This is a genomic window from Tepidiphilus sp. J10, assembly GCF_006980785.1.
GTDB classification, from domain to species: Bacteria; Pseudomonadota; Gammaproteobacteria; order Burkholderiales; family Rhodocyclaceae; genus Tepidiphilus; species Tepidiphilus olei.
This window is the reverse complement of the sequence record NZ_SBHP01000004.1, coordinates 57,504-107,635: the sequence shown is the minus strand read 5'-3', so window position 1 is coordinate 107,635 and position 50,132 is coordinate 57,504. Positions and strand designations below refer to the sequence as shown.

The window sequence follows — 50,132 nt, the reverse complement described above, 5'->3', positions numbered from 1 at the left end:
AAGTCTTGTTGCCTCAGTGCGATCTCGCCGATGAGCGTCCAATAGAGGGTTTCGCCGTCCAATCCTTCGGCGGATGACACGATGGGGGGGGCAGTGTCCGCGGGGGGGTGGGGCGATTGGGCGAGCGCGCAGGCACAGACCGTGGACAGGCCCAGCGACAGGAGAATACGGCCAAAGCGACGGTTCATGGCATCTCGATGAGAGGAAAGCCGGATCGAGGAAAGGGCGCGCGACCATGACGCCGCTTCCTCTCCCGGTCGACGTTTTCCATAGGATAGCGCAGAAATGGGCGATCCGCGCTCCCGGCGTCGTTCAGCGGGCTGACGACGCCGCGAGCGCCTCATGGAGTGTACGGGCGTTGACTTCGACCAGGTCGATGTAGGTGGGGGCGGGGCCGCTGGGCCCGTTGAGGGCATCCGAATAGAGACGTCCGCCCACGGTGAGTCCCGATTCGCGGCGTAGTTGCTCGACGAGGCGGGGATCGGCGACGTTCTCTAGGAAGGCGACGCGAATGCCCTCGCGTCGTGCGCGATCGGCGAGCGCGGCAAGTGCCTTGGCGCTGAGCTCGCCGTGCGGTACGACGCCCTGGATGCCTATGAGTTCGAGGCCGTAGGCCCGGGCGAGGTAACGGAAGGCGTCGTGATTGGTGTAGGCGCGGCGTGCGTCGGGGGGAAGGGCGGCAAAGCGTTCGCTCCATTGACGCCACAGGGATTCGAGGCTATGCGCATACTCGGTGGCGCGTTGCCGGTAGTGGTCGGCGTGCGCGGGATCGCGCTGGGCGAGCGCTTCGGCCAGCGGCGGCATCGCCTGGGCCACGAGGCGTGGGTCCTGCCAGAAATGGGGGTCGAACTCCCCATGCGCGGGGTGATCGCCTTTATGGTCGTGCGCATCATGACGGTCGTGGTGGTCGTGACCGTCGTGTAAGGCGACGGCGGACAGGAGGGCCTTTTCGGCGAGCAAGATTTTGCCGAGCAGTAGCAAGTCGTTTTTCTTGCCCGCGCTACGGGCGAGCCGCTCGACCCAGTCGTCGAACCCCAAATCGATGCCGACGACGAGGGCGGCTTCCTTGATGGCGCGGGTGTCCGAGGGTTTGGGTTGGTAGCCGTGCGCATCGGCGTCCGGGCCGATCAGGGAGGTGACCTGCACGCGATCGCCGCCCACTTGGCGTATCCAGTCGGCAGCGATGGAAAAAGTGGCGACGACGGGCAGAGGGGAACTCGCCTGGACTTTGGGGGCGTGCAGCCCGAGCAGCGGCGCGGCGGCAAGTGCAAGAAGGATGCGGCGTCGGGTGGTAGTAAACATGAGGGGAACTCCGATCGGTTCAGTTTTCGAGGTGGCGTTTGCGCGGATGGCGCCGGCGCAGGAAACCGTGCGGGGCGAGCAAGAGCGAGACGAGATAGGGAAGCGCGAGTGCGAGTGCGATGGCCGGACCGGCGGGGAGGTCCCAGCGAAACGACGCGACGAGCCCGAGGTAACTGCCCAGGGCGCCGCAGCCGGCGGCGAGCACGAGCGCTTTCCCCAGGCCGTTGACCCACAGGCGGGCGGTGGCAGCAGGCAGGATCAGCACGCTGATCGCCAGCAGGGTGCCGATGGCATGGAAGGCAGCCACGAGGTTGAGTACCACCAGGACGAGGAATCCGTAGTGCGCCAGCGCCGACAGGCGCGGGCTGTGGCGGCGCAGGAAAGGGGCGTCGAAACATTCGAGTACGAGGATGCGCCAGCCCAGGGCGAGTAGCACCAACGTGGCGGAGGCCACCAGGGCGATGAGTGTGAGCGTGTCGCGGTCGATGGCGAGGATGGAGCCGAAGAGCAGCTGCAGCACGTCCACAGGGCGGCCGTGCGCCGTCATGAGCAGGATGCCGGCGGTGAGCGACAGGATCTGGAACGTCCCCATGGCGGTGTCTTCGAAGAGTACCGAGTGGCGTGCCGCCCAGCCCGTGGCGATCGCCACGAGCACGCCTGCGGCCAGGCCGCCGAGCGTCATCGCGCCCAGGGATAGGCCGGAGAAAAAGTAGGCGGCGGCTACGCCCGGAAGAACCGCGTGGCTCATGGCATCGGCCATGAGGCTCATGCGGCGCAGCATGAGGAAGACGCCCACGGGAGTGGCGCCCAGCGTGAGCATCAGGGCGCCGGCGAGCGCCCGGCGCATGAAATCATAGTCGGCAAAGGGGGTGAGGAGCTGGGGCAAGGTCATTGGTGGACCACCTCGTCTTTTTCCTCGTCCGCGGGCAGGGGACAAGGGGCGGCATGCTCGTCGAAGGCTTCCGCATGGTGTCGGGCGCGTTCGAGGTGCTCGGCGCTCAGCACCGCTTCGGTGGGGCCGAAGGCGACGAGCTCGCGCGCGAGCAGCAGGGTCAGAGGGAAGTGGCGTCGTACCCGTTCGAGATCGTGCAGCACGGCGATCACGGTGCGCCCTTCGTTGTGCCAGCGACGGATGAGGGCGAGGAATTCTTCTTCGGTGGACTCATCGAGTGCGTTGAACGGCTCGTCGAGCAGGATGAGCCGGGCATCCTGCACGATGATCTGGGCAAAGCGCACCCGCTGCAATTGGCCCCCGGAGAGCGATTGGAGCGGCCGATGCTCGAATCCTTGCAATTTGACCGCTGTGATGGCTTCCGTCACCCGACGGTGTGCCGCTTCATCGAGGGCGCGCCAAGGACCGAGCCAAGGCCAGCAGCCCATGGCCACCGCGTCGTGGACGTCGACGGGGAAATCCAGGGACCAAGTCGGCTGCTGCGTGAGGTAGGCGAGTCGCTGCCGGTACTCGGGCGGCATGCCGACGCGACCGGTCATGGGCTTGAGCTCGCCGGCGAGCACCTTGAGTAGCGTCGATTTGCCGGCACCATTGGGTCCGGCCACGGCGAGTAGCGCTCCGCAGGGGATCGTTGCGTGCAGATGATGGATGGCCGGATGGCGGCCGTAGCCGGCGGTGAGATCGTGCAGGACGATGCCCGGGGTGTTCATCGGGTGCCCCAGAAGTAGAGTAGCCAGATGAGCCCCAGGGGCAGCGTCGCCAGGCCGAGGCGACCGACGATGCCCAGCGTCCACAAGGATCGTACGCTCATGGGGTATCTCCGGCGCGGCAGGCGGCGCACAGGCCGTGGATCACCAGCTCGATGCGTTCGGCCGCATACCCCGGTGGCAGTGGCGGCAGCGGCGGTGTGGGTGCGGGCAGGCAGCGCGTCTGAGCGCAGCGGCGGCACTGGAAATGGGCATGCGCTTCCCGATCCTCGACCGGCTCGTAGCGGGCGGCGCGCCCTACCGTCGCCAGCCGCCGTACCAGACCGTGGACGGCGAGCCAGTCGATTGCGCGATAGATGGTGACCCGATCGGGGACGTGATCGGAATTCCGGGCGAGGTGCTCCAATACCTCATCGGGCGTGAGCGGCTCGTCGGCGTCCGCCAGACAGCGCAATACGGCCAGGCGCGCCGTGGTCACGCGGCCGCCGGCATCGCGGATGCGCCGGGAAAGATCTGGATCGGTCATGGCGGGTTTCGTTTGGGTCCTTTTTGCCATTTTATTGCATTTTTAACCGGCGTCAAGGCAGCGTAGAATCGCGCTGAAAGTTCAAGACGAGGAGTCGAGCATGTCCCCTGAAGAATTTGTGATCCCCATTCCTTCCCGGCCGGTGGTTCCAGTGGGCTGCGGGGGGCTCTTCCCCGTGCGCCGCATCTTCTGCGTGGGGCGCAATTACGCCGAACACGCGCGCGAGATGGGGGGTGATCCGAGTCGCGAGTCGCCGTTCTTCTTCATGAAACCGGCCGATGCCGTCTGGCACCCCGGCGATGCCGACGCGTGCTGGCCCTATCCGCCGGCCACCCACGAGGTGCACCACGAGGTCGAACTGGTGGTGGCGCTGCGCGCCGGAGGCCGGGAACTCTCCTTCGAGGAGGCCGAAGAGGCGATCTACGGCTATGCCGTGGGGCTCGACATGACGCGGCGTGACCTGCAGGCGGAGGCGAAGGCCAAAGGTCGGCCTTGGGACGTGGCCAAGGGGTTCGACGCCTCGCTGCCGATTTCCACGATCCTGCCGAAAGCGGGGCAAGTGCTGCGCCGTGGCGAGATCGGCCTGGAGATCGATGGGACGCCACGTCAGCGCGGCGATCTCGCACAGATGATCTACGACGTACCTGCGGTCATCGCCGAGATCTCGCGCTACTGGCAACTTGCCCCCGGCGACTTGATCCTCACGGGAACGCCCGCCGGCGTCGGCCCCGTGCGACCGGGCGAGCGCGTCCGCGCCTGGGTGGAGGGTGTGGGCGAGCTCGCCTTTCTAGTGGGCGAGGATGCGTAGTCCGGCGATCCCGTCTCAACGCGCGAGGCGTCGTACCGCGGAGGTCGCTTCGATGATGCCGTCGCGCTCGTAGGCGTCGATGCGATCCTGCAGCTTGTCGGGTTCGTAGCGATAATTAACCATGATCGCCCAGGATTGGCGCCAGCCTTTGGGCGAGGTGTCGGCGGGCCAGTTGAGCCGCTCGATGCGCGCGCCGTTGCCCAGGTGGAAGCGCGCCACGGGGTCGAGGGCGCGATCGTTCTCCGTAGCGAGCAGATAGCGCGCCGCGGCGCGCAAGAGGGGCGCGGCAAGCGCCTCGCGCCACGCCTCGGTGCCGGCGATTTCCGGCGTTTCGAGGAGCTGCTGCAGGAGCTCCGTTCCCTCGGGGGCGCCGGCGGCGCGTAGCCGGCGCCAGTCGGAAGCGGTGAAGGCTTGCGCGAGCGCTTCCGGGTGTGCCCGGTACCAGCGTACCAGCCCAGGCATGGGGGAGAGCGTGGCAAAGCACTCGAGTTTAGGGAAATCGCGGCGCAGGTCGTCGATCACCCGCTTGAGCAGGAAGTGACCGAAGGAAATGCCGCGCAGCCCTTTCTGCGTATTGCTGATGGAGTAGAAAATGGCCGTGTCGGCACGCTCGGAGGCAAAGAGGGGCGCCGAGACGTCGAGCAGCTGCTGCACGTCGCCCGCCAACCCTTCGGTCAGCGCGACCTCGACGAAGATGAGGGGCACCGAAGGCATGCGCGGATGGAAAAACGCGTAGCAGCGCCGGTCGGAATCGAGCCGGTTCTTCAGATCTTCCCAGGATTTGATCTCGTGCACCGCTTCGTATTGCACCAGGCGCTCGAGCACGTCGGCCGGGCTGTGCCAGGTGATGCGCTGCAGCTCGAGGAGCGCCACGTCGAACCACGAGGCGAGCAACCCCTGCAGTTCCAAATCGAGCGGGGCGAGCAGGGGATCGTCGCGCAGAAAGTCGAGTAGCTCGGCGCGCAGGTCGACGAGGAAATGCACGCCCGCGTCGGAGGCGGAGAATTGGGTGAGGATGCGGCTGCGGGGGCTGCGCAGGCTCTCGCGCAGCGCCGCTTCCGCTTGCCATTGCGCATCGCTGCCGCGCGCGCTGCGGTAGGTTTCATAGGCATCGTCGATGCGCTCGGGTTCGGGGCCGAATTCGGTGAGCAGGATGCGCAGGAATGCCCGCCGGCCGTTTTCATCGAGCTCGGTATACGTCTTGGCGAGCTTGGCGGCACGCTGGCGTGCGCTCACCTCGCCACCGATGAGATCGGCACATTCGCGCAGCTCGTCGCGGATGCGCTCGAGCACTTTCTCGGGCGGCGGTTCGAACCAAGCGCGCACCAGGGACAAGCCTTTGCTCAGAAGGTCGTTGCTCATTCGTTCATCCTTGCGTCGAAGAGAAGGAAGAATCGGGTCGTTGGCGTGCGTACAGGTACAGAACGGCGCCAGCCAATAGCATCGCCAGTGAGAGCCACTGCGCCGTGCTCAGCGCCGGGGTGAGCCAGGAGAGGATGCCCGGGTCGGGCGTACGGAAACACTCACAGACGAAGCGGATGGCACCGTAGCCCATGAGGAAGACCGCGGAGACCCGCCCCTTGGGGCGTGGGCGACCGGCATACCACCACAGCAGCACGAAGAGCAACAGACCTTCGCCGAGCGCCTCATAGAGCTGCGATGGATGGCGCGGCAGGGTATCGACTTGGGGATAGATCATCGCCCAGGGCAGGGACTCGGGGGCCGGACGGCCCCAGAGCTCGCCGTTGATGAAATTGCCCAGCCGCCCGAATCCCAGGCCGGGCGGCACGAGCGGGGCGACGAAGTCGGCTACCTGCCAAAACCCCATACCCTCACGTCGTGCAAAGAGCAACATGGCGACGATGGCGCCGACGAGCCCCCCGTGGAAACTCATGCCGCCACGCCAGATGGCGAAGATTTCGAGCGGATGGGCGAAATAGTATTGCGGCTGGTAGAAGAGCACTTCGCCCAGCCGCCCCCCGAGCACTACGCCGAGTACGCCGTAGAAGAGCAGCGCGTCGAGACGCTCCCGCGTCCATCGCACATCGCCCATGCGCTGTGCATGGCGTGGCGCGAGCCACAGGAAGGCGAGAAAGCCGGCGAGGTACATGAGGCCGTACCAGCGTACCGACAAGGGGCCGAGCGAGAAGGCGACGGGGTCGAACTGCGGATGCACGAGCATGGATCCCAGACCACTGTATGGACCGAGAGTTCATTGTAGCCCAAGGCCGGTTCGGGACTAGAATAACGGGCATCGCAGCCGACGTTCGAGGATACAGTCCATGCCGCAGTATCGATCCCGCACCAGCACCCACGGTCGTAACATGGCCGGTGCCCGCGCCCTGTGGCGCGCCACCGGTATGAAGGAAGAGGATTTCGGCAAGCCGATCATCGCGATCGCCAACAGTTTCACCGACTTCGTGCCCGGGCACGTGCACCTGCGCGATCTCGGCCGCCTCGTGGCCGAGGAGATCGAAAAGGCGGGAGGCGTGGCCAGAGAGTTTCACACCATCGCCATCGACGACGGCATCGCCATGGGGCACCAGGGCATGCTCTATTCCCTGCCCTCGCGCGAGCTCATCGCCGACTCGGTCGAATACATGGTCAATGCGCATTGCGCCGATGCGCTGGTATGCATCTCCAACTGCGACAAGATCACCCCGGGCATGCTCATGGCTGCCTTGCGGCTCAATATCCCGGTCGTCTTCGTCTCCGGTGGTCCGATGGAAGCCGGCAAGGTGCGATGGCAGGATCAGGACCTCTCGCTCGATCTGGTCGACGCCATGGTGAAAGCGGCCGACCCCAACGCGAGCGACGAGGAAGTCGCGCTCGTCGAGCGTTCGGCCTGCCCCACCTGCGGTTCCTGCTCCGGGATGTTTACCGCCAACTCGATGAACTGCCTCACGGAGGCCTTGGGGCTGGCGCTGCCGGGCAACGGCACGCTCGTGGCCACGCACCGCGACCGCGAAGGGCTTTTCCGCCGCGCCGGGCGGCTCATCGTCGAACTCGCCAAGCGCTATTACGAGCAAGGTGACGAATCCGTCTTGCCGCGGCGCATCGCCACCCTGGCCGCGTTCGAGAACGCCATGTCGCTCGACGTCGCCATGGGCGGGTCGACCAATACCGTGCTGCACCTGCTCGCCGCGGCGCACGAGGCCGGAGTGCCCTTCACCATGGCCGACATCGACCGCATCTCGCGCCAGGTGCCCTGTCTGTGCAAGGTGGCCCCGGCAGTGAGCACGGTCCATGTCGAGGACGTGCATCGCGCCGGCGGCGTGATGGGTATTCTGGGTGAGCTGCAGCGTGCCGGATTGCTGCACGACGAGGTGCCGACGGTGTATAGCCACACACTCAAGGCGGCGCTGGCGCACTGGGACGTCATGCAGACTTCGGTGCTCGACGTTTTCGAGTTCTATCGCGCCGCACCCGGTGGCGTGCCGACGCAGCGTCCCTTTTCGCAAGAGCGGCGTTATCCCTCGCTCGACATGGATCGCACCGCCGGGGTGATTCGCGACCAGGCCAACGCCTTTTCCCAGGACGGCGGGCTGGCCGTGCTCTACGGCAATCTCGCGCCCAAGGGCTGCATCGTCAAGACGGCGGGCGTGGACGAGTCGATCTGGGTCTTCCGCGGGCGCGCCCGTGTTTTCGAGAGTCAAGAGGAAACCGTCGCGGCCATCCTCGGTGACCGGATCCAGCCCGGCGACGTGGTGGTGGTGCGCTATGAAGGGCCCAAAGGGGGGCCGGGGATGCAGGAGATGCTCTATCCCACGAGTTATCTGAAGTCCAAAGGCTTGGGGAAATCCTGTGCGCTCCTCACCGACGGGCGTTTCTCCGGTGGAACCTCGGGCCTCTCCATCGGGCACGTCTCGCCGGAAGCCGCCTGCGGTGGCACGATCGCGCTCATCGAAGAGGGCGACACGATCGAGATCGACATTCCGCAGCGGCGCATCCATCTGGCGGTCTCGGAGGAAGAGCTCGCGCGCCGGCGGGCGGCGATGGAGGCCAGAGGAGAGGCGGCCTGGCGTCCGGCGTCGCGCCAACGCCAGGTCTCGGTAGCGCTGCAGGCCTACGCGGCGCTCACCACTAGCGCCGATACCGGGGCGGTGCGCGATCTCGGGCAACTGCGGAGGTAAGCGATGGAGACGGAACTAGCGCATCTCGAACGCCAGGCCGAGCGGCTCGCGCAGCTCGTGGAGCGTCTGAGCGCACACAACCAGCGGCTGCAGCGCCAGGTGGCGCAGCTCGAGGCCGACAAGCGCATCCTCGAGGGCAAGCTCGCACAGGCGATTCGCGGCATCGAGCGTGCCGTGACTCTGCTCGAACCGGAGGAGGTGAGCGATGTCTGAAACGCACGTCGATGTGACCCTCATGGGGCGCACCTATCGCCTGGAGTGTGAAGCGGGCGAGGCGGACTCACTCGCCCAGGCCGCGGCTTTGCTCGACGAGCGCATCACCGCTCTGGCGAAACGCTCGGGTCTGAGCGGCGAGAAGCTGGTGCTATGGACGGCGCTGGAAGTGGCGCTCGACCTGGTCAAGTTGCAGCAGCAGGGAGGGTTTGACATCACGCGATTCAAGCGTAGAATTGAGCTCATCGGCGCGCGGCTCGATGGGGTGCTGAGTCAATACGATCGCCCCTTGTAGAAGATGGAGCCGTCGCCCTCAGGTTTCCCCTGCGGCGTTCGGGAGGGTCGTACGATCCTAGAACCAATATCGTGACGATGGGTCGCGGCCCAGAGAAACCGCCAGTGTGCGCGCCCTTTGCGGGTGTGCCTGAGGCGGAAGGAAAGCGACCAACCTGAACCTCGGGTTCAGGAGCATCGGCCCGATCGGCGCTCGCGGGGGATCTCCTTCTTCAAACCCGGCTCAGTCCGGGTTTTTTCATGGGGCAAGCGATGGATGCATGGTGGCTGGCCTATCCGCTGCTCGGTGTCGTGGTCGGCCTCTTCGCCGGTTTGCTCGGCGTGGGCGGCGGGGCGATCATGGTGCCAATCCTCACTTCACTCTATACCGTTCAAGGGTTTCCCGCTGAAAACGTGGTGCATCTGGCGCTCGGAACGTCCATGGCGAGTATCGTGCTCACTTCGGTGAGCAGCTCCCGGGCGCACCATGCGCGCGGGGCGGTGGAGTGGGGGGTGGTGGTGGCCATGGGGCCGGGCGTGCTCGTCGGCATTTTCCTCGCCTCGTTCATCGCTGCTGCTTTGCCTTCGCGGCCTTTGGCGATCTTCTTCGCCTGTTTCATCGCCTACGTCTGCGTGCAGATGTTGCTCGACATCAAGCCCAAGCCCTCGCGGCAGTTGCCCGGCCCCTGGGGGCTGGCGACGGCCGGCGCCGTGATCGGGGCGGTGTCGGCGCTGGTGGCGATCGGCGGCGGTTCGCTCACCGTCCCCTTCCTCACCTGGTGTAACGTGCCGGCGCATCGCGCCATCGGTACGTCCGCCGCTCTGGGGCTGCCGATTGCGCTCGCGGGTACGGTCGCTTACCTCGTCATGGGTTGGGGGCATCCGGGCTTGCCATCCTATTCGCTGGGCTACGTTTATCTGCCGGCGGTGATCGGGGTGAGCGCCGTGAGCTATTTCACCGCCCCGCTGGGGGCGACGCTCGCCCATCGTCTGCCGGTGCGCACGCTCAAGCGCATCTTCGCCTTGGTGTTGCTCGCGCTGCTCGCGAAGATGCTGCATGCTCTCTTTGGATGATCGCCCATGAACGAATTGTGGCTCGGCCGCCAAGTGGCGGTTCCTGCGTCCTACGACCCCGGCGTGCTCACGCCGATCGCGCGTGCGCAGACTCGCCGCGACCTCGACCCGCCCCCTTTCGTCGGTTTCGACGAGTGGCATGCCTATGAGCTCTCCTGGCTCGACGGGCGCGGCAAGCCGGTAGCGGCGCTGGGGCGCTTGCGCGTGCCTTGCGATTCGCCCTGTCTCATCGAATCCAAGTCCCTGAAGCTCTACCTCAATGGCTTGGGTGGCACGCGTTTCGCCGAGGTCGAGGCGGTCGCGGCCACGATCCGGGCCGATCTGTCGCAGGCAGCCGGGGCGTCGGTGGAGGTGGCGATCGTACCGCTGTCGACCCGGCCGCGGCGCGCGCCGGGCTATCCCGAGGGGTATTGCGTCGACGATCTGCCGGTGGAAATCGAGACCTACCGCTATGATCCCACGCTGTTGCGCGTCGTCGAAAACACACCGAGCGAGCAGCGGCTCGTGAGCCATTTGCTGAAGTCGAACTGTCCCGTGACCGGGCAACCCGATTGGGGCTGTGTCGTCGTACACGCCCTGGGGCCAGTGATCGATCCGGCTTCATTCCTGCGCTACGTCGTTTCCTTTCGCGAACAGCAGGAATTCCACGAGCAGTGCGTCGAGCGCATCTACCGCGACCTGTGGCGCCTGGGGATGCAGGAGCTGCTGGTGTTCGCCTGTTACACCCGTCGCGGGGGATTGGACATTTCGCCGGTGCGCGCCTCGCGCGTCGGTTTGCTGCCATCCACGGTGCCCGAAGAGATCCGGCAATGATCGATGGATTGAACGAACGATTGGCCGCGAAGCGAAGCTGTAGGGGGCGCTCTCCGGCGCTCGGTGTGCCGTGCTTTGCGCCCGCTCGCAGCGGGGGCGGCAGCCTACGCTATTGTGTTTCCTTCGGTAAAAAACGCTTGCGTTCATCGTGTTTCGGGCTAAGGTGATGGATGTTCGAAGGTTCAGTTTGGGTTAACATAGCGCCTCGCGCCGCGGGCTGTGCCGCGGTTCGAGTGACGAAGGCCCTAGCAGCGCACCTCGCTGGGCGCTTCGCTCCATTTTCGGTGATACAAAGGAGAGAAACGATGTACAAGGCACTTTGGGTCGGCGCTGCGGCGCTGTTCTTGGCTGGGCCGGCGCTCGCTGCCACGGAAGGCGAAACGCTGATGAAAACCAAGGGCTGCGCTGCATGCCATGCCGTCGACAAGAAACTGGTCGGCCCGTCGTACAAAGACGTGGCTCAGAAATACACCGAAGCCGACGTGCCCAAACTCGTTGAAAAAGTGAAGAAGGGCGGTGTGGGCGTGTGGGGTCCCGTGCCGATGCCGCCCAATCCACAAGTGGCCGATGCGGACATCGAAAAGATCGTCCGTTGGATCCTGACCTTGAAGTGAGTCGAGTCAGCCGCGGCCCATCGAAAGAGAGGCCGCGGCTTTTCAGGCGGTCAGCACACTCACCCGTTGAGTCGATCCGCGTATTCCAGTGCGATGATATGTGCCCGATTCAAGGTGTCGGTGCTCAAACTCAATTTTTCTGCGTGATGGCGTAACGAGGCAGGGTCGGCACTTTCACACGCTTTGGCGAGCTCCAGGAAAGGGGCTAGCTCCCCTCGCCCTGTTAGGAGGGTCTCGCAGATCGACTCGCTCAGCGCGATCTCGCCCAAGAGCTTTTCCATTGGTATGCCGAGAAGGACGTCCAGGAGGGAACAGGCGCCACAGAGAAAGAGCTGGTCGGAGTATTCCTCTGCCAGAAAGGCTTTTCCGATCTCTTCCATGAGGCGCCCTCGGGCGATCGAAGTCTGCACGAGAGTCTGTTGTGAGGGGTGTGGTGAAGCGTGGAGCAACAAGAGCGTGAGCCATCGTAGCAGGTTACCGTAGCCGAGAATCTGCACGGCATGGCGGAACGAGGTGATCTCACACAGCAGACCCATTCCTGCGGAATTGATGTAGCGCAGCAGTCGATAGCTGAGTGCAACGTCGTGTTTCAGTAAATCTTCGATCTCGCCTATGTCGGCGTCTTCTTTCAGCTTTTGGATGAGTTGGAGGACGATGCCGTAGGATGGGGATACTCCCCGTTTTTCTGTGGTGAGATCCGGTCTGCGCAGGAAGAACCAGCCGCAGACGCCGGAAAACCCTTTCGCGATGGTTTCTTCGAAGCGGGCAGGGTCGGTCAGCCCCCACGCGAGGGCGATGCCGGGCGCCTTGCCCGGTACGGGGCTGAGGCGCAGATCCACGAGTGTAAAGCGCCAGTTCCCAAGGGGTGGCACGGGGCTCGTGCCATCGTACCAGCCGAGGCAAAGAGGTAATTTTTTTTCTGCGGCCAGGGGCAAAAGGGCTTGAACTTTGGGGTGGGAGAGGGCAGGCGAGGGGATTTCCAGGAAAGTCCCCTCCGGCCAATCCCATGTCAGGAGCTCTGGCCCGGGAACGAGCCGGCCGAAAGAAAGAAACACCGTGTGGGCAGAGGGCCAAAATGGTCGTAGGCGACGCAGTGATTCCAGTGCGGATTCCGTGCTCGAAGCGTGCAGCAGCAGGCGATTGGCGGTGATCGCCTGCCTGAGGTTGACCACGGGCTCTCGGGTGAGAACGGTGTCGAGAACAGTCATGATGGATTCGCAAAAGTGAATGCGTCACTGTGGAAGGCATCGACGTCCAGCCCTTGGGAGAGGAAGTCGCGCCGCGCGGCCTCGATCATCGCCGGGGCGCCGCAGGCGTAGACCTCGTGGCCCGAGAGCGTCGGGAAGTCTTGCAACACGGCGCGGTGCACGAGCTCGGTGCGCCCTTCCCAGCGATCTTCCACGAGGGGTTCGGAGAGCACCGGGAGATAGCGCAGCCAGGGATGTTCGGCAGCGAAGCGCTCGAGCCATTCGTGCCGATAAAGGCCGGCGCGGGTGCGCGCGCCCCAGTAGAGCACGGCGGGACGGGCGATGCCGGCATGGTGCATGTGCCGCAGCATCGATTGGATCGGGGCAAATCCCGTGCCGCCAGCGAGAAAGAGGATCGGCGCTTCGCTTTCCTCGCGCAGAAAGAAGCTGCCGAGCGGTCCTTCGAGTCGCAGTACTTCTTTGGGCTTCATCGCCGTGAAGACGTGCGTGGTGAATCGGCCGCCGGGCACGAGCCGGACGTGGAGTTCGAGAAAATCGTTCTCTTCCGGGGCGTTGGCGAGCGAGAAGCTGCGCCGCGCCCCGTCGGGCAGCAGCACGTCTACGTATTGGCCGGCGCGAAAACGGAAATCCAGGCTCGCCGGCCGTTTGAGCGTGAGGATCATCACGTCTTCGGCGGCGCGCTCCAAACGTTCGACCCGGGCGGGGAATTTGTGCACGGGGACGTCGTCGGCACGGCGCAGCTCGCGCACGGCGATGACGAGATCGGTGAGCGCCCGGGCGCGGCAGGGTAGAAACCAGCCTTGGGCGCGTTCCTCTTCGGTGAGGGCCGAGGCGGCCACGGGGCCGGTATATTCGATCTTGCCTTCGAGGAGTCGGGCACGGCAGGCGCCGCAGGCGCCGTCGCGGCAGCCGTAGGGCAACAGCAGGCCGGCGGCGAGCGCCGCTTCGAGCACGGTCTGATCCGGTGCGACGCGGAAGTCGGCGCCGGGATGGTCGACGATGCGGACGGTGGCGTTCATGATAGGCTTGAGCATCCAGCGTAAAGCGGAAAACACAAAAGGATAGCATGAAGCGGGGTATGCGATTGCTGCTGATCGGGGCGGGCGACGTGGCGGCGCGGGCGATGCGTTTCTTGCCGAAGGGGGTGTCGGTCATCGCACTGGTGCGTCGTCCCGAGGCGGCGACGGCCTGGCGTGAGAGGGGAGCGAAGGTGCTGATCGCCGATCTCGACGACCGGCGCAGTCTGCGTCGCCTCGCCGGGCTCGCGCCCTGGGTGTGGATGCTCGCCCCTCCGCCGGCCGAAGGGATGGACGATCCTCGCTCGAAGCGCCTCGCGGCGGCGCTGGCCCGCGGCGGGAGGCGCCCTCGCCGTCTGGTCTATGTCGGCACGAGCGGTATCTACGGCGATCGCGGCGGCGCCTGGGTGAGAGAATCCGATCCCCCGCGGCCGCAGACCGCTCGGGGAAAACGGCGTCTTGCGGCCGAGCGCTGCTGGCGCGCGTTTGCGCGTCGCCGGAGCGTACGGCTGTCGATCCTGCGTGCGCCGGGGATCTACGCCGGGGATCGCTTGCCCCTGGAGCGGCTGCGTCGGGGCTGGCCGGTGCCGTGTGAGCCGGTGTGGACCAACCACATCCACGCCGACGATCTCGCCCGTGCGTTGTGGTTTGCCACATTCCGTGGAGCGAGCCTGCGTGCCTATCACGTGGTCGATCGAAGTGAGCTCACCTTGAGCGAATTCTACGAACGGCTCGCAGAAACCTTCGATTGGCCGGCGCCACCGCGCCTGCCCCTGGCCGAGGTGCTGGCGGCGGTGCCGCCTGCCACGGCCTCCTTCATGCGAGAATCGCGCCGTCTGCGTTCCGAGCGGCTGCGGCGGGAATTGCGCCTGCGCCTGCGCCATCCGACGGTGGAGGGCGTGTTGGCGGCGCTCGCAGCCCGTCGTGAAACGAAAGGGTAGCGCGAAGAACCATCGCGCAGTAGGTTATTCGAGATGCCCAAAAGGAGAATGAGTCCATGCTGGTCGTCAAATCGCTGCACATCATCTTCGTCGTGAGCTGGTTCGCCGGGCTCTTCTACTTGCCGCGCATCTTTGTCAATCTGGCGATGGTCGAGGAGCCGGCGGTGCGGGCGCATCTCTTGGTCATGGCGCGCAAGCTCTACCGCTTCATGACGCCGCTGGGGGTGCTCGCGATCGCTTTCGGTCTGTGGCTGTGGTTCGGCTTCGGCTTTTCCGGCGGCTGGTTGCATGCGAAGACGCTGCTCGTGGTCTTTCTCGTCGTCTATCACCTGGCGTGCGGCCGCCTGCTGCGTGCCTTTGCCGAAGGACGCAACCGGCACACTCATCGCTGGTACCGGGTCTTCAACGAGATTCCCGTGCTGGTGCTCACGGTGGTGGTGTTCCTCGCCGTGTTGAAACCTTTTTGAGGAGGCGGCGTGAGCGAGCGCTTTTTCATCCCTTGTCCGCGTGGTCTGGAGGGGGTGCTCGCCCAGGAATTGGCGAGCTTGGGGGTCGAGCGGCCCGAGCCGGCTTCTGCCGGGGTGGGGTTTGCCGGTGAGTTCACGCTCGGTGCCTGGCTGAACCTGACGAGCCGCATCGCTACGCGCGTACTGTGGCAGGTGGGGGAAGGGGTCTATCGCAACGAGGACGAACTCTATCGCCTGGCCCGCGACGTTCCCTGGCCACGGTATTTCGCCGTGGAGCGCACGATCCGCGTCGATGTGCGCGCGCAGCGCTCGCCTTTGCGTAGCCTCGAATTTGCAGCGCTGCGGGTCAAGGATGCGCTCTGCGACCGCTTCCGGGCGCAGCTGGGCACGCGACCCAGTGTCGATACCGCCACGCCGGAAGTACGCATCTGGGTTTTCTTGCAAGAGCGGCGCGCGCGGCTCTATCTCGACTTGAGCGGCGAGCCGCTCTACCGCCGCGGTTTCAAACGCTCGACGGTCGCTGCGCCCTTGAAGGAAAATCTCGCGGCGGGGATCCTCATGCTCACCGGCTGGCGGCCGGACGAACCGCTGGTCGACCCGATGTGCGGCAGCGGGACTTTTCTGCTCGAAGCGGCGATGGCCGCGTGCGGCATCGCCCCGGGGCTCGCGCGGGGTTTCGCCCTGGAAAAGCTGGAAAATTTCGATTCGACGCAGTGGCGGGCATTGCGCCGGCGTGCCGAGGCGCTGCGCCATGATACGCCGCTGAAGTTATGGGGGTCCGACGTCGACGCGGCGATGGTGGCGGCCGCGCGCGAGAACCTCGCCGCGGCGGGACTGGAAGAATCGGTGCATTGGCAAGTGGCCGATGTGGCAGAGCTGGCTACCCCGGCACCGGAAGGCGTTTTGGTGGCCAATCCGCCCTACGGCGTGCGGCTCGACGAGGCGCAGCGGCTGGCGGCGTGGTATCCGCGCCTGGGCGATGCCCTCAAGCGCCATTGGACGGGCTGGCGTGCCTGGATCCTTACCGCCGATCCGGAATTGCCGCGCGGCATCGGGCTCAAGGCGAGCCGGCGCGTGCCGCTCTTCAACGGGGCGCTGGAGTGTCGCCTTTTGGAATACCGCCTCGTGGCTGGCCCGATGCGGCGGCGCGCCAGTACGCCGCCGTGAGGCATGCCCTCAGGGAAACGCTGAAGAAATGAGCGAGTGGGATGAAGCGCAAGGCGCACGGAGCGCAGCGACCGAGACATATCGAGTAGATAGGCGAGGGAGCGAGCACCGCGCAACGCAGCGATTCGCCCGCGCAGCCAATTATTCAGCGTTTCCTCAGAGGACGTCGAGGCCATCGGGCGGACGAATGTCGGGTTTGTCTTCCCGTTTGCTGTAGAGCTTGATCTGTAGCCGCAGGTCGTTGACCGAGTCGGCGTAGCGCAGCGCGTCTTCGTAGCGGATGAGCCCCGCTTCGTAGAGGTCGAAGAGGGCCTGGTCGAAAGTCTGCATGCCCAGCTCGCGCGAGCGCTTCATCACGTCCTTGATCTCGCCCACTTCCCCTTTGAAGATGAGATCGGCGATGAGCGGCGAGTTGAGCATGATCTCTACGGCCGGAACCCGCCCAGGACCGTCGGCGCGCGGCAGCAGGCGCTGCGACACGAAGGCGCGCAGGTTGAGCGAGAGATCCATGAGCAGCTGCTGGCGCCGGTCTTCGGGAAAGAAGTTGATGATGCGATCGAGCGCCTGGTTGGCGCTGTTGGCGTGCAGCGTGGCGAGCGCAAGGTGTCCGGTTTCGGCGAAGGCGATGGCGTAGTCCATGGTCTCGCGGTCGCGAATCTCGCCCATCATGATGACGTCAGGGGCCAGGCGCAAGGTGTTTTTCAGGGCGATTTCCCAGTTCTCGGTGTCGATGCCGATCTCCCGCTGCGACACGATGCAGTTTTTGTGCGTGTGCACGAATTCGATCGGATCTTCGATGGTGATGATGTGGCCGAAGGAATTCTCGTTGCGGTAATCGACGAGCGCGGCGAGCGAGGTGCTCTTGCCGGTGCTGGTGCCGCCGACGAAGACCACCAGGCCGCGTTTGAGCATGGCGATTTCCTTGAGAATGGGCGGCAGCATCAGCTCCTCGAAGGTGGGGACCCGGTCGGCGATGGCGCGCAGCACCAGCGCCACGGCGCCTTTTTCCAGATAGGCATTGACGCGGAAGCGCCCGATCCCGGTGGGATTGATGGCGAAGTTGCATTCCTTGGTCGCCTCGAACTCGGCGGCCTGCCGGTCGTTCATCAAGGCACGGGCGATTTCTGCGGTATGGACCGCGGTCAGCGGCTGCGCCGTCTGCGGCGTGATCTTGCCGTCGATCTTCAGCGCCGGAGGGAAATCCGGCGTGATGAAGAGGTCGGAAGCCTTTTTCTGCTTGGCGAGCTTGAGCAAGTCGTTGACGAAGCGCAGCGATTGGTCTTTTTGCATGATGACGGTCCTGAGCCGATTATTGCTTGGGTGGAATTCCACCACCGACTTGGATGACGCGCGTAGGAGCAACTTGGAATTGATCCTTGTTCTGCGCCACCGACCGGGCTTCGTCGACCGAGATCACCTGCTGGCGCATCAGCTCCATGAGGCACTGATCCAGCGTCTGCATGCCGATGGCCTGATTGGTCTGGATGATGGAGTACATCTGGGCCACCTTGTTCTCGCGGATGAGGTTGCGGATGGCGGCGTTGGCGATCATGATTTCATGTGCCGCCACGCGGCCGGTACCGTCCTTGCGCTTGAGTAGCACTTGCGAGATGACGGCGCGCAGGGATTCGGAAAGCATCGATCGCACCATCTCTTTCTCGGCGGCCGGGAAGACGTCCACGATTCGGTCGATCGTTTTGGCGGCCGAGGAGGTGTGCAAGGTAGCGAAGACGAGGTGGCCGGTCTCGGCTGCGGTGAGTGCGAGCCGGATGGTCTCGATGTCGCGCATCTCGCCCACCAGGATCACGTCCGGGTCTTCGCGCAGCGCCGAGCGCAGGGCATTCTCGAACGAGTGGGTATCGCGGTGCACTTCGCGTTGGTTGATGAGCGCTTTTTTGGGCTCATGGACGAATTCGATGGGATCTTCGATGGTGAGGATATGGACCGGTTGATGCGTGTTGATGTAATCGAGCATTGCTGCCAGCGTGGTCGATTTCCCCGAGCCGGTCGGACCGGTGACGAGCACGATACCGCGGGGCTGATCGCAGATGGTCTTGAACACAGGGGGGGCGGAGAGATCTTCGAGCGTGAGCACCTTGCTCGGGATGGTACGGAAGGCCGCTCCCATGCCCCGGTCCTGCATGAAGGCGTTGACGCGGAAGCGGGCGATGCCGGGGACTTCGAAGGAAAAATCCGCCTCCAGATGCTCCTCGAAGTTCTTGCGCTGCGCATCGTTCATGATGTCATAGACGAGCGCCTTGACGTCGGCATCGGCGAGCGTGGGCAGGTTGATGCGCCGGATGTCGCCGTTGATGCGCAGCATCGGCGGCATGCCGGCGGAGAGGTGCAGGTCGGAAGCCTTGTTCTTGACGGAGAAGGCGAGCAGTTCGGTGATGTCCATACGATCTCCTGGGAGGCGGGCGACGGCGATGCTATACTCGATGCGGTCTTGGACTGGGAGTATGGCTTCGGAATGACGATTGTAGCGGATTCGTCGCCCTGCGAGGAGCTTTTGTGTCATCGGCTCGATGCGTTGCGTGCGCGCGTGGCCGAGGCCGAGGTGCGCGCCGGGCGTCCTCCCGGCTCGGTGACGATCGTGGCGGTGTCGAAGACCCAGCCACCGCAGGCCGTACGTGCGGCTTTTGCCTGCGGGCAGAGGGTATTCGGCGAGAACTATGTGCAGGAAGGCGTGGCCAAGGTCGAAGCGCTCGCGGATCTGCCGCTCGAATGGCATTTCATCGGTCCGATCCAGAGCAACAAGACGCGCGCCATCGCCGAGCACTTCGCCTGGGTGCATTCCCTCGATCGGTTGAAAGTGGCCGAACGGCTGGCGGCGCAGCGGCCGGCCGCATTGGGGCCGCTGCAGGTGCTGCTGCAGGTCAATGTGAGCGGCGAAGCGAGCAAGTCCGGCGTGGCGCCGGCCGAGGTGCCGGCGCTCGCGCAGGCGGTGGCGTCGCTGCCTGGTCTGCGTTTGCGCGGTCTGATGTGCATTCCGGAGCCGACGTCCGACGAGGCCGTGCTGCGTGCACGTTTCCGCACGCTGCGCTGTTGCTTGGAGGACCTGCGCGCGAGGGGGCTCGAGCTCGACGTGCTCTCGATGGGCATGTCGGGTGATTTTCCCCTCGCCATCGAGGAGGGGGCGACGCACGTGCGCTTGGGGACGGCGATTTTCGGCGAGAGGAAGAAACCATGAGAATCAGTTTTCTGGGCGGTGGCCGCATGGCCGAGGCCCTGATCGGCGGCTTGTTGGCACGCCAGGTGGCGAGTGCGCGCGGGGTCCAGGTGATGGATCCCGACGCGGTGCGCTGCCGGACGCTGGAAGCGCGCTTCGGCGTGGCGGCGCAGCCGGTGCTCGACGATGCCTGGTTTGAGACCGACGTGATCGTGTTGGCGGTCAAGCCCCAGCATCTGCGCGAGGCCGTGGCTCCGCTCGCCGGCCGCCTGGGGCGGATCCTGGTGCTGAGTATCGCCGCGGGTTTGCCGCTGGGCGTGATCGGACGCTGGCTCGGCGGCCATAGGCGGCTCGTGCGCGCCATGCCCAATACGCCCGCCCTGGTGGGAGCCGGTGTCACGGGACTCTACGCCGACCCGAGCGTCGATACGCTGGGGCGTGAGGAGGCCGAGCGCATCATGGCAGCGGTGGGCGAGGTGCTCTGGGTCGAAGAGGAAGGCAAAATCGACGCGATCACCGCACTCTCCGGCAGCGGCCCGGCCTACGTCTTCGCCTTTCTCGAAGCCTTGCAGGCTGCGGGCGAAGCGCTGGGGTTCGACGCTGCCACTGCCCGCCGTTTGGCGCAGGCCACGGCCGCCGGCGCGGTGCGGCTCGCCCAGGAGAGCGAGGAGCCGCTGTCGCGCCTGCGCGAGAACGTGACGTCCAAGGGCGGAACGACGGAGGCGGCGCTGGTGCGCTTGAATGAACGCGGGTTTGCCGAAGCCATCCGCGAGGCGGTGTTTGCCGCTCATGCGCGCAGCCAGGAACTTGCGCGGCAGCTGGGCGAGGCGCCGTGATGATGGGACAGCAGCTCTTCGACCTGGTATTCGGCACACTCGCGCAGGCCTTCACCGCTGTGCTCTGGCTGCGGGTGCTGATGCAGGCGCAGCGCATCTCTTTCTACACCCCGCTGGGCCGTTTCGTCCTCACGCTCACCGATTGGGCGGTGTTGCCGCTGCGCCGCGCCTTGAGGCCGCGCATGCGCTGGGACGTGGTGAGCCTGGGTCTGGCCTGGGCGACGCAGTCGCTCTTCGTGCTGCTGAAGATGGCAGTGTTCGGTCAGCTCGCGCTCCTGCCGCTGGGTGGCCTCGTCGGTTTGGTGGTGCTTGGGGGGCTACTCGAGACGTTCTACGTGCTGGGATATCTCCTCTTTTTCGCCGTCCTTTTCGCGGCGGTTTTGAGCTGGGTCAACCCCCATGCTCCGGCCGCGGCGCTGGCCGAGGCGATCGTCGCACCCTGGCTCTATCCCATACGCAGAATCGTGCCCACGATCGGCGGCATTGATCTGAGCCCCCTGGTCTTTTTGTTGCTGCTGCAGGTGCTGGCGATCGCCGGCGGGCAGCTGCGTTTCATGCTGGTGCGCCTCTTGCTAGGGGGTGGGTTGGGATGAATGAGGTGCCCATCCGCCTCGAGCGCGAGGCGGTGGTGGTGATGCTGCACGTGCAGCCGGGTGCCAAGCACAGCCAGTGGGCGGGGCGACATGGCGACGCGCTGAAGCTGCGCGTCTCCGCCCCCCCCGTAGAGGGGAAGGCGAACGAGGCCCTCGTGCGCTTCCTGGCGCAGTTCTGCGGCGTACCGCGCGCGGCTATCGAGATCGTGCAGGGGGAGACGAGCCGCGCCAAGCGCGTGCGCATCGCCACCCCGGATCCGCAGGCGGTGGCGGCGCGGCTCGCGACGATTGCTTCGCCGGCGCTCAGCGACTGAAGACCGGTCGGCCGCCTACCAGAGTGGCCACCACGCGCCCTTGCACCGTTTGCCCCAAGAGCGGCGTGTTCTTCCCGAGGCTTGCGAGCGACTCGGGCGTGACCTGCCAGCGGGCTTGTGGGTCGAAGAGGCAGAGGTCGGCCACCGCGCCTTCTCCGAGATGTCCCGTGTCTTCCATGCCGAGGAGCCGGGCAGGATGGTCGGTGATGGGGGCGAGCGCTTCGGCAAGTCCAAGCCCTTGCTCGCGTCCCCAGGCAAGCGTGAGCGGCAGCAGCAGTTCCAGCCCGGTTGCGCCGGGTTCGCTCTCGGCAAAGGGTACGGCCTTGGCGTCGTCGTCGACGGGGGTGTGGTTCGAATCGATCACGTCGATCAGTCCTTCGGCCACGGCCTGGGCGAGCGCTGCACGGTCGGCTTGGCTGCGCAACGGGGGGATCACGTGCGCGTAGGTGTCGAAGTGCCCGATGTCGTGTTCGCTGCAGGCAAGGTGCAGCGCCGAGACGCTGGCGCTCACGGGCAACCCTGAGGCTTTCGCCTGGGCGAGCAGCGGCAGCGAGGCGGCGCTCGAGAGGTGCTGCACGTGCAGCCGCACCCCGGTGGCACGGGCGAGCTCCAGGAGCCGCGCCAGGGCGATGGTCTCGGTGCAGGCGGGAATTCCCGGCAGGCCTAGGCGGGCGGCCACTTCCCCATCGTGGGCACAGCCGGCGGCCGCGAGCCAGGGGTCGGAGGCGGTGAGCCATACGGGGAGATCGAAGGTCGCGGCGTACTGGAATGCGCGAAAGAGCGAGAGGGTATCGGCGATGGGCACGTCGGCCTGACCCAGGGCGACGCAGCCGACTTCGGACAAAAGCGCCATCTCCGAGAGGCGCTCGCCTTTGAGTCCCAGCGTGAGTGCGCCCACCGGGTGCACGCGGGCGAGCCCCAGCGCTTCGGAGCGGAAACGCAGCATCTCGACGAGGCCGGCTTCGTCGAGCGGGGGATCGGTGTCGGGCGGAGTGACCACCCGGGTGATGCCGCCGCCGACGGCAGCCTCGAGCTCGGAGGCGAGCGTGGCGCGATATTCGAATCCCGGCTCGCGCAAGCGTGCGAAGGTGTCGATGAGGCCGGGGCAGACGACCAACCCTTCGGCCTCGATGGTGTGATCGGCGTGGAAATCCGGCGCCGGGCCGCGGCCGACAATGCGTCCGTCGGCGATCAGCAGATCGGCGAGCTCTTCTTGGCGGCGACGGGGATCGACGAGGCGGGCGCCGCGGATGCGCACTCTCATGCTTGGGCTCCTTGTCCGGCGAGCAGGCTCATCACCGCCATGCGCACGGCGATGCCGAAAGTGACTTGGGGAAGGATCACCGACCGAGGGCCGTCGGCCACCGACGAGTCGATCTCAATGCCGCGGTTGAGCGGCCCAGGGTGCATGACGATGGCGTCGGGCTTGGCGAGCGCGAGTTTCTCGGGCGTGAGCCCGAAGCGTTGGTGGTACTCTTCCTTCGATGGCAGCAATGCCCCTTTCATGCGCTCGTTCTGGAGTCGCAACATCATGACGACGTCGACGTCGCGCAAGCCCTGGCGCAGGTCGTGGAAGACCCGGGCGCCGAACTGTTCGAGCCCTACGGGCAGCAGCGTCTTGGGGCCGATCACGCGCAGCTCGCCCACGCCCAGGGTGGCGAGTGCGGCGATCTCGGAGCGGGCCACGCGCGAGTGGAGCACGTCGCCGACGACGGCCACCGTCAGCCGGGAGAAATCCTTCTTGTAGTGCCGGATGGTGTACATGTCGAGCAGCCCCTGGGTGGGGTGGGCGTAGCGTCCGTCGCCGGCATTGACCACGTGGATGTGCTCGAGGCCGCGCTCGCGCAGGTGGCGGGCGATAAGGAAGGGCGCGCCGCTGCTCGCGTGGCGTACGACGAACATGTCGGCGTTCATCGCGCAGAGGTTGTCGATGGTGTCGAGTAGCGACTCACCCTTGGTGGTGGAGCTCGTGCTGACGTTGAGGTTGATGACGTCGGCCGACAACCGCTTGGCGGCGATTTCGAAGGTGGTACGCGTGCGGGTGGAGTTCTCGAAGAAGAGGTTGAAGACGCTCTTGCCGCGCAGCAAGGGCACCTTCTTCACTTCGCGCTCGGTGACTTCGAGAAAAGGCTCGGCCATGTCGAGGATCTGGAGCAGCACCTCGCGCGGCAGCCCGTCGAGGCTCAGGAGATGCTGCAAGCGACCATGTTCATCGAGTTGTGGGTGGCTCATCGCGCAGGGTCCGGAGGGTGAAGAGGCCCGCCTCGTCGCGGGCGAGTTCGAGGCGCTCGCCCGCGGGTAGCGGTTGGGGTAGGGTGTGGGCTACATAGCGCGCGCAGATGGGGAGCTCCCGTTCGCCGCGGTCGACGAGCACGGCGAGCTCCACGCGCGCGGGGCGGCCGTAGTCGAAGAGCTCGTTGATCGCCGCGCGTACGGTGCGGCCGGTATAGAGCACGTCATCGACGAGCAGGATCCGCGCATCCTGTACAGGGAAAGGGATGTGGGAGGCACGCACGCGCGAGCGACCCAGACCGCGCTGCGCGAGGTCGTCGCGGTAAAACGAGACGTCGATGCTGCCGAGCGCCTTGGCAGGAGCGAGCTCGCGCTGCAGCCGCTCGGCGAGCCAGACGCCGCCGGAGTGGATGCCTACCAGTGCGTCGAAGCGGTCGAGGTCGGAGGTGAGCCGTTCGCGCAGCTGCACATAGAGGTATTCTGCCTCGGGTATCGGGTTCATGCGGGCTCCTTGGAGGCGAGGGCGTCGCGCCAGGGGGCGCCGTCGAAGAAACTTTGCAGGATGGCGCTCGCGGCGAGGGCGTCGCGTACCGGCTTGCGGCGTCGCCAGTCGCGTCGGCCGATTTCTACGAGCTGGCGTTCGGCGAGGCACGAGGAGAAGGATTCATTGACCAGCACGACGGGCAGGCGGTGACGACCGTGCAGGCGGCGGGCGAAGCGCTCGCAGCGCAGTCCAAATGCGTGCGCCTGGTCTTCACCCGGACGGCCGACCACGAGCAGCACCGGACGCCACTCTGCAAGCAGCGATGCGAGGGCGGAGAAGAAAAACGACTCGTCAGCGGATTCGAGCACCGCGAGTGGCATGGCAATCCGGGTCTCGAGCTCGCCCTGCGCGATGCCTGTACGTGCGAGGCCGTAGTCGAACGCGAGCACGGTTCCGCGGTGTGGGATCCTCGGCAAAGACATGGGGCGGTATCAGCCGTGTCCAGAATGGACGACGAGGTGGTGCAGCGCCACGCCCAAGAGCGCGAGGGCGGATTCATAGCGTAGCGCCGGGTCCACGCTAAAGATCAAGTCCGGATCGGCGGGGACGCTGAGCCAGGCGTTTTGCGCGAGCTCTTGTTCGAGCTGACCGGGTGCCCAGCCGGCGTGCCCCAGCACGACGAGGAAATCGTGAGGGTCCTTGCCTTCGCCGATCGCTTGCAGCACGTCGCGTGAGCTGGTGAGCGCTAGGCCATGGGGCAAGACGGTGGTGCCGTGCCATGAACCGCCGGGGCGGTGCAGGACGAAACCACGCTCGGTGGCCACCGGTCCGCCAAAGAAGACCGGTCGGACGGCCACATCAGGGGCGGGGGCAGGCAGGTCGATGCGTTCGTAGAGCGTGCCGAGCGTGATTTCGGTGGGACGATTGATGATCACGCCCATGGCCCCTTCGTCGGAGTGCTCGGCGAGGTAGACCACCGTCTGGGCAAAGTTGGGATCGGCCATGTCAGGCATGGCGATCAGAAAGTGGTGTTTGAGGCTCATGCTGGTTTTCTTCATGGGCGGATTCTAGCATTCAGTTCAGGAATGGACGTTCCAGGATCGGTGCGTACGTCGGCTCTTCTGGTTGCGCTGGCCTGCGTCGTCGAATGAGGTCATAGAGAGGATCTTCGCCCGTGTCGTTCGCGGCTGGACGCTCGTACAGGAATTCGACCGTCGGTGGATAGGGCTCGGGGGGTGGGAATTCACTGTAATGATATTCGGGCACGTCGCCGAGTAGCACGGTCGAGATGCCTTCGGGCATGGGGCGTTTGACTTCGGGTTGGCCTCGCAGTGCCGTCTCCATGTACTCGATCCAGATCGGAAGCGCCGCGCGCCCCCCCGTCTCTGCGCGACCGAGCGAGCGCGGCTGGCTGAAACCGAGCCAGCTCACGGCGACGATCTTGGGTTGATAGCCGGCAAACCAGGTGTCGACCTGGTTGTTGGTGGTACCGGTCTTGCCGGCCAAGTCCGAGCGTTTGAGTTTGCGCGCGGCGGTGGCGGTGCCGCGTTCGACCACGCTGCGCAGGAGCGAGTCCATCAACCAGGCATTGCGCTCCGAGAGGACGCGCGGAGCATCCCGTGCGGCAACCTTGGGTTGTACGCGAAGCAGGAGGTTCCCCTGGGCGTCGCGGATCTCCTGGATGAAGTAGGGTTCGACGAGGTAGCCCCCGTTGGCGAAGACCGCGTAGGCGCGTGCCATCTCCCAGGGGGTCGCGCTGCCCGATCCCAGCGCCATTGCGAGATAGGGGGGGTGTTTGGTCGGGTCCAGACCGAAACGGGTGAGCCACTGTTGGGCGTATCCCGTCGTGATGTCATTGAGCACGCGGACGGCTACGACGTTCTTCGACTTGGCGACCGCATCCCGCAACCTCATCCATCCTTCATAACGATTGTCGTAGTTCTTGGGTTCCCAGTCTTTGCTGCCAGTGACTTCGGCGGAAAAGCTGATGGGTTCGTCCTCGACCCAGCTGCCCGGTCCCCAGCCTTTTTCGAGTGCGGCGGAGTAGACGAAGGGTTTGAACGAAGAACCTGGCTGGCGCTGACCTTGAGTGGCGTGGTTGAATTTGGTCAGGCTGAAGTCGTAGCCGCCCACGAGCGCGCGCACGGCGCCGGTATCGGCGTCGATCGATACGAGCGCGGCCTGGGCTTCGGGAATTTGCGTCAATTCCCATCGTCCCTCGGGAAGTGCGCGGATACGTACGATCGCACCCGGACGCAGCCGTTTCGCTTCGGGTATCTTGGTTCCGATGTTACTGCGTACGAAATCGAGCGCTTTGCCGGTGAATTCGATGGTTTGGCCGTGCCGCCAAACGACGAGCTTCCGTTCGTTCGCTTCCACGACGACGGCCGCCAGCGCATCGGGCAGATCGGGGAAACCGGAAAGCTGGGCGTCGAGTGCGTCCCAATCCTCTTCGGTAATGGCCTCGGGCGCGATCCAGCCTTCTGGTCCGCGATAGCCGTGTCGCCGATCATAGGCCAGCAGGCCATGTCGCACGGCGGCCTCGGCCGCGCGCTGGTCGTCGATGCGAATCGTAGTGAAAATCTGGATGCCGGCGGTGTAGGCCGCCTCTCCGAAACGTTCCAGCGCAAAGAGCCGGGCCATCTCGGCCACGTACTGGCCAGTGCCGTTGTCATTGATGGCGGCTGGATCTCTACGGGAGCGGTCTTGTGCCAGCACGATCGGCTCGACTCTCGCGGCTTCATATTGCGCTCGGTCGATGAACCCCGCATCGAGCATGCGAGAGAGCACGTATTCACGACGCCTTTTGGATGCTTCGGGATTGCGCAGGGGGTTGAGCAGCGACGGAGCCTTGGGCAGTCCGGCGAGCAGTGCGGCCTCGGCCAGCGAGAGCTCCTGCACGGGCTTGCCGAAATAAGTGCGGGCTGCGGCGGCGAATCCGTAGGCGCGCTGGCCGAGATAGATCTGGTTGAGGTAGAGCTCGAGGATCTGGTCTTTGGTGAGTTCGCGCTCGATCTTGAAGGCGAGCAGGATTTCGTAGAACTTGCGGTTGAAGGTCTTTTCACGCGTGAGGTAGAAATTGCGCGCCACCTGCATGGTAATGGTGGAAGCGCCTTGTGCCCTCCCGCCGCGCACGAAATTGACCAAGGCGGCGCGTGCAATGCCCATCACGTCGACGCCTGGGTGTTCGTAGAAGCGTTCGTCTTCGGCGGCGAGTATGGCCAGCTTGAGATGTTCGGGCACGACATGCACGTTCAAGACCACCCGTCTTTCCTCTCCGAATTCGGCCAGCGGCTCCCCTTCGGCGGAATAGACGCGCAGAGGTATTTTCGGCTGGTAGTCGAGGATCTGATCGAGCTCGGGAAGTTTCTGCCAGGCCAGCGCAGCTGTAGTGGCGATGACGCCAAAAGCGGTGGCGATCAAGGCCAGGAGGGCGACGAGCAGGGATTTTACCCAAGGCATGAGGATATCCATCGAAGAATCTTTTGATTATACCGAGCCAAAGGGCGTTGTCGTTTGCATGATATGCCGATTATAATTCTCGCACATCGGATGGGTGTATGCCGTGGCCGCAGGGAGACGACGGATGGACTTGAAGCGGATTTTTGGGCTCGGGAACGGGGGAATCGGCAGTTTGATCGGCATCGACCTGTCGGCCTCGGCAGTGAAAACCCTCGAATTGTCGGGCACGCCCGATGCGCCGCAAATCGAGCAGTGTGCCATCGTCGCTTTGAAAGAAGGGGCCATGGTGGACAATGCCGTGGTCGATTTCGACGCGGTGGTCGGTGCGCTGCGTCGCGCGCTCGATATGCACGGAAAAGGGAAGGAGCGTCTGGCCTTCGCACTGCCCGACTCGGTCGTCATGATGAAATCGGTGGTACTCGCCGCCATGCAGAGCGAGCGGGAGTTCGAAGAGCTCGTCATGATGGAGGCGGCCCGCTTCGTGCCTTTCTCTCTCGACGAGGTCGCACTCGACTGGCAGGTGCTGGGACCCGGGCATATCGAGGATACCGTCGAAACCTTCATCGTCGCCGCGCGGCGAGATCGCGTCGACGAGCTCGTTGCGCTCGCCGACGCCGTCGATGCCCAGCCGGCCGTGGTCGACGTCGCGTCGCTCGCCTGGCAGCGGGCGATGTTCCGGAATGCAGAAAAGGAAAGGTCGAATCGCATCGAGGCGCATTGTAATCTCGGCGCGAACCTCCTGGAAGTGCTCATCTTCCATCGCGGCAAACGTATCTTCGACCGTACCCAGCCCGTCGGCGGCAGGCAACTCGAACACGAACTGATGCGTCGCAGCGGGAAAACCGCCCAGGAAGTAGAGCAAATGATGCGGCAGCGGAGCTGGCCGATCGACCTCCTCTCCCAGGTGGTGACGCCGTTTTGTGACACCCTCGCCCAGGAGATCGCTCGCGCCTTGCAATATTTTTTTGCAACTCAGTCGTCCGATCACGTCGATGGGGTCGTCCTGGGTGGAGGTTTGGCGGCGCTACCGATGCTTCCCGACGCCGTCCGGCAGCGGGTCGCCGTGCCCGTGGAAGTGGCCGATCCCTGGAAAGGGTTCCATCTTCATCCGCGATTGCGCGATCGCTTGCAACCCGTCGATGCGCCGCGGATGATCATCGCCACCGGTCTCGCTCTGCGGAGGTTCGAATCGTGATTCGCATCAATCTGTTGCCTTGGCGCGAAGCGCTCAGAGAACGCCGTCGACGCCTTTTTTACGTCCATCTGGGCCTGGCCAGTGCAGCGGGAATCCTGGTCGGAGTGATGGGCTCGCTGTATCTCGACGGGCTCATCGAGCGCCAGCAAGGGCGCAACCGCTTTCTATCCGAGCAGATCGGCCAACTCGACAAGCAGCTGGCAGAACTCAAAGATCTTCGAGCGCTCATCGACGGCATCATCGCGCGCAAGAACGTCATCGAGTCCTTGCGTGCGCGTCGGGTCGAACCGGTTTTGCTGGCTGATGATTTGCCTCGGCGCTTGCCCGAAGCCACTTTCCTCGAATCGCTCGATCGCCGCGATGCGTTGGTGACCCTGCGCGGTATCTCCCAGTCGAATGCGCGAGTCTCCGAAACGATGCGAAGCCTCGAATCCTCCCCTTATCTCACCGACGTGCGTCTGATCGAAACGGTAGGATTGGACCGTAACAACCAGCGAGTCGTTCGTTTCGGGCTTCAGCTGCGGATGGATCGAAAGACGATAGAAACCATGGGGGCACCCGACGCGGGGGAGGGTAAGCCATGAAACGCACGGCATCGTTCGATTTGGCTCAGACGCTCGATCGCCTGCTTCTCCAGTTTCGCGATCTCGATCCGCAAGACCCTGGTCGCTGGCCCCCTGCGCCTCGATTCCTTGTCATGATCGTCGTCTTCGTCATGATCGTTGCCGGCGCCTGGTGGTTTTTCTGGGGGGATCAGGCGCTGGAGCTCGAAAAAGTCAGGGCTCAGGAAGCACAGCTGCGTGAACAATGGCTCTCCAAGAAGCGGCAGGCGGTCAATCTACCCGAATATCGTGCCCAGCTGCGAACGGCGGAGGCACAGTTCGGTGCCCTGCTCAAGCAATTGCCGAGCAGGTCCGAAATGGACGGCCTGTTGCAGGACGTGCATCAAATCGGTTTGAAGCGGGGCTTGCGCTTCGAACTGTTTCGTCCGGGTGATGAGCTCAAGCGCGATTTCTACGTGGAAATGCCCGTGGCGATCGTCCTCGATGGTGGCTATCACGAGATTGCCGGTTTCCTGAGCGACGTGTCGTCCATGCCTCGTGTCGTGACTTTCGGGGATCTGAAGATTTTCCCGCAGAAAGAATCCGGGTTGAAGTTCGAGGCAACTTTGCACACCTACCGTTATCTCGACGAAGACGAAATCCCAAAAAATGAGCCCAAGCCGTCGGCACAAGGGAGGAAGAAATGAATTTTCCCTCCGTTCGGAGCACGCTACCAGCCTTGATTTCGGCAACATTGCTGGTGGCGTGCGTGGAAGCGCCTCCTTCCGGGGTCGCGGACATCGAGCAATGGATGCAGGAGTCTTCCAAGGGGATGAAAGGGCGGGTACCTCCTTTGCCCGAAGTACACCCCTTCCCCTCCATCGCGTATGCCGCTTACGATTTGCCCGATCCTTTCGATCCCGGTCGTCTGGCTCCTCCAGCCCTGAAGTCGGCCACGGGGAGCGGTCTGCCGGCACCCGACATGACCCGGCCGCGGGAGCCGCTCGAGCGTTTTTCTTTGTCTGAACTCAGGCTAAGGGGCGTGTTGCGCAAAGGAAGCGAGATCAGGGCTTTGATCGAGGCTCCGGACGGAGTCTATCCCGTCGGGGTCGGGGCCTATCTCGGCCAGAATTTTGGCCGTGTCGTAAACATCCAAGAGACCAAGGTCACGATAGAAGAGATGGTGCGGGAGGCCGATCAATGGGTCAAGCGGACGGCAGAATTGAACCTGGAGGAAAAACCATGAATCGCATGGGCTATACCACTTTGTGCGCGTCAGCCAAGGGAGATGCTGTCGCGCTTTGGCTCGGATCGTTCGTCTTGGGGCTTTGTTTCGCGCTTCTTGCCGGCTACGCGCCCCAGGGATGGGCTGCCGCGGACTCCTCGGTCGCGCTGAAAGACGTCTCCCTCGTCGAGTCGGGGGAAGGGGCAGCCCGGCTGGATCTCGTCTTCGACGCGCCGGTGGGCGCTCCCGCGCATTTCTCTTTGGCGAGCCCTGCACGCATCGTGCTGGATTTCCCCGAGGCCAAAAATCTGTTGGGCGCCCCCTCCAGGGAAATCAAGCGCAGTGGCATCGAGCGTATCTACGCGGTCGAGGCGGCAGGGCGTCTGAGGGTGGTGTTGGCGCTTTCCCAACCGATGCAGTACCGCTTGACCCAAGTCGCAGGGGGGTGGGGGGTGGAACTCCAGACTGCGTCTTCGAGTACGGGTACGAGTTCGGCGCAAGAGGCACTGGCACCCTATCAGCGCGACGGTGGCGGCATGCCGAGTTCGACTGCCTCGGCGCCCGCAGGCACCCCTTCCATCGTATCGGTCGATTTTCGTCGTGGCCCGGAAGGGGAGGGGAAAGTGATGATTCGCCTCTCTTCCGCCGACATCACGCCGGATCTACGCCGCGCCGGTGAGCGTGTCGAGATCGTCTTTCCCGAAACGGCTCTGCCGCAGGAGCTCTATCGGCGCAGCGACGTGACCGATTTCGCCACGCCGGTGCAAAGCTTCCGTTTCGAGCGCAGAGGGCGGGACACCGTGCTCGTGATCGAACCCAAGGGGAATTGGCAACACACCGCCTATCAGGCCGATACGCTCTTCGTCATCGACATTCAGCCAATTCAGGAAGACCCCAATAAAGTGCTCGTGGGTAGGCCGCAGTACAAGGGCGAGCGGCTCACCCTCAACTTCCAGAACATCGACGTACGCGCCGTGCTGCAGGTGTTGGCCGACTTCAGCGGTTTCAACCTCGTCGTCTCCGATACGGTGCAAGGCACGATCACGCTGCGCCTGGTCGACGTGCCCTGGGATCAGGCCCTCGACATCATTTTGCAGAACAAAAAACTCGACAAACGGCAGCAGGGCAATGTCATCTGGGTCGCTCCGGCCCAGGAGCTCGCCGAGCACGAGAAAATACGACTCGAGGCGCTCAATCAGAGCATCGAAAAAGGCGTGTTGCTCACCGAGAGCTTCCAAATCAATTATCATTCGGCGGCCGAGATCCATCAAATGATCTCGGACGAGAGCACGGGTGGTGGTGGCAGCAGCAACAAAAAAATCCTCTCCGACCGCGGCATGGCCACTTACGACGTTCGGACCAACAAGCTCTTCGTCACTGACGTCGAGGAGCGGCTGCAAGCGGTGCGTGAACTGCTGAAACAGATCGACGTACCGCCGCGTCAGGTCGTGATCGAGGCTCGCATCTTGGAGGTGTCGTCGAATTTCGGCAAGGAGATCGGGGCGCGGCTCAATACGGGTGGTCGACCTCTCTTCTCTGGAGATCGTTTTGATTTCGGCCCCTTCAACCGTCCGTTCTACCAGCAGAGTTCGCTACCGGGCGGCCAGTTTTCGACTTTTGCCCTGTCGATCTTCAATCGCTCGGCCACACGTTTCCTCAACCTGGAACTGAATCTGGCAGAGGCCACGGGCAAGAGCCGCATCGTCTCCAATCCCAAGATCATGACGGCGAACAACATCGAGGCGCGCATCGCCGTTGGCGACGAGATTCCCTATACCACGACTTCGACGGTGGGTAACATGACCACGCAGGACGTCCAATTCAAGGAGGCGTTGCTCGAACTGCGGGTGACGCCAGTGCTCACGCCCGACGGGCGAGTGCGGATGAAGGTGCTCGTGCGTAAGGATCGTGCGGATTTCTCTCGCTCGGTTCAGGGTAATCCGCCCATCCTGAAGAAAGAGGTAACGACCGATGTCCTCGTGGAAAATGGAGGCACTGTCGTACTGGGCGGCCTGTTCGAGGAGTCCGAAACCAATTCGGTCGATAAGGTTCCAGGGTTGGGTGACATCCCGCTCCTGGGGAATCTCTTCCGGAACAAGGCGGACACGGCTCAACGCACCGAGCTGATGGTGTTCCTTACTCCGCGTATCATTGCCGAGGATCTGCGTCTGCGCTGATCGTACGTCCCTTCGTTCCGCAAAGGCCCGCCCCGTCGCCGACGGGCGGGTTTTTTACGCCGTATGACCGCTCTTTTTACGGTACACTAGCCTCGATCAACGAACGTGAGCGTATCGGGTGGAGCCCATCGTGTTCATCGGAATGATGGGGGCCGGCAAGACGACCGTCGGGCGCGCTTATGCGGCACGACACGGGCTGGCTTTCATCGACAGCGACCAGGAGTTGGAGGCGCGAACCGGCGTCTCCATCCCTACGATCTTCGCCGTCGAGGGCGAGGAGGGATTTCGCGAGCGTGAGACGCGGCTGCTCGCCGAGCTGCTCGGCCGCGAGGACCTCGTGCTCGCCACCGGCGGCGGGGTGGTATTGCGGCCGGAAAACCGGGCGCAGCTGCGCCGTCGCGGCATCGTGGTCTATCTGCACGTGCCACCGGAGGTGCTGTGGGAGCGGCTGCGGCACGATCGCCATCGGCCGCTGCTGCAGGTGCCACAGCCGCGGCAGCGCATTTTCGAACTCTACGCCCAGCGCGACCCGCTCTACCGCGAGGTGGCCGACGTCGTGGTCGATGGCGGTCGGCTGAAGCCTGCGGCCATGCTCGCGCGGGTGGAAGAGGCGGTGCGCGACTACCTGTCAGGTAGAGGGGAAAGGGCAGTGATCGCGCAAGGAGAAGGGGATGCGTGAGCTGGCCGTCGATCTGGGTGAGCGGTCCTATCCTATTTTCATCGGCTCCGGCGTGCTTACGGCCCATGAGTTGCTGTTGCCGCACCTGGAGCAGCCGCGCGCGGTGCTCGTCACGAACGAGACGGTGGCGCCGCTCTATCTCGAGCGCGTAACGACCATGCTGGAGCGTCACGCCGTGCGCGTCGACTCGGTGGTGCTGCCCGACGGGGAACAGTACAAAAACTGGCAGACGCTGGAAAAAGTCTACGACACGCTCGTCGATACCCGCGCCGAGCGTGCCACCACCCTCATCGCCCTGGGCGGAGGCGTCATCGGCGACATGACGGGTTTTGCCGCTGCCACCTGGCAGCGCGGGGCTCCTTTCGTCCAGATGCCCACCACGCTCCTCGCGCAGGTCGATTCTTCCGTGGGCGGCAAGACGGCGATCAACCACCCTCGCGGCAAGAATATGATCGGGGCTTTCCATCAGCCTCGTGCGGTACTCATCGACACCGACACGCTCGCGACCCTGCCGCTGCGCGAGCTGCGCGCGGGGCTCGCCGAGGTGATCAAGTACGGTCTCATCCGGGATGCCGCCTTCTTCGATTGGCTCGAGGGGCACATGGAGGCTTTGCTCGCGTTGGAGCCGGGGCCGGTGGCCTTCGCCATCGAGCGCTCCTGTCGCAACAAGGCCGAGGTGGTCGCAGCCGACGAGACCGAGCGCGGCGAACGGGCCCTGCTCAATCTCGGACATACCTTCGGCCATGCGATCGAGACGGGGACGGGTTACGTCGATTGGCTGCACGGTGAGGCGGTGGCCGTGGGGATGCTGATGGCGGCCGAGGTGTCCTTGCGCCTCGGGTGGCTCGATGAGAGCGAACTCGCGCGCATCGAGGGGCTTTTGATCCGGGCTGGCCTGCCGGTGCAGGGGCCCGCTTTGCCGGTGGATGAGATGTTGCACTGGATGGCCGGCGACAAGAAAGTGAGCGGTGGGCGGCTACGCTTGGTCCTGCTCCAAGGGCTCGGCAAGGCGGTGGTGACGGCAGACGTGCCGCCATCCGTGTTGCGCGCCGCGATCGCAGCAAGGAGCTGAGATGCTGGCCCCGTACGCGGTCCATGAAGCGGCGAGCCGCGGGCGCCGGCACCCGGAGCCGAGCGCGGCGCCGCGTAGCGAATTCCAGCGCGACCGTGACCGGATCGTGCATTCGAGCGCCTTTCGCCGGCTGGAATACAAGACGCAGGTCTTCGTCAATCACGTCGGGGACCACTTTCGCACGCGGCTCACCCATTCGCTGGAAGTGGCGCAGATCGGCCGTTCCATCGCCCAGATGCTCGGCGTGAACGACGTGCTGGTCGAGGCGATCACTTTGGCGCACGACCTGGGGCATACGCCTTTCGGGCACGCCGGGCAGGAGGCGCTCGACGAGTGCATGAAAGAAGAGGGCGGATTCGAGCACAACCTGCAGTCGCTGCGCGTCGTCGACGAACTCGAGGAAAAGTACGCCGAATTCGACGGGCTCAACCTCATGTTCGAGACGCGCGAGGGCATTTTGAAGCACTGTCGTCCGGAACACTGGGCCCGGCTGGGAGAGGTGGCCGAGCGTTTTCGCCGCGACTTGCGGCCCTCGCTGGAAGCGCAGATCGCCAACCTGGCCGACGAGCTCGCCTACAACAACCATGACATCGACGATGGTCTGCGCTCCGGCCTCCTTACCCTCGATGCGCTCGAGGCGGTGCCGATTTTCGCGCGCACGCGCGCCGAGGTGGAAACACGCTATCCGGGTCTGGAGCGCAAGCGGCTCATCCATGAAACGATTCGCCGCATGATTTCGCTCATGGTGCTCGACCTCGTCGAGGAGAGCCGGCGGCGCATCGCCGAAGCCGATCCCGCCTGCGTCGAAGACGTACGCCGTGCGCCGCCGCTCGTGCGGCATTCGAGTGCGATGCGCGAAGAAGTCGCAGTGCTCAAGCGTTTCCTCTTTCTCCAGCTTTACCGTCACCCGAAAGTGGTCGACATGAACCGCCGGGCGCAGCGCATCATCCGTGAGCTCTTCGCCGCCTATGCCACCGATCCTTCGCTGCTGCCAGAGGGGTACCGGCGACGTTTCGCCGAGAAAGGCCGTCGCGCCTTGGCCGATTACATCGCCGGGATGACCGACCGCTATGCCGTTCGCGAGCATCGCCGCATTTTCGGTCTGGAAGAGGCGTTCTGAGGTTTTTTCTGGCGTTGACCGCAATCACGTCGGGGACAAATTTTTTCCTCGACCGATCTTGATCGGCGGCCTCTTCGACGGTATAGTGTTTGGCCGCCTTTTCGTGCGCCAGGATACTCCGCCCGTCTCTCGTAACGGTCCCCGGTCGATCCCGTAGCGCCACAGCGGCGCGCCCTTTCTTTCACCGTCATTGGATCCGAGTCGAGGAAAGCCTGACCATGTCCGAATCGTCGCCATCTGCCGGTCTCTATCGTCCCGAGTTCGAACACGACGCCTGTGGCGTCGGTTTCGTCGCCCACCTGAAAGGCGTCAAACGCCATGACATCGTCACCCAGGGGCTGGAGATCCTGAAAAATCTCGATCACCGTGGTGCCGTGGGGGCCGATCCCCTGCAAGGCGATGGGGCCGGTATCCTCATCCAGATTCCGGACCGGCTCTACCGCGAAGAGATGGCCAAGCAGGGGGTGACCCTGCCGCCGGCCGGCGACTACGGCGTGGGGATGATTTTCCTGCCGCAGGAGACTGCCTCGCGCCTGGCCTGCGAGGAAGAGATCGAGCGAGCGGTACGTGCCGAGGGACAAGTGGTGCTCGGTTGGCGCGACGTACCCGTCGATCGCACCATGCCCATGTCGCCGGCGGTGAAGGCCAACGAACCGGTGATCCGGCAGATCTTCATCGGTCGTGGTCCGGAAATCATGGTCACGGATGCGCTCGAGCGTAAGCTCTACGTGATCCGGCGCCGCTCGGCCAACGCCATTCGTGCGCTCGAGCTCGAGCACGCCAAGGAATTCTACGTCCCTTCCATGTCGGCGCGCACCGTCGTCTACAAGGGGCTGCTGCTCGCCGACCAGGTCGGGCGCTACTATCGCGACCTCGCCGATCCGCGCACCGAGTCGGCGCTCGCGCTGGTGCACCAACGTTTCTCGACCAACACCTTTCCCAAGTGGAACCTCGCCCATCCGTTCCGCATGATCGCGCACAACGGCGAGATCAACACCCTGCGCGGCAACTACAACTGGATGCGGGCGCGCGAGCGGGGCGTCTCCTCCACCTTGCTAGGCAAGGATCTGGAAAAGCTCTGGCCCATCATCTATCCGGGACAGTCGGATTCGGCCTCTTTCGACAACGCGCTCGAGCTCTTGGTGATGAGCGGCTATACGCTCGCCCACGCCATGATGATGCTCATCCCCGAGGCCTGGGAAGCGCATACCCTCATGGACGAGCGCCGTCGCGCCTTCTACGAGTATCACGCGGCGATGATGGAGCCCTGGGATGGCCCGGCGGCGGTGGCCTTCACCGATGGCCGCCAGATCGGGGCGACGCTCGATCGCAACGGCTTGCGGCCGGCGCGCTACCTCGTCACCGACGATGATCTCGTCGTCATGGCGTCCGAGGCCGGTGTCTTGCCGATTCCCGAAGAGAAGATCGTGCGCAAGTGGCGCCTGCAGCCGGGGAAGATGTTCCTCATCGACATGGAGCAGGGCCGCATCATCGACGACAAGGAGCTCAAGGAGACGCTCGCCAACGCCAAACCTTACCGCGAGTGGATCCAGCGCATCAACATCAAGATCGATTCCTTGCCCGCGCCCGGCAGCGCCGCCGTGTATGCGGCGCAATCGCACGTCCCCATCCTCGATCTGCAGCAGGCTTTCGGCTATACCCAGGAAGACCTCAAGTTCATCCTCGATCCCATGGCCGAGACCGGGGAGGAAGCGGTGGGGTCGATGGGCAACGACGCGCCGCTCGAAGTGCTCTCGGCGCGGCCCAAGCCCATCTACCATTATTTCCGCCAGCTCTTCGCGCAGGTGACCAACCCGCCGATCGATTCGATCCGCGAGCAGCTGGTGATGTCGCTCGTCTCCTTCATTGGTCCGAAACCGAACCTGCTGGAGTTGAACGAGATCAACCCGCCCTACCGGCTGGAGGTGCCGCAGCCGGTGCTCGATTTCGAGGCGATGGCCAAGCTGCGCGACATCGCCCGTTTCACCAAGGATCGTTTCCGCAGCCACGAGATCGACATCTGCTATCCGGTATCCTGGGGGAAAGACGCGGTGGAGGCGCGGCTCGCCTCGCTGTGCGCCCAGGCCGAGGATGCGGTGCTCAATGGCTACAACCTGCTCATCGTGTCCGATCGCAAAGTCGATGCCGAGCACGTCGCCATCCCGGCACTGCTGGCCACTTCCGCCATCCACCAGCACCTGGTCAACAAGGGGCTGCGTACCCGCACCGGCCTGGTGGTCGAGACCGGTTCGGCGCGCGAGGTGCACCATTTCGCCGTGCTCGCGGGCTACGGGGCGGAGGCCGTGCATCCCTATCTCGCGCTGATGACGCTGCGTGAGCTCGCCAACGGCGACGAGAAACAGGAGAAGGAATACGTCAAACACTTCATCAAGGCCATTGGCAAGGGGCTGATGAAGACGATGTCCAAAATGGGCATCTCGACTTACATGTCCTACACCGGCGCGCAGATCTTCGAGGCCGTGGGCATCAAGCAATCGGTGTGCGACAAATACTTCACCGGCACGGTGAGCCAGGTGGAGGGACTGGACGTCTTCGACCTGATGGATGAGGCGATCCGCCTGCATCGGGCGGCCTTCGGCGAGAACCTCTTCCTCGAGAACCGGCTCGACGTCGGCGGCGAGTACGCCTACCGGCGCTTCGGCGAGGAGCACATGTGGACGCCGGATGCCATCGCCAAGCTGCAGCATGCCACGCGTTCGGGGCGTTTCGAGACGTACGAAGAGTACGCCCGCATCATCAACGACCAGAGCCGGCGTCTCATGACCTTGCGCGGCCTCTTCCGGTTCCGCAAGGCGGCGCAGCCGATCCCGCTCGAAGAGGTCGAACCGGCGAGCGAGATCGTCAAGCGCTTCGCCACCGGAGCGATGTCGCTCGGCTCCATCTCCACCGAGGCGCACACCACGCTCGCCGTGGCGATGAACCGCATCGGCGGCAAATCCAACACGGGTGAAGGCGGTGAGGATCCGGCGCGCTTCAAACCGATCGCCAAACCGACCAAGCTCTCGGAGGTGATCGGACCGCATCGCATCGCCCGCGATCTCGAGCTCAAGCCCGGCGACAGCCTGCGCTCGGCGATCAAGCAGGTGGCGTCCGGCCGCTTTGGGGTGACGGCCGAATATCTCGTCAATGCCGATCAGATTCAGATCAAGATGGCGCAGGGCGCCAAACCCGGCGAGGGTGGTCAGCTGCCGGGGCACAAGGTCACCGAGTACATCGGCTTTCTGCGCCACTCGGTGCCGGGCGTCGGCCTCATCTCGCCGCCGCCGCACCACGACATCTATTCGATCGAGGATCTGGCCCAGCTCATCCACGACCTGAAGAACGCCAACCCGAAGGCTTCGATCTCGGTGAAACTGGTGGCCGAGGTGGGGGTGGGTACCGTCGCGGCGGGCGTGGCCAAGGCCAAGGCGGATCACATCGTGATCGCCGGGCACGACGGCGGCACGGGGGCTTCGCCCATCTCCTCGATCAAGCACGCCGGTTCGGCCTGGGAGCTGGGTCTGGCGGAGACGCAGCAGACGCTGGTGATGAACCGCCTGCGCGGCCGGGTGCGGGTGCAGGTCGACGGTCAGATCAAGACCGGGCGCGACGTGGTCATTGGCGCGCTGCTCGGTGCCGACGAGTTCGGCTTCGCCACGGCACCGCTGGTGGTCACCGGCTGCATCATGATGCGCAAATGTCACCTCAACACCTGCCCGGTGGGGGTGGCGACGCAGGATCCCGAGCTGCGCCGGCGTTTCTCCGGTCAGCCCGAGCACGTGATCAACTACTTCTTCTTCGTGGCCGAGGAAGTGCGTCGCCTCATGGCCGAGCTCGGCGTGCGCAAGTTCGACGAGCTCATCGGCCGGGTGGATCTGCTCGACGTGCGCGAGGCCATCGATCACTGGAAGGCCAAGGGGCTGGACTTCGGCAAGGTGCTCGCGCGCATCGAAGCGCCGGAAGGGGTGGCCACGCGCCACTGCGAGACGCAGGATCACGGGCTCGACAAGGCGCTCGATCTGCGTTTGCTTGAACTCGCCAGGCCGGCGCTGGAATCGCGCAAGGTGGTGCACGCCGAGGTGCCGATCCGCAACGTCAACCGTACGGTGGGCGCGATGCTCTCCGGCCGCATCGCCGAGCGCTACGGCCATGAGGGTTTGCCCAACGATACGGTGCGATTCACGTTCCGCGGCACGGCCGGGCAGAGCTTCGCCGCCTTCCTCGTGCGCGGCGTCACCTTCGACCTGATCGGCCAAGCCAACGATTATGTCGGCAAGGGGCTCTCGGGCGGGCGCGTCATCGTGCGCCCCGATCCGGCCTTCCGCGGCGAGGCGCCGGAGAACATCATCGTCGGCAACACCGTGCTCTACGGGGCGATCGAGGGCGAAGCCTACTTCAGCGGCGTGGCCGGCGAGCGGTTTGCCGTGCGCAATTCGGGGGCGGTCGCCGTCGTCGAGGGCGTGGGTGACCACGGCTGCGAATACATGACGGGCGGCACGGTGGTGGTGCTCGGACGTACCGGGCGCAACTTCGCCGCCGGCATGTCGGGCGGCATCGCCTACGTGCTCGACCTCGACGGGGATTTTGCGCAGAAGTGCAACCAGGTGCAGGTGGCGCTCGAGCCCCTGCCCGAGGAGCTGGAGGCTAGGGCGCAGTCCGACTTCGGCCCCGAACTCGAAACGCACGGTTTCGTGCGCATCGACCACCTGACGATGGGCGACGAGCTCATCCTCAAAGGGCTCATCGAGCGCCATGCGCGCCTCACCGGCAGCCGCCGCGCCAAAGAGATCCTGGCGCACTGGAGCCTGTGGCGCGCCAAGTTCGTCAAGGTGATGCCTCATGAATACCGTCGCGCGCTGCGCGAACTCGCTGCCGCCCGTGCGGCCAGCATGGCCTGATTCTCTCTGGAGACTGCAAGGAAATGGGCAAACCCACAGGTTTTCTCGAATACCGCCGCGTCGCGGAAGCCTACGATCCGGTTCCCGAGCGGATCCGGCATTACAAGGAGTTCGTGCATCGCCTCTCGGAGAGCGAGGCGACGATCCAGGGCGCGCGCTGCATGGACTGCGGCATCCCGTTCTGCCACAACGGCTGTCCGGTGAATAACCTCATCCCCGACTGGAACGACCTCGTCTATCGCAAGCGCTGGCGCGAAGGCTGGAACGCGCTCGATGCGACGAACAATTTTCCCGAATTCACCGGTCGCGTGTGTCCGGCGCCGTGCGAGGCGGCCTGTACGCTCAACATCAATGACGATGCGGTCGGCATCAAGTCGATCGAGCGTTTCCTCATCGATCTCGCCTGGGAGCGCGGTTGGGTGCTGCCGCATCCGCCCAAGCGCAAGACCGGGAAGAAGGTCGCGGTGGTCGGCTCCGGCCCGGCGGGGATGGCGGCGGCGCAGCAATTGGCGCGCGCCGGGCACGAGGTAACGCTCTTCGAGAAGAACGACCGCATCGGTGGTCTGCTGCGCTACGGCATTCCCGACTTCAAGCTGGAGAAATGGCTCATCGACCGGCGGTTGGCGCAGATGGAGGCCGAAGGGGTGCGTTTCCGCACTGGCGTGCTCGTCGGGGCGTCGGATACCCCCGCCGGGATCCAAAACGCGGCCAAGAGTTTCGTCTCCGCCGAGGAGCTGCGCCGTGAGTTCGACGCGGTGGTGCTCGCCGCGGGCTCGGAGGTGCCGCGCGACCTGCCGGTGCCGGGGCGCGAGCTCGAAGGCATCTACTTCGCCCTGCAATTCCTCATTCCGCAGAACCGGGAAGTGGCCGGCGACGCGCCCAATCCGATCTCGGCCAAGGGCAAACACGTGGTGGTGATCGGCGGGGGCGACACCGGCGCCGACTGCGTGGGAACGGCGATTCGTCACGGGGCCAAGTCGGTAACCCAGCTCGAGCTCATGCCCCGCCCGCCCGAGCAGGAGGACAAGGCTCTCACTTGGCCTTACTGGCCGAACAAGCTGCGTACCTCGACCTCTCACCTGGAAGGGGAGGTGAAACGCGAGTTCGCCGTGCTCACCAAGGCATTCCTGGGTGAGAATGGCCGCGTGCGCGCGCTGCGCCTGGCGCGGCTCGACTGGAGTGGCGGGCAGATGAAAGAGATCCCGGGCTCGGAATTCGAGATTCCCGCCGATCTCGTGCTGCTTGCCATGGGATTCGTCCATCCGCTCGGGACGCTGCTCGAAGCCTTCGGGGTGGAAAAAGATGCGCGCGGCAACGCCGCGGCGCCGACCGAAGGCCCTGGAGCCTACGCCACCAGCGTGCCGGGCGTGTTCGCTGCCGGGGACGTGCGCCGCGGCCAGTCGCTGATCGTTTGGGCGATCCGTGAGGGGCGGGAAGCGGCCCGTGCGGTCGATCTCTATTTGATGGGCGAGAGCATCCTGCCGGCCTGATCGGCAGGCTTCGTCATGAATCTCGAGGAAGCCGGCCGCCTTCGTGGCCGGCTTCATTTTTTGGAGTGTGCATGGACGATCGACTCTCTCGCAGCGAACGACTGATCGTGGTGCGGCTCGCCGCGGTCTTCGCGCTGCGCATGCTGGGGCTCTTTCTGATCCTGCCCGTCTTTGCCGAATACGCGCGGCATCTGCCCGGTGGCGGGAACGAGGCGGCGATCGGCTTGGCGATCGGTATTTACGGTCTCACCCAGGCGGTGTTGCTGATTCCTTTCGGCGCGGCCTCCGACCGCTTCGGGCGCAAACCGGTGATCGTCGCCGGACTCGCCCTCTTCGTGGTAGGCAGCCTCGTGGCTGCGTTTGCGCCGGATCTGCACTGGGTCACCGTGGGGCGAGCGCTGCAAGGCGCGGGGGCAATCTCGGCCGCCGTGACGGCACTGGTGGCCGACCTCACGCCCGAGACGCACCGCACGCGCGCCATGGCCATGATCGGCTCGACCATCGGTCTCTCCTTCGCCCTCTCTCTGGTGCTGGGGCCGACGCTCTACGGCCTGGTGGGTATGCGCGGCATCTTTCTCCTCACGGGCGTGCTTGCTGCCGGGGCGGCGGTGATGGTCTGGCGCAGCGTGCCCACTCCGTCACGACCGGCCGCGCCCGTGGCCGCGTCTCGCGCCTCCCTGTGGGCAGTGCTCAAGGACGGGCGTCTGCTTCGGCTCGATGCAGGCGTGTTCTCGTTGCATTTCATCCAGATGGCGATGTGGGTGGTCGTGCCAGGGGCGCTGGTCAAGCATGGCGCACTGCCACTGGAAGATCACTGGAGCGTTTATTTGGTCGCGGTGCTCTTCTCCTTCACGGTGATGGTGCCCGCCATCGTCTTCGCTGAGCGGCGTGGCCGCCTGAAAACGGTCTATCTCGCCTCCATCGCGCTGCTTGCCGTGGTGCAACTGGGGTTTGCCCTGTGGGCGAGGGATCTATGGACGATCGGACTGTGTCTGACAGCATTTTTCGTCGCCTTCAACATTCTGGAAGCGACCCAACCTTCTTGGGTATCGCGCATCGCTTCGCCGCAACGGAAAGGGGCGGTACTCGGCGTTTATAACACCTTGCAATCTTTGGGGTTGTTTTGCGGTGGATGGATGGGCGGGTTGATCGCCCAGCACCTCTCCCCTCAGGCGATCCACTGGGTGGCGGCGGGGCTCGCGCTCGCGTGGTATGCTTTGAGCCTCGGGTTGCAGCCTCCGGCACGCCCGCAAGATTCGCAATCTTTATGAGGATGGAACGATGGCATCAGTCAATAAAGTGATCTTGGTTGGTAACCTCGGCCGTGACCCCGAGACCCGCTACATGCCCAGCGGCGAGGCCGTGTGTAATTTTTCGCTGGCCACCTCCGAAACTTGGAAGGACAAGGCCACGGGTGAGCGCAAGGAGGCCACCGAGTGGCATCGCGTGGTGCTTTTCGGGCGGCTCGCCGAGATCGCCGCGCAGTATCTGCGCAAAGGTTCGTCGGTCTACATCGAGGGAAGTCTGCGCACGCGCAAATGGACCGACCAGAGCGGTCAAGAACGCTATACCACCGAGATTCGGGCCGATGTGATGAAGATGCTCGGTGGGCGCGGTGGTGCGGGAGCCGGGCCCGATGCGCCTTTGGATGAGGGAAACGCTTCGCCCGCCACTGCGCCTAGGCAAGGTGCTCAGTCTGCATCGGCGGCCAAAAAGAATTTCGACAACGGTTTCGAGGAAGACGACATTCCTTTCTAGGGGTCGTGCCTCGGTCAGAGTTTTCATGTGCGCCGAAAGATTCGTTTTTTCGGATGGACCGAATATCCGTGCCGCGGAATCGAGGAAGGTAACGGCCATTATGGGGGCACTGTAAAAGAACCAACGCGAGCGCTTGTAGAGCAAGGATTCCGGAGCGTGGAATGCGAGGCAATGTCATGGATAAGCGAGCGCGTAGCGCCGCCATGCGGCCGCACGGTAGATCGTTCGAGATGTCCACAGGGAAGGGCATGACGTGGATTACGTGATTGCACACGAGGACGGAGTACTCACCGTCGATACGGGCTATCTGCGTCCGGGTTTGGCCGCGGTGCACCTGATCGTGCAGGATGGGCGGGCAGCGGTGGTCGATACGGGGGTGAATGCCTCGGTGCCGCGGGTCTTGGAAGCGCTGGCGGCGAGCCACGTTGCGCCCCAGGGGGTGGAATACGTGCTGCTCACGCACGTGCATCTGGATCATGCCGGCGGAACGGGGCATCTCATGGCAGCCTTGCCCAACGCCCGGCTGGTGGTACATCCGCGTGGTGCGCGCCACATGATCGATCCCTCGCGGCTATGGCAGGCAGCCGCTGCCGTCTATGGTGAAGCCGAAGCGTATGCCATGTACGGCCATTTGGTGCCGGTGCCCCCGGAGCGGGTGATCGCGGTGGATGACGGGCAGGTGTTCTTTCTGGGATCGCGCGCACTGACGGTGTGGCATACGCCGGGACATGCTCGCCACCACGTGGCGATTCATGATTCGGTGGCACAGGCCGTTTTTACGGGAGACACTTTCGGCGTCTCATACCGGGAGCTGGACGTGGCGGGACGGGCGTCGGTGATTCCGACGACGACGCCCACCGAGTTCGAACCGGAGGCGCTCCATGCCTCCATCGATCGCATTCTCGCCGCCCGTCCCTCGGCCGCCTATTTGACCCATTTCGGGCGCGTGCGTGAGCTCGAGCGCTTGGCGACCGACCTGCATCGTCTGATCGATGCCTACGTCGAAGTGGCCCGGTCGGCCCGCGGCGAAGGAGTGGCGCGGCATTTGGAGATCCTCGCTGGTTTGCATGCCTTGATGCACGAGGAAGCGGAGCGTCAGGGCTGGCTAGTGCGGGGGGATGCGCTCATCGAGTTGCTACGTATGGATCTCGAGCTCAATGCCCAGGGTCTGGGCGTGTGGCTGGATCGGCAGCAGCTGGTCAGTACCGGATGAGTGAAGCAGTCGAACTGGAGCGACGCTTCGGGGGGATCGAGCGTCTCTACGGCAAAGGCGCGCTTGCCCGTTTGCAGCAAAGCAAAGTGGCGGTGGTGGGCGTGGGCGGGGTCGGTTCCTGGGCGGCCGAGGCGCTCGTGCGCAGCGGCGTGGGGGGAGTGCGCCTCATCGATCTCGACGTGGTGGCGGAATCGAACTGCAACCGTCAGATCCATGCGCTTTCCTCGACGCTGGGGCGTGCCAAGGTGGAAGCGATGGCAGAACGCTTGGCCGACATCAATCCTTCATTGTCGTGTGAGCTGATCGACGACTTCCTCACGCCGGAGAATTGCGCCGCGCTCGCCGCCGGGATGGACGCGGTGATCGATGCCGTCGATGCGGTCCGCGCGAAGGCGGCGTTGGCGGCGCACTGTCGGGCGCAGGGAATTTTTCTCGTGATGACGGGGGCAGCCGGAGGCAAGCGCGATCCGGCGCGACTCGAGGTGGCGGATCTGGCGCACACCGTACAAGACCCGTTGCTGGCGAAGACACGAGCTTCGTTGCGTCGCGAGTATGGGTTTCCGCGTGGCCGGGGCCGTTTCGGCATACCGGCGGTGTTCTCGCCCGAGCCAATGCGCCGCGATGCCCAATGCGATGCTCGCGCCGGACTCGCTTGCGCCGGCTACGGTTCGAGCATGATGATGACGGCCACGATGGGGCTGATCGCCGCCGAGCGCGTCGTTGCATGGCTGGTGCAGGAGGAGCGATGAGCGGGGCAGCTGCGGTGATTCTCTTTGCGCACGGGGCGCGCGATCCGCGGTGGGCGGAACCGGTGCTCGCCTTGGCGCAACGGCTGCGGCAGGCGCTGCCCGAGGCGTTCGTGCAGCCGGCGTTCCTGGAATTTCTCGCACCCAGCCTGTCCGAAGCGGTAGAGGCAGCGCTCGCGCGTGGCCATCGGCGAGTGACGCTGGTTCCGGTGTTCATTGCCGTCGGCGGCCATTTGCGCGAGGATCTACCGCGTTTGTTGGCGCCTTTGCGCGCAGCGTATCCAGACGTCTCATTCGAGGTGCTGCCAGCCTTGGGTGAGTCCGAGAGGGTTCGGGAGGCGATGGCTGCGACCGTTTTGGAATGGATCGGGGCGGGCGAATGAAACGCTCGGGATCACTGTGGTAATATCGATGCACGAACGATAGCTCGCGAATGATCCATGCGTTTCCTGCTCAGCAACGACGATGGTTATTTCTCTCCTGGCCTGGAGGCGCTCGCACACGCGCTGCGTACCTTGGGTGACGTGACGGTGGTCGCGCCGGAGCGTGACCGCAGCGGGGCGAGCAATTCGCTCACGCTCGATCGTCCGCTCATCGTGCGACGGGCGCCCAACGGGTTCTATTTCGTCAATGGCACGCCGAGCGACTGCGTCCATTTGGCGGTGACCGGCATGCTCGACGTGCAGCCCGACATGGTCATATCGGGCATCAACATCGGGGCGAACATGGGCGACGACACCGTTTATTCGGGTACGGTGGCGGCCGCGACCGAGGGGTATCTGCTGGGGGTGCCGTCGCTCGCCGTGTCGTTGGTGAGCAAGTCGCCACAGGATTTTTCCGCCGCGGCCTACGTCACTCGTCGGTTGGTCGAGCGGCTCCTGTCCAAGCCCTTGTCGCGCCAGGCGGTGCTGTTGAACGTCAATATCCCCGATCTACCCTTGCCACAATTGAAAGGGTATCGGGTCACGCGTCTGGGAAGGCGACACAAGGCCGAGCCTGTGATCCCAGCCAAAAATCCGCGGGGAGAGACCGTTTATTGGATCGGCCCGGCGGGGAAGGCGGCCGAGGCGGGCGAGGGGACCGATTTCCATGCCGTCGCCGAAGGTTACGTGTCCATCACCCCTTTGCAAATGGACCTGACGCACTATGAGTTGCTGCCCGAGGTAGAGGGTTGGTTGCAGGAGACGGGCGCTCCATGAACCATGCTGCAGTACGCTTCGATGCCATTTCTTCGCGTGCGCTCGATCGTTTGCTCGACAAGTTGCGTCACGAAGGTATTCGCGATGAACGGGTGCTCGAAGCGATGCAGCGTGTCCCGCGCCACCATTTCGTCGAGGAAGGGCTGCAGCTTCGGGCCTATGACGACATCGCCCTGCCGATCGGGTTTCAGCAGACGATTTCCCAGCCCTATGTGGTGGCGCGGATGCTGGAGTTGCTGCTCGCCGGCCGCGAGCCGGGGCGTACGCTGGAAGTGGGTGTGGGTTGCGGGTATCAAACGGCCTTGCTGGCGCAACTCGCGCCGGAAGTCTACGGTATCGAGCGCATCCGGGCGCTCTTCGATCTGGCGCGAGAGAATCTTCGGCCGTTTCGTTTCGCGCACGTTCGCCTGAAACACGGCGATGGTATGTTGGGGCTGCCTGAGGTGGCGCCGTTCGATTCGATCATCGTCGCTGCGGCGGCGCCCGTCGTTCCGCCCGCGCTCGTGGAGCAGCTCTCTTTGGGCGGAAGGCTGGTCATGCCGGTGGGCGATGCGGTCCAGTCGTTGCGGGTGGTCGACCGAACTTCTTCCGGCATCGTGCTCTCAGAGCATGAACCGGTACGTTTCGTGCCCCTCCTGGGAGGAGTGGGTTAAATGCTTGGAAGGAGCCTTGAGATGACGAAAGGGTGGGGTCGCCGAGTGGCCTTCCTCTTGGGCTTGGCAGGGATTTTGGCGGGTTGTTCGAGCGCGGTCAAAGCGCCGGTGGCCGATCGATCGACGGGCGCTCCAATGGCTGCGTCAGCGACGGCAACGCAAGCGACACCCGCGGCCCCTGGCCCGGTCCATCACGTCGTTCAACCCGGTGAGACATTGCGCGGCATCGCGCGGCAATACGGGGTCTCGGTCGATGAGCTGGTAACGCTCAACCAGCTCTCCGATCCGAATCGCATCGTCGTTGGACAGACCCTCAGGGTTCGCGAAGGTCCGTCTTCGTCGCCGGCCGAGGCGAGTGGAGTGCAAGTGGTTCCGGTGCCGCTCGATGGTGCGCCTCAGGCGGTGAGCGCTGCGCCGGTGGTGACTTCGCCCAAGGGCGGGCGAACCGGTGCAGAGGCAACGTCCGCGCCCGTCGCCCCGAAGGCCGAAGACAAGGCGCCGGCGGCAGGCGAGGGCTGGCAATGGCCGGCAGACGGGCCGCTCCTGACCCGTTTCAACGGCACGAGCGTCAAGGGCATCGACATCGGCGGCAAGATGGGTGATCCGGTGCGCGCAGCGCTCGATGGTACGGTCTCTTACACCGGCGAGGGGATCGAGGGCTATGGACTCATCGTGATCGTCCAGCATCCCAACGACTACGTCTCGGTGTATGCCCACAACAGCAAAGTCCTCGTCAAGGAGGGCCAGCAGGTCAAGCGTGGTGAGGTGATCGCGGCCATCGGCCAGACCGGGAAGGACGTGAAGCAGCCGAAACTGCATTTCCAGATCCGCAAGGCCGGTCAAGCGGTCGACCCGCTCAGACTCTTACCGTCACGCTGAGGAGGCACTCATCATGGAGGAGGACGACGTCACAGGCATCCAGGATATCCATGCCGACGGTGAGGTGGCTTGGTGGCGTGACTTGGGCGAGGCGGCCGAGGAAGTTCCTCCCGAGATTTTGGCGTTCGACGAAGACAAGGTCGTCGATGACGAGCTCTTTTCCGATGTCACGCAACGCTATCTCAACGAGATCGGCACCTACCCCTTGCTCACGCCCGAAGAGGAGCGGCGGTTGGCGCAGCTCGCCAAGGAGGGGGACGAGGCGGCGCGCCGGACGATGATCGAACGCAACCTGCGCCTGGTGGTGAGCATCGCCAAGCATTACCAACACCGCGGGCTTCCCTTTCTCGATCTCATCGAGGAAGGAAACTTGGGCTTGATCCACGCGCTGGAGAAATTCGATCCTTCTCGAGGGTTTCGCTTTTCTACCTATGCCACGTGGTGGATACGGCAGAACATCGAGCGAGCCATCATGAACCAGGGGCGCACGATCCGCTTGCCGATCCACGTGATGAAGCGCATCAACCGGCTCTATCACGCGCGCCGGGCGGAGGCCACGGAAAACGGCGGCGAGACGCCCCAGTCGCTTGCCGAGCGCCTCGGACGTCCCGTCGAGGAAGTGCACGAACTGCTCGCGTTGCTGGAACCCACGGCTTCGCTCGATGCGCAGATCGACCGCGATACGGCGCGCTCGCTCGTCGAGCTGGTGGCCGACGAATCCAGCCTCAGCCCGGAAGATCAGATCTACAACGCCGAGCTCGAAGCGCTGGTGCAGCGCTGGCTCGACGCCTTGCCGCCGAAACATCGTTTCGTCGTCGTGCATCGCTACGGCTTGCGCGGCATCCTGCCGCAGACGCTAGAAGATCTCTCCGACGAGATGGGGCTCACCCGCGAGCGGGTGCGCCAGATCCAGCTCGAATCGCTGCGCCGGCTGCGCCACATGGCGCGCGAATCGGGGCTCGACGGTCAGGCGCTTTTTTCCTGACGCAGGCGGCGGCGCAGCTGGCGTAGGGCGCGCCGCATCGCCGCGGCGGCTTCCTCCGTTGCCAGACCGCCGCCGTAGCGCGCTTGGAGATAGGGGCGAAGCAGGGCCTCGATTTCTCCGCTCGCCTGGGGAAAGTGCCGCATCAGCCGCCTGCCGTAATCGAGCGGTCCCTCGGCCGGGGCGCGCGCCAGGCCGCGGCGCGCCATCAGGCGACAGAAGCGGTGCCACTGCCGCTCCAGGGGGTCGCGCGATGTCGGTGGCCGTTGCAGCCACCAGGCGAGCAGGGCCGCGAGCGCGAGCGCCATTCCCGTGGCGGCGAGCGCCCAGCCCAGGGCGCGGTCCGGCCTCCAGCCCAGGTTCTGCCACAGTCGCCGCTGGCGTTCGGCGTCGAACCCCGCCACCCACACGTTCCAGCCGTATTCCCAGGCTTCGAGCTGGGCGCGCAGGCGCCAGGCCCAGCGCCACTCAGGGCGCAGCAACAGGGGCAAGCCCTCGCGTTCGCCGAGTACTTCTCCCAGTGGACGTTCGGCGCGCTCGGGCTGGGCGAAGGTGGTGGGATCGACGCGAACCCAGCCCCTCCGGGCGAGCCAAACTTCCACCCACGAGTGGGCGTCCGCCTGACGAATGGTCCAATTGCCATTGGCGGGATTGCGTTCGCCGCCGAGGTAGCCAAGAACGATGCGGGTGGGGATCCCGGCGGCGCGGGCCATCACGGCGAAGGCATCGGCGAAGTGCTCGCAGAACCCGGCACGGACCTCGAAGAGCACCTGGTCGGCGCTATCGCGCTCCATGGGCGGGGGGGTCAGGGTGTAGCGTAATCCTCGTTCACGGAAAAAATCGATGATGGCCGCTAGCCGGTCTTCGGGTCGGGGGTATCGGTTGGAGAGGGCTTCACCGATTTCTCGGGTGCGGGGATTGACCCCCGGCGGCAGGGACGTCAAAGCGCGGATCGAAAGCGGGGAGAGGGGCTCCGGGAGAGGTTCGCCCGAGCGGG

Annotated in this window: 51 protein-coding genes (1 of these 51 only partly in view); 33 read left to right on the top strand and 18 right to left on the bottom strand. The window is 64.7% G+C overall.

Features of this window, described 5'->3' with window-relative positions; translation table 11 throughout:
• The 5 genes from EPD81_RS10740 to EPD81_RS07150 form a co-directional block, all read right to left on the bottom strand.
• Window positions 1-188 (bottom strand): hypothetical protein (locus tag EPD81_RS10740; RefSeq protein WP_221929261.1); only part of this gene is annotated, 188 nt, incomplete at its 3' end.
• A 124-nt stretch (window positions 189-312) separates the two neighbouring features.
• Window positions 313-1,302, bottom strand: coding sequence for a metal ABC transporter solute-binding protein, Zn/Mn family (locus EPD81_RS07165; RefSeq protein ID WP_142804777.1), 990 nt, complete (start codon window positions 1,300-1,302; stop codon window positions 313-315).
• 19 nt (window positions 1,303-1,321) lie between these two features.
• Entirely contained in the window at window positions 1,322-2,194 is an 873-nt protein-coding gene (locus EPD81_RS07160; protein WP_142804776.1) for a metal ABC transporter permease, read from the bottom strand.
• On the bottom strand, window positions 2,191-2,964 hold the full coding sequence (locus tag EPD81_RS07155) for a metal ABC transporter ATP-binding protein (RefSeq protein WP_142804775.1): 774 nt from the start codon (window positions 2,962-2,964) through the stop codon (window positions 2,191-2,193). The genes EPD81_RS07160 and EPD81_RS07155 overlap by 4 nt, the downstream gene beginning before the upstream one ends.
• A gap of 97 nt (window positions 2,965-3,061) precedes the next feature.
• Window positions 3,062-3,487, bottom strand: coding sequence for a Fur family transcriptional regulator (locus EPD81_RS07150; RefSeq protein ID WP_185955387.1), 426 nt, complete (start codon window positions 3,485-3,487; stop codon window positions 3,062-3,064).
• Window positions 3,488-3,587: 100 nt separating this feature from the next.
• Here EPD81_RS07150 and EPD81_RS07145 point away from each other — a divergent pair, with 100 nt between their 5' ends.
• Window positions 3,588-4,295 carry a fumarylacetoacetate hydrolase family protein gene (locus EPD81_RS07145; protein WP_142804773.1) on the top strand — a complete coding sequence of 236 codons (708 nt, stop codon included), beginning with the start codon at window positions 3,588-3,590 and terminating at the stop codon, window positions 4,293-4,295.
• Window positions 4,296-4,310: 15 nt separating this feature from the next.
• Here the strand turns inward: EPD81_RS07145 and EPD81_RS07140 are convergent, their stop codons facing one another.
• A complete protein-coding gene (locus EPD81_RS07140) occupies window positions 4,311-5,657 on the bottom strand; it encodes a malonyl-CoA decarboxylase (protein ID WP_142804772.1) in 1,347 nt (448 codons plus the stop codon).
• A 4-nt stretch (window positions 5,658-5,661) separates the two neighbouring features.
• On the bottom strand, window positions 5,662-6,477 hold the full coding sequence (gene lgt / locus EPD81_RS07135; protein ID WP_142804771.1) for a prolipoprotein diacylglyceryl transferase: 816 nt from the start codon (window positions 6,475-6,477) through the stop codon (window positions 5,662-5,664).
• 100 nt (window positions 6,478-6,577) lie between these two features.
• On the opposite strand from lgt, the gene ilvD reads away from it, so the two are divergent.
• The 6 genes from ilvD to EPD81_RS07105 all read left to right on the top strand — a co-directional run bounded on the left by ilvD (window position 6,578) and on the right by EPD81_RS07105 (window position 11,415).
• Window positions 6,578-8,428 (top strand): dihydroxy-acid dehydratase, encoded by a 1,851-nt coding sequence (gene ilvD / locus EPD81_RS07130; RefSeq protein WP_142804770.1) that lies wholly within the window; start codon window positions 6,578-6,580, stop codon window positions 8,426-8,428.
• 3 nt (window positions 8,429-8,431) lie between these two features.
• Window positions 8,432-8,641, top strand: coding sequence for a hypothetical protein (locus EPD81_RS07125; RefSeq protein ID WP_142804769.1), 210 nt, complete (start codon window positions 8,432-8,434; stop codon window positions 8,639-8,641).
• Window positions 8,634-8,936 carry a cell division protein ZapA gene (locus tag EPD81_RS07120; RefSeq protein WP_142804768.1) on the top strand — a complete coding sequence of 101 codons (303 nt, stop codon included), beginning with the start codon at window positions 8,634-8,636 and terminating at the stop codon, window positions 8,934-8,936. Before EPD81_RS07125 ends, EPD81_RS07120 begins: the two co-directional genes overlap by 8 nt.
• Window positions 8,937-9,175: 239 nt before the next feature.
• Complete coding sequence (locus EPD81_RS07115) at window positions 9,176-9,988, top strand: sulfite exporter TauE/SafE family protein (RefSeq protein ID WP_185955386.1); 813 nt, start codon at window positions 9,176-9,178, stop codon at window positions 9,986-9,988.
• Window positions 9,989-9,994: 6 nt separating this feature from the next.
• Window positions 9,995-10,801 carry an NADPH-dependent 7-cyano-7-deazaguanine reductase QueF gene (queF, locus tag EPD81_RS07110; protein ID WP_142804766.1) on the top strand — a complete coding sequence of 269 codons (807 nt, stop codon included), beginning with the start codon at window positions 9,995-9,997 and terminating at the stop codon, window positions 10,799-10,801.
• 305 nt (window positions 10,802-11,106) lie between these two features.
• Complete coding sequence (locus tag EPD81_RS07105) at window positions 11,107-11,415, top strand: c-type cytochrome (RefSeq protein WP_142804765.1); 309 nt, start codon at window positions 11,107-11,109, stop codon at window positions 11,413-11,415.
• A 59-nt stretch (window positions 11,416-11,474) separates the two neighbouring features.
• Here EPD81_RS07105 and EPD81_RS07100 read toward each other — a convergent pair whose 3' ends face one another.
• Complete coding sequence (locus EPD81_RS07100) at window positions 11,475-12,350, bottom strand: EAL and HDOD domain-containing protein (RefSeq protein ID WP_185955385.1); 876 nt, start codon at window positions 12,348-12,350, stop codon at window positions 11,475-11,477.
• A gap of 269 nt (window positions 12,351-12,619) precedes the next feature.
• On the bottom strand, window positions 12,620-13,642 hold the full coding sequence (locus tag EPD81_RS07095) for a CDP-6-deoxy-delta-3,4-glucoseen reductase (protein WP_142804763.1): 1,023 nt from the start codon (window positions 13,640-13,642) through the stop codon (window positions 12,620-12,622).
• A 47-nt stretch (window positions 13,643-13,689) separates the two neighbouring features.
• On the opposite strand from EPD81_RS07095, the gene EPD81_RS07090 reads away from it, so the two are divergent.
• The 3 genes from EPD81_RS07090 to EPD81_RS07080 are packed head-to-tail and all read left to right on the top strand — an operon-like array spanning window position 13,690 to window position 16,214.
• Window positions 13,690-14,580, top strand: a complete 891-nt coding sequence (locus tag EPD81_RS07090) for an NAD-dependent epimerase/dehydratase family protein (protein WP_185955384.1) — start codon at window positions 13,690-13,692, stop codon at window positions 14,578-14,580.
• A 56-nt stretch (window positions 14,581-14,636) separates the two neighbouring features.
• On the top strand, window positions 14,637-15,047 hold the full coding sequence (locus EPD81_RS07085; RefSeq protein ID WP_142804762.1) for a CopD family protein: 411 nt from the start codon (window positions 14,637-14,639) through the stop codon (window positions 15,045-15,047).
• Between the two features lie 9 nt (window positions 15,048-15,056).
• Window positions 15,057-16,214, top strand: a complete 1,158-nt coding sequence (locus EPD81_RS07080) for a class I SAM-dependent RNA methyltransferase (protein WP_142804761.1) — start codon at window positions 15,057-15,059, stop codon at window positions 16,212-16,214.
• Between the two features lie 156 nt (window positions 16,215-16,370).
• Here the strand turns inward: EPD81_RS07080 and EPD81_RS07075 are convergent, their stop codons facing one another.
• On the bottom strand, window positions 16,371-17,504 hold the full coding sequence (locus tag EPD81_RS07075; RefSeq protein ID WP_142804760.1) for a PilT/PilU family type 4a pilus ATPase: 1,134 nt from the start codon (window positions 17,502-17,504) through the stop codon (window positions 16,371-16,373).
• A gap of 19 nt (window positions 17,505-17,523) precedes the next feature.
• Window positions 17,524-18,615, bottom strand: coding sequence for a type IV pilus twitching motility protein PilT (locus EPD81_RS07070; protein ID WP_142804759.1), 1,092 nt, complete (start codon window positions 18,613-18,615; stop codon window positions 17,524-17,526).
• A 72-nt stretch (window positions 18,616-18,687) separates the two neighbouring features.
• Between EPD81_RS07070 and EPD81_RS07065 the strand changes: the two genes are divergently transcribed.
• From EPD81_RS07065 to EPD81_RS07050, 4 genes are read left to right on the top strand one after another with little or no spacing between them, the layout of a single operon-like run.
• The gene (locus EPD81_RS07065) at window positions 18,688-19,407 is read left to right on the top strand and encodes a YggS family pyridoxal phosphate-dependent enzyme (protein ID WP_142804758.1); all 720 of its coding nucleotides are present in this window, start codon (window positions 18,688-18,690) and stop codon (window positions 19,405-19,407) included.
• Window positions 19,404-20,222 carry a pyrroline-5-carboxylate reductase gene (proC, locus tag EPD81_RS07060; RefSeq protein WP_142804757.1) on the top strand — a complete coding sequence of 273 codons (819 nt, stop codon included), beginning with the start codon at window positions 19,404-19,406 and terminating at the stop codon, window positions 20,220-20,222. The genes EPD81_RS07065 and proC overlap by 4 nt, the downstream gene beginning before the upstream one ends.
• Window positions 20,222-20,815 carry a YggT family protein gene (locus EPD81_RS07055; protein WP_142804756.1) on the top strand — a complete coding sequence of 198 codons (594 nt, stop codon included), beginning with the start codon at window positions 20,222-20,224 and terminating at the stop codon, window positions 20,813-20,815. Before proC ends, EPD81_RS07055 begins: the two co-directional genes overlap by 1 nt.
• The gene (locus EPD81_RS07050) at window positions 20,812-21,129 is read left to right on the top strand and encodes a DUF167 domain-containing protein (RefSeq protein WP_142804755.1); all 318 of its coding nucleotides are present in this window, start codon (window positions 20,812-20,814) and stop codon (window positions 21,127-21,129) included. The genes EPD81_RS07055 and EPD81_RS07050 overlap by 4 nt, the downstream gene beginning before the upstream one ends.
• Here EPD81_RS07050 and EPD81_RS07045 read toward each other — a convergent pair.
• Genes EPD81_RS07045 through EPD81_RS07020 form a run of 6 tightly spaced genes read right to left on the bottom strand, consistent with a single transcriptional unit; the run spans window position 21,119 to window position 27,319 of the window.
• The gene (locus EPD81_RS07045) at window positions 21,119-22,393 is read right to left on the bottom strand and encodes a dihydroorotase (RefSeq protein ID WP_142804754.1); all 1,275 of its coding nucleotides are present in this window, start codon (window positions 22,391-22,393) and stop codon (window positions 21,119-21,121) included. The two genes, EPD81_RS07050 and EPD81_RS07045, sit on opposite strands and share 11 nt — an antisense overlap.
• Complete coding sequence (locus tag EPD81_RS07040) at window positions 22,390-23,361, bottom strand: aspartate carbamoyltransferase catalytic subunit (RefSeq protein WP_142804753.1); 972 nt, start codon at window positions 23,359-23,361, stop codon at window positions 22,390-22,392. The genes EPD81_RS07045 and EPD81_RS07040 overlap by 4 nt, the downstream gene beginning before the upstream one ends.
• Window positions 23,339-23,863: a bifunctional pyr operon transcriptional regulator/uracil phosphoribosyltransferase PyrR gene (gene pyrR, locus EPD81_RS07035; protein WP_142804752.1), complete on the bottom strand. Its 525-nt coding sequence runs from the start codon at window positions 23,861-23,863 to the stop codon at window positions 23,339-23,341. The genes EPD81_RS07040 and pyrR overlap by 23 nt, the downstream gene beginning before the upstream one ends.
• The gene (gene ruvX / locus EPD81_RS07030) at window positions 23,860-24,327 is read right to left on the bottom strand and encodes a Holliday junction resolvase RuvX (RefSeq protein ID WP_142804751.1); all 468 of its coding nucleotides are present in this window, start codon (window positions 24,325-24,327) and stop codon (window positions 23,860-23,862) included. The genes pyrR and ruvX overlap by 4 nt, the downstream gene beginning before the upstream one ends.
• Window positions 24,328-24,336: 9 nt before the next feature.
• Window positions 24,337-24,903, bottom strand: a complete 567-nt coding sequence (locus EPD81_RS07025) for a YqgE/AlgH family protein (protein ID WP_142804750.1) — start codon at window positions 24,901-24,903, stop codon at window positions 24,337-24,339.
• Window positions 24,904-24,919: 16 nt separating this feature from the next.
• Complete coding sequence (locus tag EPD81_RS07020) at window positions 24,920-27,319, bottom strand: penicillin-binding protein 1A (RefSeq protein ID WP_221929260.1); 2,400 nt, start codon at window positions 27,317-27,319, stop codon at window positions 24,920-24,922.
• 112 nt (window positions 27,320-27,431) lie between these two features.
• Between EPD81_RS07020 and pilM the strand changes: the two genes are divergently transcribed.
• The 19 genes from pilM to rpoS all read left to right on the top strand — a co-directional run bounded on the left by pilM (window position 27,432) and on the right by rpoS (window position 49,138).
• The gene (gene pilM, locus EPD81_RS07015) at window positions 27,432-28,502 is read left to right on the top strand and encodes a type IV pilus assembly protein PilM (RefSeq protein ID WP_142804749.1); all 1,071 of its coding nucleotides are present in this window, start codon (window positions 27,432-27,434) and stop codon (window positions 28,500-28,502) included.
• Window positions 28,499-29,086 (top strand): PilN domain-containing protein, encoded by a 588-nt coding sequence (locus tag EPD81_RS07010; protein WP_142804748.1) that lies wholly within the window; start codon window positions 28,499-28,501, stop codon window positions 29,084-29,086. The genes pilM and EPD81_RS07010 overlap by 4 nt, the downstream gene beginning before the upstream one ends.
• Complete coding sequence (locus EPD81_RS07005) at window positions 29,083-29,751, top strand: type 4a pilus biogenesis protein PilO (protein WP_142804747.1); 669 nt, start codon at window positions 29,083-29,085, stop codon at window positions 29,749-29,751. The genes EPD81_RS07010 and EPD81_RS07005 overlap by 4 nt, the downstream gene beginning before the upstream one ends.
• The gene (locus EPD81_RS07000; protein WP_142804746.1) at window positions 29,748-30,290 is read left to right on the top strand and encodes a pilus assembly protein PilP; all 543 of its coding nucleotides are present in this window, start codon (window positions 29,748-29,750) and stop codon (window positions 30,288-30,290) included. The genes EPD81_RS07005 and EPD81_RS07000 overlap by 4 nt, the downstream gene beginning before the upstream one ends.
• On the top strand, window positions 30,287-32,446 hold the full coding sequence (gene pilQ / locus EPD81_RS06995; protein ID WP_185955383.1) for a type IV pilus secretin family protein: 2,160 nt from the start codon (window positions 30,287-30,289) through the stop codon (window positions 32,444-32,446). The genes EPD81_RS07000 and pilQ overlap by 4 nt, the downstream gene beginning before the upstream one ends.
• Before the next feature lie 118 nt (window positions 32,447-32,564).
• Window positions 32,565-33,125: a shikimate kinase gene (locus EPD81_RS10915; RefSeq protein ID WP_142804744.1), complete on the top strand. Its 561-nt coding sequence runs from the start codon at window positions 32,565-32,567 to the stop codon at window positions 33,123-33,125.
• Window positions 33,118-34,197 (top strand): 3-dehydroquinate synthase, encoded by a 1,080-nt coding sequence (aroB, locus tag EPD81_RS06985; protein ID WP_142804743.1) that lies wholly within the window; start codon window positions 33,118-33,120, stop codon window positions 34,195-34,197. The genes EPD81_RS10915 and aroB overlap by 8 nt, the downstream gene beginning before the upstream one ends.
• A 1-nt stretch (window position 34,198) precedes the next feature.
• On the top strand, window positions 34,199-35,317 hold the full coding sequence (locus tag EPD81_RS06980) for a deoxyguanosinetriphosphate triphosphohydrolase (RefSeq protein WP_142804742.1): 1,119 nt from the start codon (window positions 34,199-34,201) through the stop codon (window positions 35,315-35,317).
• A 218-nt stretch (window positions 35,318-35,535) separates the two neighbouring features.
• Window positions 35,536-40,215, top strand: coding sequence for a glutamate synthase-related protein (locus tag EPD81_RS06975; RefSeq protein ID WP_142804741.1), 4,680 nt, complete (start codon window positions 35,536-35,538; stop codon window positions 40,213-40,215).
• A 23-nt stretch (window positions 40,216-40,238) separates the two neighbouring features.
• Window positions 40,239-41,705: a glutamate synthase subunit beta gene (locus tag EPD81_RS06970; protein WP_142804740.1), complete on the top strand. Its 1,467-nt coding sequence runs from the start codon at window positions 40,239-40,241 to the stop codon at window positions 41,703-41,705.
• Between the two features lie 71 nt (window positions 41,706-41,776).
• A complete protein-coding gene (locus tag EPD81_RS06965; protein WP_142804739.1) occupies window positions 41,777-42,976 on the top strand; it encodes an MFS transporter in 1,200 nt (399 codons plus the stop codon).
• Window positions 42,977-42,986: 10 nt separating this feature from the next.
• Window positions 42,987-43,463, top strand: a complete 477-nt coding sequence (ssb, locus tag EPD81_RS06960; protein WP_142804738.1) for a single-stranded DNA-binding protein — start codon at window positions 42,987-42,989, stop codon at window positions 43,461-43,463.
• A gap of 253 nt (window positions 43,464-43,716) precedes the next feature.
• Window positions 43,717-44,676, top strand: a complete 960-nt coding sequence (locus EPD81_RS06955) for an MBL fold metallo-hydrolase (protein WP_142804737.1) — start codon at window positions 43,717-43,719, stop codon at window positions 44,674-44,676.
• Window positions 44,673-45,425 (top strand): ThiF family adenylyltransferase, encoded by a 753-nt coding sequence (locus tag EPD81_RS06950; protein WP_142804736.1) that lies wholly within the window; start codon window positions 44,673-44,675, stop codon window positions 45,423-45,425. Before EPD81_RS06955 ends, EPD81_RS06950 begins: the two co-directional genes overlap by 4 nt.
• Window positions 45,422-45,805: a sirohydrochlorin chelatase gene (locus tag EPD81_RS06945; RefSeq protein WP_142804735.1), complete on the top strand. Its 384-nt coding sequence runs from the start codon at window positions 45,422-45,424 to the stop codon at window positions 45,803-45,805. Before EPD81_RS06950 ends, EPD81_RS06945 begins: the two co-directional genes overlap by 4 nt.
• 57 nt (window positions 45,806-45,862) lie before the next feature.
• The gene (surE, locus tag EPD81_RS06940) at window positions 45,863-46,621 is read left to right on the top strand and encodes a 5'/3'-nucleotidase SurE (protein ID WP_142804734.1); all 759 of its coding nucleotides are present in this window, start codon (window positions 45,863-45,865) and stop codon (window positions 46,619-46,621) included.
• Window positions 46,618-47,274: a protein-L-isoaspartate(D-aspartate) O-methyltransferase gene (locus EPD81_RS06935; RefSeq protein WP_142804733.1), complete on the top strand. Its 657-nt coding sequence runs from the start codon at window positions 46,618-46,620 to the stop codon at window positions 47,272-47,274. Before surE ends, EPD81_RS06935 begins: the two co-directional genes overlap by 4 nt.
• Before the next feature lie 21 nt (window positions 47,275-47,295).
• Window positions 47,296-48,153 (top strand): M23 family metallopeptidase, encoded by an 858-nt coding sequence (locus EPD81_RS06930; RefSeq protein WP_142804732.1) that lies wholly within the window; start codon window positions 47,296-47,298, stop codon window positions 48,151-48,153.
• Between the two features lie 13 nt (window positions 48,154-48,166).
• Window positions 48,167-49,138: an RNA polymerase sigma factor RpoS gene (rpoS, locus tag EPD81_RS06925; protein WP_142804731.1), complete on the top strand. Its 972-nt coding sequence runs from the start codon at window positions 48,167-48,169 to the stop codon at window positions 49,136-49,138.
• Here rpoS and EPD81_RS06920 read toward each other — a convergent pair.
• A protein-coding gene (locus EPD81_RS06920) for a DUF3488 and DUF4129 domain-containing transglutaminase family protein (RefSeq protein WP_142804730.1) crosses the window boundary here: on the bottom strand, window positions 49,120-50,132 show its 3' end. Its footprint extends 1,015 nt past the window's final position; 1,013 of the gene's 2,028 nt are visible here — the last part of the coding sequence; its start codon lies off the right edge, out of view; it ends in the stop codon at window positions 49,120-49,122. The genes rpoS and EPD81_RS06920 overlap by 19 nt on opposite strands.

Bases quoted from the DNA above. Each gene is read 5' to 3' on its own strand.
- EPD81_RS07165 (WP_142804777.1), bottom strand. From the start codon at position 1,302: ATGTTTACTACCACCCGACGCCGCATCCTTCTTGCACTTGCCGCCGCG.
- EPD81_RS07160 (WP_142804776.1), bottom strand. From the start codon at position 2,194: ATGACCTTGCCCCAGCTCCTCACCCCCTTTGCCGACTATGATTTCATG.
- EPD81_RS07155 (WP_142804775.1), bottom strand. From the start codon at position 2,964: ATGAACACCCCGGGCATCGTCCTGCACGATCTCACCGCCGGCTACGGC.
- EPD81_RS07150 (WP_185955387.1), bottom strand. From the start codon at position 3,487: ATGACCGATCCAGATCTTTCCCGGCGCATCCGCGATGCCGGCGGCCGC.
- EPD81_RS07145 (WP_142804773.1), top strand. From the start codon at position 3,588: ATGTCCCCTGAAGAATTTGTGATCCCCATTCCTTCCCGGCCGGTGGTT.
- EPD81_RS07140 (WP_142804772.1), bottom strand. From the start codon at position 5,657: ATGAGCAACGACCTTCTGAGCAAAGGCTTGTCCCTGGTGCGCGCTTGG.
- lgt (WP_142804771.1), bottom strand. From the start codon at position 6,477: ATGCTCGTGCATCCGCAGTTCGACCCCGTCGCCTTCTCGCTCGGCCCC.
- ilvD (WP_142804770.1), top strand. From the start codon at position 6,578: ATGCCGCAGTATCGATCCCGCACCAGCACCCACGGTCGTAACATGGCC.
- EPD81_RS07125 (WP_142804769.1), top strand. From the start codon at position 8,432: ATGGAGACGGAACTAGCGCATCTCGAACGCCAGGCCGAGCGGCTCGCG.
- EPD81_RS07120 (WP_142804768.1), top strand. From the start codon at position 8,634: ATGTCTGAAACGCACGTCGATGTGACCCTCATGGGGCGCACCTATCGC.
- EPD81_RS07115 (WP_185955386.1), top strand. From the start codon at position 9,176: ATGGGGCAAGCGATGGATGCATGGTGGCTGGCCTATCCGCTGCTCGGT.
- queF (WP_142804766.1), top strand. From the start codon at position 9,995: ATGAACGAATTGTGGCTCGGCCGCCAAGTGGCGGTTCCTGCGTCCTAC.
- EPD81_RS07105 (WP_142804765.1), top strand. From the start codon at position 11,107: ATGTACAAGGCACTTTGGGTCGGCGCTGCGGCGCTGTTCTTGGCTGGG.
- EPD81_RS07095 (WP_142804763.1), bottom strand. From the start codon at position 13,642: ATGAACGCCACCGTCCGCATCGTCGACCATCCCGGCGCCGACTTCCGC.
- EPD81_RS07090 (WP_185955384.1), top strand. From the start codon at position 13,690: ATGAAGCGGGGTATGCGATTGCTGCTGATCGGGGCGGGCGACGTGGCG.
- EPD81_RS07085 (WP_142804762.1), top strand. From the start codon at position 14,637: ATGCTGGTCGTCAAATCGCTGCACATCATCTTCGTCGTGAGCTGGTTC.
- EPD81_RS07075 (WP_142804760.1), bottom strand. From the start codon at position 17,504: ATGCAAAAAGACCAATCGCTGCGCTTCGTCAACGACTTGCTCAAGCTC.
- EPD81_RS07070 (WP_142804759.1), bottom strand. From the start codon at position 18,615: ATGGACATCACCGAACTGCTCGCCTTCTCCGTCAAGAACAAGGCTTCC.
- EPD81_RS07065 (WP_142804758.1), top strand. From the start codon at position 18,688: ATGACGATTGTAGCGGATTCGTCGCCCTGCGAGGAGCTTTTGTGTCAT.
- proC (WP_142804757.1), top strand. From the start codon at position 19,404: ATGAGAATCAGTTTTCTGGGCGGTGGCCGCATGGCCGAGGCCCTGATC.
- EPD81_RS07055 (WP_142804756.1), top strand. From the start codon at position 20,222: ATGATGGGACAGCAGCTCTTCGACCTGGTATTCGGCACACTCGCGCAG.
- EPD81_RS07050 (WP_142804755.1), top strand. From the start codon at position 20,812: ATGAATGAGGTGCCCATCCGCCTCGAGCGCGAGGCGGTGGTGGTGATG.
- EPD81_RS07045 (WP_142804754.1), bottom strand. From the start codon at position 22,393: ATGAGAGTGCGCATCCGCGGCGCCCGCCTCGTCGATCCCCGTCGCCGC.
- EPD81_RS07040 (WP_142804753.1), bottom strand. From the start codon at position 23,361: ATGAGCCACCCACAACTCGATGAACATGGTCGCTTGCAGCATCTCCTG.
- pyrR (WP_142804752.1), bottom strand. From the start codon at position 23,863: ATGAACCCGATACCCGAGGCAGAATACCTCTATGTGCAGCTGCGCGAA.
- ruvX (WP_142804751.1), bottom strand. From the start codon at position 24,327: ATGTCTTTGCCGAGGATCCCACACCGCGGAACCGTGCTCGCGTTCGAC.
- EPD81_RS07025 (WP_142804750.1), bottom strand. From the start codon at position 24,903: ATGAAGAAAACCAGCATGAGCCTCAAACACCACTTTCTGATCGCCATG.
- EPD81_RS07020 (WP_221929260.1), bottom strand. From the start codon at position 27,319: ATGGATATCCTCATGCCTTGGGTAAAATCCCTGCTCGTCGCCCTCCTG.
- pilM (WP_142804749.1), top strand. From the start codon at position 27,432: ATGGACTTGAAGCGGATTTTTGGGCTCGGGAACGGGGGAATCGGCAGT.
- EPD81_RS07005 (WP_142804747.1), top strand. From the start codon at position 29,083: ATGAAACGCACGGCATCGTTCGATTTGGCTCAGACGCTCGATCGCCTG.
- EPD81_RS07000 (WP_142804746.1), top strand. From the start codon at position 29,748: ATGAATTTTCCCTCCGTTCGGAGCACGCTACCAGCCTTGATTTCGGCA.
- pilQ (WP_185955383.1), top strand. From the start codon at position 30,287: ATGAATCGCATGGGCTATACCACTTTGTGCGCGTCAGCCAAGGGAGAT.
- aroB (WP_142804743.1), top strand. From the start codon at position 33,118: ATGCGTGAGCTGGCCGTCGATCTGGGTGAGCGGTCCTATCCTATTTTC.
- EPD81_RS06980 (WP_142804742.1), top strand. From the start codon at position 34,199: ATGCTGGCCCCGTACGCGGTCCATGAAGCGGCGAGCCGCGGGCGCCGG.
- EPD81_RS06975 (WP_142804741.1), top strand. From the start codon at position 35,536: ATGTCCGAATCGTCGCCATCTGCCGGTCTCTATCGTCCCGAGTTCGAA.
- EPD81_RS06970 (WP_142804740.1), top strand. From the start codon at position 40,239: ATGGGCAAACCCACAGGTTTTCTCGAATACCGCCGCGTCGCGGAAGCC.
- EPD81_RS06965 (WP_142804739.1), top strand. From the start codon at position 41,777: ATGGACGATCGACTCTCTCGCAGCGAACGACTGATCGTGGTGCGGCTC.
- ssb (WP_142804738.1), top strand. From the start codon at position 42,987: ATGGCATCAGTCAATAAAGTGATCTTGGTTGGTAACCTCGGCCGTGAC.
- EPD81_RS06950 (WP_142804736.1), top strand. From the start codon at position 44,673: ATGAGTGAAGCAGTCGAACTGGAGCGACGCTTCGGGGGGATCGAGCGT.
- EPD81_RS06945 (WP_142804735.1), top strand. From the start codon at position 45,422: ATGAGCGGGGCAGCTGCGGTGATTCTCTTTGCGCACGGGGCGCGCGAT.
- surE (WP_142804734.1), top strand. From the start codon at position 45,863: ATGCGTTTCCTGCTCAGCAACGACGATGGTTATTTCTCTCCTGGCCTG.
- EPD81_RS06935 (WP_142804733.1), top strand. From the start codon at position 46,618: ATGAACCATGCTGCAGTACGCTTCGATGCCATTTCTTCGCGTGCGCTC.
- EPD81_RS06930 (WP_142804732.1), top strand. From the start codon at position 47,296: ATGACGAAAGGGTGGGGTCGCCGAGTGGCCTTCCTCTTGGGCTTGGCA.
- rpoS (WP_142804731.1), top strand. From the start codon at position 48,167: ATGGAGGAGGACGACGTCACAGGCATCCAGGATATCCATGCCGACGGT.